Consider the following 55,856-nt stretch of genomic DNA (forward strand, 5'->3'; position numbering starts at 1 on the left):
ACACCAGCCGTACTCGCCCGACGAAGTGCGGGAGGCGCTGCAGATCGGCCCGGACGCACCCATCATCATCACCGACGCCCGGCACCGCGCGGAGGCCAAGAGCGCCCTCATCACCCTGGTGGAACACGCGCTCATGGCCCGGCTGCGCTGAGAGCGGCCCGTCCGGCCGGGCCCCCGGCGGGTGCGTGCCGCCCTCCCGGGGCCCGGCCGGACGGGCCGGTCCTGGCCGGTGCCGTGAGCTGGTGCGAGACGCCGCGCAGTGCCGGGCGTCGCGGCGGAGCGAACCTCGGCCGGCACGGCACTAGGCTGGAGTGTCAGCTCCCGCTCAGCAAAGGACGACGCAAGCGTGCGCATCGCCAGGTTCTCCATCGACGGCACCGTCGGGTTCGGCGTGGTGGAAGGTGAGCCTTCCGACAACGGGGGCCCCACCCTCGAGCTCATCAAGGGCCACCCGTTCGCCGATTTCGAACGCTCCGGGCGCAAGGTCCCGCTCGGTGAGGTCCGGCTGCTTCCTCCGGTGCTGCCCAACAAGGTCGTGGCCGTCGGCCGCAACTACCGGGAGCATGCCGCGGAGCTGGGCAACACGGTGCCGGGGACCCCGGTTGTCTTCTTCAAGCCGTCCACCTCGGTGATCGGGCCGGGCGACCCCGTGACCTACCCGGCCTTCTCCTCCGAGGTGCATCACGAGGCGGAGCTGGCCGTGGTGATCGGCCGGATGTGCAGCCAGGTGCCGCGGGAGCGGGTCGCCGAGGTCATTCTGGGATACACCTGCGGCAACGACATCACGGCCCGCGACATCCAGCGCGGCGAGGAGCAGTGGGCGCGGGCCAAGGGCTTCGACAGCTCCTGCCCGCTCGGTCCCTGGGTGGAGACCGGGCTCGACCTCGCTGCCGCCGGTGACCTGGGCATCATGTGCACCGTGAACGGTGAGCAGCGCCAGCTCGGCCGTACCAGCGAAATGGTGCGCTCCATCGAGGACCTCGTGGTCCACATCACGGAGGCCATGACGCTTCTCCCCGGAGATGTCATCCTCACCGGCACCCCTGCGGGGGTCGGCCCCCTGAACGTCGGCGACGAGGTCGCCGTCACCATTGAAGGTATCGGCACTCTCACCAATAAGGTGATCAAGCGTGGTTAGCGCACCCCCGTCCTCTCCCGTCCGCGTCCGGTTCTGCCCCTCGCCGACCGGCAATCCCCATGTCGGTCTGGTCCGCACGGCGCTTTTCAACTGGGCGTTCGCCCGCCATCACGGCGGCACCATGGTGTTCCGCATCGAGGACACCGATGCTGCCCGGGACTCCGAGGAGTCCTACAAGCAGCTCCTGGACTCGATGCGCTGGCTCGGCCTCGACTGGGACGAGGGGCCCGAGACCGGCGGGCCCTTCGGGCCGTACCGGCAATCGCAGCGCATGGACATCTACGCGGACGTGGCCTCCCGGCTGCTGGCCGCGGGACACGCCTACCGCTGCTACTGCACCGCCGCGGAGCTGGAGACCCGCCGGGAGGCCGCCCGTGCGGCCGGCCGTCCGTCCGGCTACGACGGCCGGTGCCGGGAGCTGTCCGCGGAGCAGACCGCCGCCTTCGAGGCGGAGGGCCGCAGCGCCATCGTCCGGTTCCGGATGCCGGGCGAGTCGATCACCTTCACGGACCTGGTTCGCGGGGAGCTGACCTTCGCCCCCGAGAACGTCACCGATTTCGGCATCGTGCGGGCCAACGGTGCCCCGCTCTACACCTTGGTCAACCCGGTGGACGACGCGCTGATGGAGATCACGCACGTGCTGCGGGGCGAGGATCTGCTGTCCTCCACCCCCCGGCAGATCGCGCTGCACCGCGCGCTGGCCGCAATCGGCGTCGGCAGCGGCGCGCTGCCCGCCTTCGGTCATCTGCCCTACGTCATGGGCGAGGGCAACAAGAAGCTCTCCAAGCGTGACCCGCAGGCCTCCCTCAACCTGTACCGGGAGCGCGGCTTCCTGCCCCAGGGGCTGCTCAACTACCTCTCGCTGCTCGGCTGGTCGCTGGCGGAGGACCGGGACATCTTCACGCTCCAGGAGATGGTCGCCGCCTTCGACCTCGCCGATGTGAACGCGAACCCGGCGCGCTTCGACCTCAAGAAGTGCGAGGCGATCAACGCCGTGCACCTGCGGGAGATGCCGGTCGCGGACTTCGCCGCGGCCTGTGCGCCCTGGCTGTCGGCCCCGCACGCGCCCTGGCGCCCCGGGGCTTTCGACCAGGCGGCGTTCGACGAGCTGGCGCCGTTGGCGCAGACCCGCCTGACGGTGCTCTCCGACATCACCGACAACGTGGACTTCCTCTTCCTGGACGAGCCCGTCCGTGACGAGAAGTCCTGGCAGAAGGCGATGAAGCCGGGCGCGGCCGAGGTGCTGGTTTCCGCGCGGGCGCGGCTGACCGGGGTCGCCTGGAACGCGGAGGATCTCAAGGCCGCCGTACTGGCGGCAGGGGAGGAGCACGGGCTGAAGCTGGGCAAGGCGCAGGCCCCGCTCCGGGTGGCGGTCACCGGCCGCACCGTCGGTCTGCCGCTCTTCGAATCCCTGGAAGTCCTCGGGCGGGACCGTACGCTGGCCCGGGTGGATGCCGCCCTCGCCGAGCTTGCCGCGTCCGCCTGACCGGGCGCCTGCCGGCTCCCCCGGCCCTCCCGGGCGCGGGGGAGGCCGGGGCGGCCGCCCCTCTCCGGGGCGCGAGCAGCGAGACGCGGAACCGGTTTTGGAGCAGCGTCCCCCATCGGGTAATGTTCCTTCTGTCGCCGAGAGGACAGCCCGGACGGGCCAGACCGGAAGGCGATCACGAGAGCAAGGCCCCCGGTAGGGGGTTGAGTTTTGGTGGGCTATGGTGTAATTGGCAGCACGACTGATTCTGGTTCAGTTAGTCTAGGTTCGAGTCCTGGTAGCCCAGCGCGATCTTCTGTTCAGCAAGATCGAGGCCCCCGTTGTGTAGCGGCCTAGCACGCCGCCCTCTCAAGGCGGTAGCGCCGGTTCGAATCCGGTCGGGGGTACGGTCCGCAAGGACTCTGTCTGAGCCCCCGTTGTGTAGCGGCCTAGCACGCCGCCCTCTCAAGGCGGTAGCGCCGGTTCGAATCCGGTCGGGGGTACTCGGTCGGGGAAGGCCCCTCACCCCAGTGGTGAGGGGCCTTTCCGCTGTCCTGCCTCAGCGGGCCGGCAAGTCCGATCAACCGGGCGCCGCTCCGGGCTCCTCCGGGCTCCCGTGCTGCCCGGGCCCGCCGGAGCCGAAACGGCGGCCGGACTCCTCCGCGTGAGCGAGTCTGCGCAGGCTCAGCAGCACCGGCTCGTACAGCACGGTGAGGGCGACCGCAGCTTCGACCTGCGTGATCGGCTCGTCGAACTTCTCGATGAGGTCCAGGTCGTGTGCCGCCAGCCCGGCCGCCGTGCGGCCGTACGGCAGCAGCTGCTCCGTGTCGCACGGGTACCCCAGCCGCACGAGCGTGCTGAGGGACGAGATCAGCATCCGGTGTGCCGGGTAGTCGGTGCCGGGCTCCCAGCCGAGGAGCGTCAGGAGCTCGTCGGCCTTGCGGCGGGCGGTCCCGGTGGCGGGGTCCTCCTCGGCGGGGTCCGGGCCGTGCGGGAGCGCCCCGACCGCAGTGCCCAGCTGCTCGTGCCGGTCCAGGGTGTCGTCCTCCAGGGCCGCCATCACCTCCCGGGCTGCGGCCACCGGCACCCGGCCCACCTGGATGAGCGCCCGGACCAGCCGCAGCCGGCGCAGGTGTTCCGCACCGTACTCCGCCTGGGTCGCGGTGACGCGCGTCCCCGGAGGGAGCAGCCGTTCCCGCAGGTAGTACTTGATCGTGGCGGTCGGCACACCACTGCGTTCACTCAGTTCCGCCAGCCGCATCGGCTCACCGTCCCTCCGCTTTCGCCGCTCGCTTGCATCTCCGCTCGGAGAGTGTCACTATCCAATCAGGGTAGTGCCACTATCCAAGACTCGCCCGTTGCCGCGGGCGGCGGGGAAGGGAGGTCCGGCATGGGTGCCAAGGTCATCGAGGGACGCATGACGGCGGAGAAGCAGGACGAGGTGACCGTCTTCCTCATCGGAATGCGGATCAACAGCTTCTGGAGGCTCAGCAGTTGGTGGCCGGTCTACAGGGCGATGCCGAAGATGCTGAGGGAGCTGTCGCAGGACCCGGACAGCGGGCTCCTCGGGTTCCGGCTGCTTCTCGGAGGCCCGCGCGGGTTCTACGTCGTCCAGTACTGGTCGTCCCACGAAAAGCTGCTCGCCTACGCCTCCGCCCCGGACCGGGAGCACCGTCCGGCCTGGGCGGCGTTCCACCGCCGGCTGCGGGCAGGCAGAGGCCGGGTCGGCTTCTGGCATGAGACGTACGTCGTGCCGGCCGGGGCGCACGAAGCGGTGTACGTCAACATGCCCCCCTTCGGCCTGGGGGAAGCCGCCGGAGTGGTGCCGGTGGGGCGCCGGGGGGACCGGGCGGGTGACCGGCTGGCGCTGGCCGACCCGTCCAGGGGGCACCACCGGCCGTGACGGGGCCACCTGGTGCGCCGTCGGCCGGGGCAGCGGGGCGCCGTGCCGGGTGTCGCGACCGGGCGAACCTCGGCTGACGCGGCCCTAGCTCCCGCCGCTGCGCTTGAGAGCTTCGGACAGCCGGTTCGCGGCATCCACCAGAGCCTGGGCGTGCATGCGCCCCGGGTGCCGGGTCAGCCGCTCGATCGGGCCGGAGACGGAGACCGCCGCCACGACCCGGTGGGAGGGGCCGCGGACCGGGGCGGACACGGAGGCCACGCCGGGCTCCCGTTCGCCGATCGACTGCGCCCAGCCCCGCCTGCGCACCCCGGACAGCGCGGTGGCCGTGAAGCGGGCCCCCTGCAGGCCGTGGTGCAGCCGCTCCGGTTCTTCCCAGGCCAGCAGGATCTGAGCCGCGGAGCCGGCCTTCATCGGCAGCGTGGAGCCGACGGGCACGGTGTCCCGCAGGCCGGACAACCGCTCCGCAGCGGCCACGCAGATCCGCATGTCGCCCTGCCTGCGGTACAGCTGGGCGCTCTCCCCGGTGACATCGCGCAGGTGGGTGAGTACCGGACCGGCCGAGGCCAGCAGGCGGTCCTCGCCCGCGGCCGCAGCCAGTTCGGAGAGCCGCGGTCCGAGGACGAACCGGCCCTGCATGTCCCGGGAGAGCAGCCGGTGGTACTCCAGGGCCACGGCCATCCGGTGGGCCGTGGGCCGGGCGAGGCCGGTGGCTGCCACCAGACCCGCCAGGGTGGCCGGGCCGGACTCCAGGGCACCCAGAACCAGAGCCGCTTTGTCGAGTACTCCCACTCCGCTGGAGTCGCCACTAGATGTGTCCATGCAACGATACTTGCGTCTCACACTGTGAAACGCAAGTTCATTCTCCAGCGGGAACCGCCACTCTTGACATGGCGCTCGGCACAGGATGCGGAGCGTGGTCCCCGTCCGGACGCGAAGCACGGACGGAGGCGGGCAGCGATCGGCCCCCGACTCGACATGTGGCCCGGCATCGTGGCCGGCCGGAGGGAATGCGATGGGACGGACACTTGCGGAGAAGGTCTGGGACGACCATGTCGTCCGGCGTGCCGAAGGCGAACCCGACCTGCTCTACATCGATCTCCACCTGCTGCACGAGGTGACCAGCCCGCAGGCCTTCGACGGCCTGCGGAAGGGTGGTCGCGCCGTCCGGCGGACGGATCTCACGATCGCCACCGAGGATCACAACACACCGACCCTCGACATCGACAAGCCGATCGCCGACCCGGTGTCCCGCGTACAGCTGGAGACGCTGCGCAAGAACTGCGCGGACTTCGGGGTCCGGCTGCACCCCCTCGGTGACGACGAGCAGGGCGTGGTCCACGTGGTCGGCCCGCAGCTGGGGCTGACCCAGCCCGGCATGACCGTGGTCTGCGGGGACAGCCACACCTCCACCCACGGCGCTTTCGGCGCACTGGCGTTCGGGATCGGCACCAGTCAGGTCGAACATGTGCTGGCCACCCAGACGCTGACGATGGCACCCTTCCGGACCATGGCGGTCAACGTGACCGGCGAGCTGCCGGAGGACGTCACGGCCAAGGACCTCATTCTGGCGATCATCGCCCGGATCGGCACCGGCGGCGGTCAGGGCTACGTCATCGAATACCGCGGCGAGGCCATCGAGAAGCTGTCGATGGAGGCCCGGATGACCATCTGCAACATGTCCATCGAGGCGGGTGCCAGGGCCGGCATGATCGCCCCGGACGACACCACCTTCGCCTATCTCCAGGGGCGCGACCACGCGCCCACCGGTGCTGAGTGGGACGAGGCCGTTGCCTACTGGCGGACGCTGCGCACCGATGACGATGCCGTCTTCGACCACCAGGTGGTCATCGACGCGACCCAGCTGGCACCCTTCGTCACCTGGGGCACCAACCCGGGCCAGGGCGCACCGCTGTCCGCGTCGGTGCCGGACCCCGCCTCCTACGCCGATGCCGGAGACCGGCAGTCCGCGGAGCGGGCCCTGGAGTACATGGGGCTGCGTGCCGGGCAGCCGCTGCGGGAGGTCGCGGTCGACACCGTCTTCGTCGGCTCCTGCACCAACGGCCGGATCGAGGATCTGCGTTCCGTCGCCGAGGTGATCAAGGGCCGCAAGGTTGCCGAAGGGGTGCGGATGCTGGTGGTGCCCGGGTCCGTGCGGGTCGCCCTGCAGGCGGTCTCGGAGGGTCTGGACAAGGTGTTCACCGAGGCGGGAGCCGAATGGCGGCACGCCGGCTGTTCGATGTGTCTGGGGATGAACCCCGACCAGCTGGCCCCGGGGGAGCGCTCGGCCTCCACCTCCAACCGCAACTTCGAGGGACGGCAGGGCAAGGGCGGCCGGACGCACCTGGTCTCGCCGCAGGTCGCCGCAGCCACGGCGGTCACCGGCCGCCTCTCGTCCCCGGCCGATCTGGCCGACGACCGCACCCCTGTGGAGGTCTGAACACCATGGAAGCTTTCACCACACACACCGGCCGGGCGGTGCCCCTGCGTCGCGGCAACGTCGACACCGACCAGATCATCCCGGCACACTGGCTGAAGAAGGTCACCCGGGACGGTTTCGAGGACGGGCTGTTCGAAGCCTGGCGCAAGGACCCGGAGTTCGTGCTCAACCAGCCGGAGCGACAGGGCAGCACCGTGCTCATCGCCGGTCCGGACTTCGGCACCGGCTCCTCCCGGGAGCACGCTGTGTGGGCCCTGCAGAACTACGGCTTCAAGGCGGTCATCTCCTCCCGGTTCGCCGACATCTTCCGCGGCAACTCGCTCAAGAACGGCCTGCTGACCGTGGTGCTGCCGCAGGACGCCGTGGAGGCCCTCTGGCAGCTGACCGAGGCCGATCCCGCCGAGGAAGTCACCGTCGATCTGGTCGGGCGCACGGTTCGGGCAGGCTCCCTGGAGGCGGAGTTCACGCTCGACGAGAACGCCCGCTGGCGGTTGCTCGAAGGACTGGACGACATCAGCCTGACCCTGCGGCACGAGGACGCGATCGCCTCCTTCGAGTCGGGACGCCCGTCCTTCAAGCCCCGTACCCAGGCGGCCTGAGGCCCTGAACGGCCCAAGCGCCTGAGTAGCCGAACGAGCGTTCCCCACCGGCGGTTTCCGGCCGCTCCAAGGCTCTTCGTAACCCCGTGTGCCCCCTGTCGAACGGCAGGGGGCACACTCGTGCCAGGGCCCCTCTGACGTGCGGTTGAGGCCCTACGAGGCGACAACTCGCCCCTGGTGGCACAATTGGTGCATGGAACGCGACGGTCAACTCGAGCTCTACGGCCTCGTTGCCACTCGGCTGAAAGAAGCGCATGGCAGGGTTCGTGTGCTGGGTGTGTCCGAGGAGGTGCGGCAGGGGCTGGTCCGCCGGGTGCTGGTCATCTCGGCTGCGGCCAGACATGACCTGCCCGGAGCTGCCCGCCGTCTGGACCAGTTGATGAAGGACATCGACGAGGGGCGGGTGCTGCCGGGGCCACCGGCAGGCAGTCGCAGCGGGACTCCGTAATGGCCGATTTCGTTGCGACACAAGGGGGATGCGCCCGTTTCTGGTGGAATTTGCGGTATATATCTATCTAACGTGCGAAAACCCTGAACACATTCGTTCCAGCAATGCCTCCGAAGGGGAAGACGTGAACAAGGCACAGCTCGTTGAAGCGATTGCCGACAAGCTGGGTGGCCGGCAGCAGGCCGCGGACGCTGTCGATATCGTGCTCGACGCCATCATCAGGGCCGTGGTCGCCGGCGAGCGGGTCTCCGTGACCGGCTTCGGGTCGTTCGAGAAGGTCGAGCGGCCGGCGCGCTACGCCAGGAATCCGCAGACCGGGGACCGGGTCCGGGTCAAGAAGACCTCGGTGCCGCGCTTCCGCGCGGGCCAGGGTTTCAAGGACCTCGTGGCCGGTACGAAGAAGCTCCCGAAGAACGAGGTCGCCGTCAAGAAGGCTCCGAAGGGCAGCCTGTCGGGCGGCGCCGCGACGAAGAAGGCAGCGGCCAGGAAGGCCACTGCCAAGAAGGGCGCGACGAAGAAGACCACCGCGGCATCGAAGGCCACGGCGAAGAAGACCACCGCCAAGAAGGCCCCGGCGTCTCAGAAGACCGCCGCCTCCAAGACGGCGGCGAAGAAGGGCTCGGCGAAGAAGGCGTCGGCCCCGAAGGCACCGACGGTCAGGAAAACCACGGGCAAGAAGGCCCCGGCCCGGAAGGCGGCCGGTCGCAAGACCACCGCCAAGAAGGCTCCGGCCCGCCGCAAGTGAGCCGGCCGGCCGCTGCGGTGTTCCTGCATGTGCCGGGCCGATAGGCTCAGTGCATGCAGGCCACCGCGTACACCTACGATCCCGGGACTCGCGCCGGCAGCGTGCTCCTCGACGACGGCACCCCGCTCTCCTTCGGATCCGAGGCCTTTGACGCCGGCGGCCTGCGGCTGCTGCGTCCCGGACAGCGCGTACGGATCGAGACCACCGGCGAAGGCGAAGGCCGCCGCATCACCTGCGTAACGCTGCAGACGTTCTGAGCGTCTCGGCGGTCCGCGGCCCGACCCCGAGAGCCAGCGCCCGGAGCAGGTCCTCCCCGGTGTCGACGTCCTGTCGGGCACCATGCACCCCCGCAAGCGTCAGTTCCACCGCGCCAGAAGCCCGGTGCCGGGACCGGGACGCACCGCCGAACGCCGCGCCCAGTGCTGTTCCGGGCCCCGCGGCGAGGAGCGTGGTACCCACGCCGGCCGCATCCGCCAGAAAGCTGCGCCGGTGTCCGGCCGCCGCGTCGAGCACTCTGGCAAGCTCGGCGGCGCGCAGCGCGGGAAGGTCCGCGTTCACCGCGGCCACCGCGGCCGCGGGGTTTCCCGCCCGCACTTGCCGTGCCCCGTGCTCCAGCGCGGCGTTCAGCCCTCCTTCCGGAAGGTCCGGGACCACGCGAACTCCCAGTCGGGCCAGACGTTCGGCTGCCAGGGCGTCGTCGGTGACCACTGTCACGTCCCGGACGGCAGCGCAGTTCACGACGGCGGCCACCGTGTCCTCGGCGAAGGCCAGGGCGAGCAGCGCCCGCCCGGCTTCCCCGGCCGCCGCGGTCAGACGGCTCTTGGCCCGCGGCAGCGGTTTCAGCGGTACCACCACCGACCAGCCCTCCTGCATGGGCGTGCTCTCCTCCCCGGTTCCCCGCCATTCTCACCTGCCGGGCGCCCGGACCGCACCATGCCCCCGCGTGCCCGGAGCATCCGGGCCGGGGGTGTGCCGGCCGCATCCGGGTGATGAGAGCATCGGCTGGACAGCATCACAGCGTGGGGCGAGACTTGTCCGGCTGTCAGCAGCAGACGCGCCGCAGCAGCCCCAGGAGGAGGCGCAGGAGGAGATGATGTCCGAGTGTCCCGCCCCAGAGTCGGTTTCTGCTACCGGTTGGCCGCGCTCCTGGTGAAACCACCGCTGCTCGTCCTGTTCAAGCGGGACTGGCGAGGAATGGAGAATATTCCGGGCGAAGGCGGGTTCATCACGGTCGTCAACCACAACTCTTATCTCGACCCGCTTTCCTACGGTCATTTCCAGTACAACACCGGACGCGTTCCGCGCTTCCTGGCGAAGGTGAGTCTGTTCGGCGACGGCTTTGTCGGCACGATGCTGCGGGGGATGGGGCAGATCCCCGTGTACCGGGACTCCGCCGACGCGATAGGTGCCTTCCGGGCGGCGGTTGAGGCGGTACAGCGCGGCGAGTGCGTGGCGTTCTACCCGGAGGGCACCCTCACCCGGGACCCCCGCCTGTGGCCGATGGAGGGCAAGACCGGGGCTGCCCGGGTCGCCCTCCAGACCCGGGCACCGGTGATTCCGGTCGCCCAGTGGGGAGCGCACGAGGTGGCGCCCCCCTATGCGAAAGCTGACAGACTGCGGCTGTTCCCCCGCAAGACCCTGACCGTGGTAGCGGGTGAGCCGATCGATCTCAGCGATTTCCACGACCGGGAACCCGATGCGGAGGTACTGCAGGCGGTCACCGAGCGCATCATGGATTCCCTCACCGAGCTGCTGGCCGGCATCCGGAACGAGATACCGCCGGCCGACCGCTTCGTCCACCGCCGGCCGTCGGCCGCGCGGTCCGTCCACGACAGCGTTCCGGCGCCCCCGGAGGAGAAAACCGAGTGACACGCACCACCGCATCCGGTGTCGGCAGCGCAGCGCCGCGCAGAACGGGCCCTGCCTCCGGCCGGAGGCAGCCACACCACCGCACAGGGGGAGCACAGTGACGAGAGCCGCCGTCTTCGGTACCGGATCCTGGGGGACCGCCTTCGCCATGATCCTGGCGGACGCCGGTTGCGACGTGATGCTCTGGGGCCGCCGCCCGGAACTGGCACGGACCATCAACGCCACCCGGAGCAACCCCGACTACCTGCCCGGCGTGGTCCTGCCGGATCGGGTCCGTGCCACCACTGACCCCGCCGAGGCCGCTCGCGGAGCAGAGTTCACGGCCTTCGCGGTCCCCTCCCAGACGCTCCGCGGCAACCTCTCGGACTGGGTCCCGGTGCTGGACCGCGGCACGGTGCTCGTGTCCTTGATGAAGGGCGTCGAACTCGGCAGCACCAAGCGGATGAGCGAGGTCATCGCGGAAGTGGCCGACGCTCCCGCCGAGCGGGTCGCCGTGCTCAGCGGCCCCAACCTCGCCCGGGAGATCGCCGACCGGCAGCCCGCCGCTTCGGTGGTCGCCTGCCGCGACGAATCGGTGGCGAAGCGGCTGCAGGCCGCCTGCCACACCGCCTACTTCCGCCCGTACACGAACACCGACGTGATCGGCTGCGAACTGGGCGGCGCGGTCAAGAACGTCATCGGGCTCGCCGTCGGCATCGCGGACGGCATGGGCCTGGGCGACAACGCGAAGGCCTCGCTCATCACCCGCGGACTCGCCGAAACGGCCCGGCTCGGCATGGTGATGGGGGCGGACGCCGGTACCTTCGCCGGGCTCGCCGGTCTGGGCGACCTGGTCGCCACCTGCTCCTCGCCGCTGTCCCGGAACCACACCTTCGGCACCAACCTCGGCCGCGGCATGACGCTGCAGGAGACCATCGCGGTCACCAGCCAGACGGCAGAGGGCGTGAAATCCTGCCGCTCGGTGCTCGACCTGGCCCGCGGCAACGGCATCGAGATGCCGATCACCGAGACGGTGGTGAGCATCGTGCACGAGGGAACCCCGCCGCTCGTCGCGCTCAAGGAGCTGATGGCCCGCAGCGCCAAGGCGGAGGGCAGCTGACCCGGACACGGCACAATGACCCTCCTGCGCCGAGGACGGTGACGGGAGGGAGTAATCTCAGGGCGATATGAGCAGCGAGATCCCTTCCCCCCAGAGCCCCCGCATCCGTGTCGCCGTGGTCTTCGGCGGACGCAGCTCCGAACACGGCATCTCCGTGGTCACCGCCGGAGCCGTGCTGCGCGCCCTCGACCGTGAGCGGTACGACGTCCTGCCCCTCGGCATCACCACCGAAGGGCGCTGGGCGCTGACCGCGGACGACCACGAGCGGATGGCAATCGCCGGAAGCCGGCTTCCGGAGGTGGGGGAGCTCGCGGAGCCGGGCGACGGCGGCGTGCTGCTGCCCATCTCGCCGGGCAGCCGGGAGGTGGTGTACGCCGAGCCCGGCGCCGTGCCCAAGGTCCTCGGGGACGTTGATGTCGTCTTCCCCGTCCTGCATGGCCCTTACGGCGAGGACGGCACGCTCCAGGGGCTGTTGGAGCTCTCCGGGGTGCCCTATGTCGGCGCCGGGGTGCTCTCCTCGGCGATCGGGATGGACAAGGAGTACATGAAGCGGGTCTTCACCTCCTTCGGGCTCCCGGTCGGCCCCTACGAGGTGATCAGGCCCCGTGAGTGGGAGGCCGGGCCCGGCGCCGTGCTCAGCCGGATCGACCGCTTCGCCGACGAGCACGGCTGGCCGGTGTTCGTGAAGCCGGCCCGCGCCGGCTCGTCCATGGGCATCAGCAAGGTTGCGGGGCGGTCAGAGCTGGCGGACGCCGTCGAGGAGGCGCGGCTCCACGATCCCAAGGTCATCGTGGAGTCCCTGCTGCGCGGCCGGGAGATCGAGTGCGGGGTGCTGGAGTTCGAGGACGGTCCGCGGGCCAGCGTCCCGGCGGAGATCCCGCCCGTCTCCAGCCACGACTTCTACGACTTCGAGGCGAAGTACATCGACTCGGCCGAAGGACTTGTGCCGGCGCCGCTCACCGAGGAGCAGACGGCCGGGGTGCAGGAGCTGGCCGTGCGTGCCTTCGACGCCGCGGCCTGCGAAGGACTGGTGCGTGCGGACTTCTTCCTGCAGGAGGACGGTTCCTTCGTCATCAACGAGATCAACACCATGCCGGGCTTCACCCCGATCTCGATGTACCCGCGGATGTGGCAGGCCAGCGGCATCGGCTACCCCGAGCTGGTCGACCGCCTCATCCAGGCGGCGCTGCGCCGCCCGACGGGCCTGCGCTGACGTCAGTGGTGGGAGTGCGGGTCCTCGTACAGCGGGTCCAGTGGCAGCGTCGCTTCGACGGCCTCGGCGACGTCGACCAGCGCCCCCACCTCCGGCGCGTACGCCCCGGGCACGGAGACCTCGGCGAGCACGGCCCGGTCCGTGGTGGTGAAGAGGTAGCCGTCCTCCTGCTCCTCGAGAAGCCAGGAGACCCCGTTCACCTCGACCGCGTCGGCGAACGGGTCGTAGGTCTCGGTCTCCGGGGTCAGGAGGGCGGGGCGCGGCACCCCGCACCGCAGCACGATAGCGGGGTCGCCCCAGGCCGCGGCGTAGCGGGTCTCCTCCGGGGGCATCCACCGGTCCTGGTCCTCGACCCGTTCCGGAAGTGCCTCGTACAGCGACTCACAGGCAGCGGCGGCCTCGCCCGTCGGTGCGGGCGGAGCCAGGTCGGGGCGGGCGGCGGAACAGCCCGCTGTCCCGGCCAGCAGGACGATGGCCAGGGCCGGGACGGCCGGGCGGAAGCGGCGGCGTACGGTGAAGCTCACCGCACGAGCATACGAGGGGCTACAGGTGCACGACCGGGCAGGTCAGCGTGCGGGTGATGCCGGGCACCTGCTGCACCTCCGCCACCACCAGGCGGCCGAGCTCGTCCACGCTGGTGGCCTCGGCCCGCACGATCACGTCGTAAGGACCGGTGACGTCCTCCGCCTGGATGATCCCCGTCATTCGGGAGATCACCTCGGCAACGGTGGACGCCTTGCCCACCTCGGTCTGAATCAGGATGTACGCATGGACCACGGGTCCTCCAGGGGCGGCGACGAGGAGCGGGGGCGCTACCGTAGCGCGTCACGCCCCGAACGGGGAGCCGCAGCCCCGACCGGCCGCGGCAGGCCGGCGCAGGCGCCGGGGACAAGAGCATGAGGAGAGCTGAGTGAAGGGCACTGTGGGCGAACTGGGGGAGTTCGGTCTGATCAGGGAGCTGACCGCCCGGATCAGCAGCACACCCGCGGTGCGACTGGGCCCGGGGGACGACGCCGCCGTGGTCGCGGCCCCGGACCGGCGCGTCGTCGCCAGCACCGACATCCTCTTGGAGGGACGGCACTTCCGACGCGACTGGTCCACCGCCTACGACGTCGGGCGGAAGGCCGCCGCCCAGAACCTGGCCGACATCGCCGCCATGGGCGCGGTGCCGACCGCGGTCCTGCTGGGACTCGTGGTGCCCGCCGAACTGCCTGTGACCTGGCCGACCGAGCTGATGGACGGCATCCACGACGAATGCCGGGCCGCCGGGGCGGGCGTGGCCGGCGGCGACGTGGTGCGCGGGGAGACGATCACCGTGTCGATCACCGCGCTCGGCGATCTCAAGGGCCGGGAGCCGGTCACCCGGGCCGGAGCCCGGCCCGGTGACCTGGTCGCCGTCATCGGCTGGCTCGGCTGGTCCGCCGCCGGACACGCCGTACTCTCCCGCGGCTTCCGATCCCCCCGCGCCTTTGTCGAGGCGCACCGGCGGCCCGAGCCGCCCTACGCGGCCGGTCCCTCCGGTGCGGAGTTCGGTGCCACCGCGATGACGGACATCAGCGACGGGCTGATCGCCGACCTCGGCCACATCGCCCGTGCCAGCAAAGTACGGATCAATATCCGCTCCGTCGCCCTCGATGTGCCGGCCCAGATGTCCGACATCGGCAGCGCCGTCGGTGTCGACCCGCTCCAGTGGGTCCTCACCGGGGGAGAGGACCACGCGATCGTTGCGACCTTCCCGCCGGAGACCAAGCTGCCCGCCCGCTGGCGCCGGATCGGGGAGGTGCTGCACCCCTCCGCGCTGCCGCGGGTCACGGTGGACGACGCGGCGTGGGACCAGGCCGGCGGCTGGGACCACTTCGGTAGCCCGGGGAGCCCGGGCAACCCGGAACCGGCCGCCTGAGTACGGTGAGGGTATGCAGCAGACACCACCGCGCGTCCTGACCGTCGCCGGCTCGGACTCCGGCGGCGGAGCCGGTATCCAGGCCGACCTCAAGACCATGCTGGCGCTGGAAACCCATGGCATGAGCGTGGTGACCGCCGTGACCGCTCAGAACTCCCTCGGGGTGCAGGGGGCCTGGCAGCTGCCGGCCGCGGCGGTACGGGCCCAGTTCCGCAGCGTCGTGGACGACATCGGGGTTCAGGCCGTCAAGACGGGCATGCTGGCGGGCCGGGAGCTGGTGGAGACCGTGGCGGAGCTGCTCGGGGGCCTCGACGCACCGGTCGTCGTCGATCCGGTCGGGGTCTCCAAGCACGGCGATTCCCTGCTCGCCGCGGAGGCCCTGGACGCGGTCCGCACCCGGTTGCTGCCCGTCGCGACGGTGGCCACCCCGAACCTGGACGAGGTCGCCCAGCTCACCGGTGTCCGGGTGGACTCCGAGGCGGACCTGCGCCGGGCGGCGGCCGCCGTCCTGGCGTGCGGTCCGCGCTGGGCGCTGGTCAAGGGCGGTCACCTCACCGGGGACGCGGTGGATCTGCTGACGGACGGGTCCGAGGAACACTGGCTGCGCGCGCCCCGGCACGACAACCGGCACACCCACGGCACGGGCTGCACCCTGGCTGCCGCGGTCGCCGCCCATCTGGCACGCGGGAAGCAGGTGCCGGAGGCCGTGGCGGCGGCGAAGGAGTACGTCACCGGGGCTCTCGCCCAGGGCTTCGCACTGGGCTCAGGCATCGGACCGGTCCACCACGGCTACCGGATGACGGGCTGAGCCACCGCCGGAGCCCCGCACCACGGGCGGCCGGAGCCCCGCACCCCGCCGGAACACGAAGAAGCCGGCCCACCCAGGGGTGGACCGGCTCACCGCGACCGGAAGGCGATGCGCGCCGCATCATGCCGCGCAGACGTCAGCGCGTGACCTTGCCGGCCTTGATGCACGAGGTGCAGGCGTTCAGCCGCTTCGGCGTCCCGTTGACCACAGCACGCACCCGCTGGATGTTGGGGTTCCAACGGCGCGGGGTGCGGCGGTGAGAATGGGAGATGCTGTTGCCGAAGCCCGGCCTCTTGCCGCAGACGTCGCAGTTGGCAGCCACGGGTCACTCCAAAGACGGGTCACCCCCGCACAGGCGGGGAGACAGAAATGTACGCTGATCCCGGCCCCACGGACTCGGTACGGACCGGAGAGGTCCTGGAGGCCGTTGCCGGGGGGATTGGCCCTGACGTTCATCAGGCAACCGGTGCAGCATACCCCGTCCGTTCCCTCTCGGTGAAATCCCCCGGGGCGCTCCGTACCGGTGCGCCGGGACGGGCCCCCCGGGCATAGGCTGCTGCACCGGTCATCCGCTCCGCTCCCGGGAGGTCCGCCCGTGCCGCAACCGCTGGACGCTGCCGCGGTCCGACGCTGGTGCCGGTTCGCTCTCGACGGCCTCGGCCGGGCCCGGGAGGACATCGACGCGATCAATGTCTACCCGGTCGCCGACGGGGACACCGGCACCAACCTCTACCTCACCGTCGAGTCCGCGGCTCAGGCCGTCGAGGCGTCGGCCGCCGGGGACCCCACCCTGGCCGAGGCGGTGCGGAGCATGGCGCACGGTGCCCTGATCGGCGCCCACGGCAACTCCGGGACGATCCTGGCGCAGCTGTTGCGAGGCATGGCCGGGGTGCTTGCCGAGGCCGGCCGGGAACCGGACGCCGACACCCTGCGCCACGCACTGCGGCAAGCCGCGCGCTCGGCCTACGAGGCCGTCGCCCACCCGGTGGAGGGCACCATGCTCACGGTGGCCACCGCCGCCGCCGACGCCGCCGAGCACGCGCCAGGACGGCTCGCCGAGGTGGCGGGAGCGGCCTGCACGGGCGCCAGGACCGCACTCGCCGAGACGCCGGGGCAGCTGGACGTACTGGCCCGGGCCGGAGTGGTCGACGCCGGTGGCAGCGGTCTCGTCACCGTCCTCGACGCCCTGGACGCGGCGCTCTCCGGCCGGGCGCCGGACCCCACCCGGCACCACGGCCTGGAACGTACGGCCGGCGGAGCCGCCGCGCCGCAGGCCGCCTGCGCGCCCCCGGCCACCGGGACGGATCCCGGCTCCGGCGGCGGTTTCGAGGTGATCTATCTGCTGGACTCCACCGACGACGCGGTGCGCCTGCTGCGAGGCCGGCTCGACACGCTGGGCGACTCCCTGGTCGTGGTGGGCGGCGACGGGCTGTGGAACGTCCACGTCCACACCCACGAGCCCGGGGCCGCCGTGGAGGCAGGGATCGAGGCCGGCCGGCCGCACCGGATCCGCATCACTCACCTCGGCGTCCCCCCACCGTCCGCACACGCCACCCGGGCCGTCGTCTCGCTCATGCCCGGCGAAGGACTCGCCGCTCTCTGCGAAGAGGCGGGCGCCACCGCTCTGACCGTGCGTCCGGGGGAGCCGCCCGGCAGTGGCGAACTGGCTGCCGCGCTGCTGCGCACACACGCCCGCGAGGTCGTGCTGCTCCCCAACGACGACCAGCTGCGGCACGCCGCCGCAGCCGCCGCGGAGCAGGCCCGGGCATCCGGAGTCCGGGTCGCTGTCATCCCCACCCGTTCCCCGGTGCAGGGCATAGCGGCGCTGGCCGTGCACACCCCGGACCGCCGTTTCGATGAGGACGTCGTCGCCATGACCTCGGCCGCAGGGGCCACCCGTTTCGGTGAGGTGACCGTCGCCGAACGGCAGGCCTGGACCTCGGCCGGTATCTGCGAGGCCGGGGACGTGCTCGGCCTCGTGGACGGTGATGTGGCGATCATCGGCAGCGACCCGGACCCGGTGGCGGCGGAGGTCCTGGCACGGATGCTGTCCGCCGGCGGTGAGCTGGTCACCCTGGTCCTCGGCTCGCCCGCCCCGACGGCGCTCGCGGCCCGCCTGGCGGACCGGGTGCGCCAGGGGCACCTGGGCGTGGACACCGTCGTCTACGAAGGACGGCAGAGCGCGCCGTTGCTCATCGGCGTGGAGTGAGCCGGAGTGGGCGCCGTCCTCCCGGAGCTGTCACCGCGGTGCGCAAGGATGGGAGGGTGTCCGCACTGTCAGATCCCCTCAAGAACCTCGTCGGCGGCAGCACCGCGAAGGTGATGGCCGACCACCTCGGCCTGCGCACCGCCGGTGACCTGCTGCACCACTACCCGCGGCGGTACGCGGAACGGGGCGAGCTCACCCGGCTCGGCGACCTGCCGCTGGACGAGCACGCCACCGTCGTGGCAGAGGTCGCCGACGCGCGGATCCTGTCCTACAACAAGGGCCGGGGACAGCGGCTCGAGGTGACGATCACCGACGGCACCGGACGCCTGCAGCTCGTCTTCTTCGCCCGCGCCGGCTACCACCGGCAGCGGCTGCTGCCCGGCCGGCGGGCCATGTTCGCGGGCAAGGTCTCCGTCTTCCACCACAAACGACAGCTCTCCCACCCGGCCTACGAGCTCCTCGACGCCGAGAGCGATCCCGCGGCCGTGGACGCCTTCGCCAACAAGCTGCTCCCGCTCTATCCGGCCTGCAAACAGCTGGAGTCCTGGCGTATCGCCAAGGCGGTGGCGACGCTGCTCGACTCCATGGTGGCCACCGGCTGGGCGGGGGTGACCGACCCGCTGCCCGGCCAGCTGTGCGCCGGGCGTGGGCTGCTGCCGCTGACGGACGCGCTGCTCGCGGTCCACCGGCCGCGGAGCCGGGCCGAGGTCGCCGCCGCGAGGGAGCGCCTGAAGTGGGACGAGGCGTTCGTCCTGCAGACCGCGCTGGCCCGCCGCCGGCACGCCGACGCGCAGCTGCCCGCCGTTCCCCGGCTGCCCCGGGAGGACGGCCTCCTGCACTCCTTCGACGCGAAGCTGCCGTTCACGCTCACCGGTGGCCAGCAGCGGGTCAGCCGGGAGATCCTCGACGGCCTGGCCGCCGCGCACCCCATGCACCGGCTGCTCCAGGGGGAGGTGGGCTCCGGCAAGACCCTGGTCGCGCTGCGGGCCATGCTCACCGTCGTCGACTCCGGTGGCCAGGCGGCGCTGCTCGCGCCCACCGAGGTCCTGGCTCAGCAGCACCACCGTTCGCTCACCGAAATGATGGGCGAGCTGGCCGAGGGCGGGATGCTCGGCGGGGCGGAGCAGGGCACGAAGGTGGTGCTCCTCACCGGATCGATGGGCGTGACGGCACGGCGCAGGGCCCTGCTCGACCTGGTCACCGGGGAGGCCGGGATCGTCATCGGCACCCACGCGCTCATCGAGGACAAGGTGCAGTTCCACGACCTGGGCCTGGTCGTGGTGGACGAGCAGCACCGGTTCGGCGTCGAGCAGCGGGACGCCCTGCGTTCCAAGGGCAGGCAGCCGCCGCACCTGCTGGTCATGACGGCCACTCCGATTCCGCGGACGGTCGCCATGACGGTCTTCGGGGACCTGGAGACCTCCGTACTCGACGAACTGCCTGCCGGGCGGTCCCCGATCGCCAGCCACGTGGTGCCGGTGGCGGACCGGCCGCACTTCCTGACCCGCGCCTGGGAGCGTGTCCGGGAGGAGGTCGCCGCCGGTCATCAGGTGTACGTCGTGTGCCCGCGGATCGGTGAGGAGAGCGGTCCCGCCGGGGCCGCCGGGGCACCCGCCGAAGGGGAGACCGCCGAGGAGGAAGCCGGAGAGGCGGGGGAGGACGCGCGGCGTCCGCCGCTGGCCGTGCTGGACGTGGCCGCGGAGCTGTCCGGCGGTCCGCTGAAGGGGCTCCGGGTGGCCGTTCTGCACGGCAGGATGGCGCCGGAGGCCAAGGAGGACCTGATGCGCCGCTTCACCGACGGGTCGGTGGACGTCCTGGTCGCCACCACGGTCATCGAGGTCGGGGTCAACGTTCCCAACGCCACCGTCATGGTGATCATGGACGCGGACCGGTTCGGTGTCTCCCAGCTGCACCAGCTGCGCGGCCGGGTGGGCCGTGGTGCGGCGGCGGGGCTCTGCCTGCTGGTGTCCGAGATGCCGGAGGGCAGCCCGGCCCGCGCCCGGCTGGACGCGGTGGCCGGCACGCTGGACGGCTTCGAGCTGTCCCGGATCGACCTGGAGCAGCGCCGCGAGGGTGACGTGCTGGGGCAGGCCCAGTCCGGCGGCCGGAGCTCGCTGCGGATGCTCGCCGTGATCGAGGACGAGGACATCATCGCGGAGGCCCGTGCGGAGGCCACCGCCCTGGTCGGGCGGGACCCCGGCCTGGAGAGCTCCCCGGAGCTCCGCGCGGCGCTCGCGTCGCTGCTGGACGCGGACCGTGAGCAGTATCTCGACAAGGGCTGAGCCGCCGGGCCGGGCCCCCGCCGTGCGGGCCGGTGCGCACGGTGCGCGGTTCGGCCGGAGGCGTGCCGCTGCCGCCGTATAGCGTGGTGCCCGGACAGCCGGCGCCAGGTGTGCCGGCTCCGCGCAGGCACCGGACCGGGAGAGAGCAGTCGATGACCCGTGTGATCGCCGGCAGCGCAGGCGGACGACGACTCGCCGTGCCACCGGGCCGTGGCACCCGGCCGACCTCCGACCGTGCGCGGGAAGGGCTCTTTTCCAGTTGGGAGGCGCTGTCCGGGCCGCTGGACGGAGCCCGGGTGCTGGATCTCTACGCGGGCTCCGGCGCTGTGGGGCTGGAGGCGCTCTCCCGGGGGGCCGCGCATGCCCTGCTGGTGGAGGCCGATGGCCGGGCGGCCCGGACCGTCCGCGACAACGTGCGCGCGCTCGGCCTGCCCGGCGCCGAGGTGCGCAGCGCCCGGGCCGAGCAGATCCTCGCCGGACCGGCTCCGGGAGAGCGGTACGACCTGGCGTTTCTCGACCCTCCTTACCCGGTGACCGACGAGGTCGTGCGGGAGATTCTGCTCACACTCCGTACGCAGGGGTGGCTCACCGGCGGCGCATTGGTCACCGTGGAGCGCAGCACCCGAGGCGGAACGTTCCGCTGGCCGGCCGGCTACGAGGAACTGCGCTCCCGCCGCTACGGCGAAGGCACCCTCTGGTACGGTCGCGCCGCCGATATAGAGGTTACCGACCGGTCATGACGGGTCGGAAGAGCGAGGAGAGACCGTTGCGCCGCGCAGTGTGTCCCGGGTCCTTCGACCCCATCACCAATGGTCATGTCGACATCATCGGCCGGGCGTCGAAGCTCTACGACGTGGTGCACGTCGCCGTGATGATCAACAAGTCGAAGCAGGGGCTGTTCACGGTCGACGAGCGCATCGCGCTGATCAAGGAGGTCACCGCGCACTACGGCAACGTCGAGGTGGAGGCCTTCCACGGGCTGCTCGTCGAGTACTGCCGGCAGCGCGACATCCCGGCCATCGTGAAGGGGCTGCGGGCGGTCAGCGACTTCGACTACGAGCTCCAGATGGCACAGATGAACATCGGGCTCTCCGGGGTGGAGACGCTGTTCGTCCCCACCAACCCCACCTACAGCTTTCTCTCCTCCAGCCTGGTCAAGGAGGTCGCCACCTGGGGCGGCGACGTCTCGCACCTGGTGCCCGAGCCGGTCCTGGGCGCGCTGTACGAGCGGCTCCGCAAGCCCTGAGCGGGTGGTCCCGTGCTCACTTGGCTGTCCTGCCCGGTCGCGCAGCCCGTACAGTCGTAGCCGTGGACGTACAGCAGAAGCTCGATGAGATCGCCGCCTCCGTGGAGGGCGCGAAGGCCATGCCCATGTCGGCCTCCTGCGTCATCAACCGCAAGGATCTGCTCGCCCGGATCGAGGAGCTCCGCGAGGCGCTTCCCGGTTCCCTGGCACAAGCCCGCGAAGTGCTCGGCGACCGGGAACAGGTCGTCGCCGAGGCCCAGCAGGAGGCGCGCCGGATCGTCGAGGCGGCACACCACGAGCGGGGTTCGCTCGTGGGAGGCACCGAGATCGTGCAGCAGGCCCGGGCGGAGGCGTCCCGGATCCTGGAGGAGGCACGCCGGGACGCCGCGGAGAGCAAGGCCGAGGCCGACGACTACGTGGACAGCAAGCTGGCCAACTTCGAGGTCGTCCTCGGGAAGACCATCGGCTCGGTGGACCGGGGCCGTGACAAGCTGCTCGGCCCCGACCGGGCGGGCGGTGACCCCCAGGAACTGCTCGACCGGGCCGACGCCTATGTGGACGCCCAGTTCAGCGCGATCGAGGCGGTGCTCCGCAAGACCCTGGAGGCGGTCGGCCGCGGGCGTCTCAAGCTCACCGGCCACCGTCCCAGCGACGAGTTGATGGACCACCTGCCCTCGCAGGGCGGGCCGCAGGAGGCCGAGGACGACGGTGGCTACTTCGGCCGGGCCCCCGGTGGCGCGCCGGACCGGGAGAGCCCGGCCTCGCATGACTACCGGGACAGCCAGGGCGGCTACCGCCAGGAGCCCTACGGGAACGGCGGCTACGAACCGCGCCCTTACGCTCCCGCGCAGGAGGACCGCCACCCCTCCGCCCCGGCCGGCCAGGACGCCTACGCACAGGCCGGACCGGGCTACGGCTACGCCCAGCAGTCCCCGGAGTACCAGCAGGCCCAGTATCAGCAGTCCCAGGATTACCAGCAGTCCCAGTACCAGCAGCTGGCCGGTCACCGGAGCGGCGGGGCGCTGGAGGAGACCAGTTTCTTCGACACCCAGATGATCGATGCCGAGCAGTTGCGCCGGTACGAACAGGGCCGCTGACCGCACCGCTGTGATCGGGCACCCGGCCCAATTGGGCCGTGGGCCGGCGGTGAAGTATTCTGTCCCTTCGGTCGTGGCGTCGTCCGCGACCGCAGCCACCCGGGTCCGTCCTCCCGTCAGGAGTCGGCCCCGGCCCTCGGCCCGAGACCTCATGGAGAAAGCAGGAACCCCTGAACGCCGCCCTGAATCACCGCGACCCCCTCGTGTTCGACACACGCGAGCTGGGGAGGCGGCCGGGCGCGCTCAAGAGGGTTTCCCGCACGGTTGACGCTCCGGCCTCTCTCGGAATCGAGGTCATCGGAGTGCCGGAAGGCGCCCCGGTGGAGCTGGAGCTCCGGCTGGAGTCGGTCATGGAGGGGGTACTGGTCACCGGTACCGCCGAAGTGCCGCTGGAGGGCGAGTGCGTAAGGTGTCTGGAGCCGGTGAGCCGCACAGGCGAAGCCGATTTCCAGGAATTGTTCTCCTACCCCGACGCCGAGAGCCGGTACCGCCGTGCGGCACCGGCTGACGACGTCGAGGAGTCCGAGGAGAGCGAGACGTACGTGCTGGAGGCCGACCTGTTCGACCTCGAGCCCGTGCTGCGGGATGCGGTGGTGCTGTCACTGCCGCTGCAGCCGGTGTGCCGGGAAGACTGCCCCGGCCTGTGCCCCGCATGCGGGTTCAGGCTCGCGGACGACCCGGAGCACCATCACGACGAAGCCGTCGACATCCGTTGGGCGGCCCTGCAGGAGCTGGCCGGGACCATGCGTCCCGGCGGGCGAGACGCAGACCAGGAAAAGCCTCCCCGCACGCGCGGGGACGAACCACAGGAGAAGTAGCCGTGGCTGTTCCGAAGCGGAAGATGTCGCGCAGCAACACGCGCCACCGCCGGTCGCAGTGGAAGGCTGCGGTCCCCAACCTGGCCTCGTGCGAGCGCTGCCAGGAGCCGAAGCTGCAGCACACCGCGTGCTCCAACTGCGGCACGTACAACCGTCGCCAGGTCCTCGAGGTCTGATCGGCGGGTGACAGGCTCCATGTCGCACGCCCACACGTCCTCCCCGCCGGTCCCGGCGGGCGAGGAACAGGCGGACGCAGCCTCGCCCCACGCGGTCCTGGAAGGGCGGATCGGGTATCGCCTCGATTCCGCCCTTCTGGTGCGCGCCCTGACGCACCGCAGCTTCGCCTACGAGAACGGCGGCCTGCCCACCAACGAGCGGCTGGAGTTCCTCGGGGACTCGGTGCTCGGACTGGTGGTCACCGACACCCTCTACCGGAAGCACCCCGAGCTGCCCGAGGGCCAGCTCGCGAAGCTCCGGGCGGCGGTGGTCAACTCCCGTGCCCTCGCCGAAGTCGCGCGCGGCCTCGAGCTGGGCTCCTTCGTCCGGCTCGGACGGGGCGAGGAGGGTACCGGGGGGCGGGACAAGGCATCCATCCTCGCGGACACCCTCGAGGCGGTGATCGGCGCCGTCTATCTCGACCGAGGGCTGGCCGCCGCGGACGAGTTCGTGCACCGGCTCTTCGACGCCATGATCGAACGCTCCGCCGGTCTCGGCGCCGGCCTGGACTGGAAGACGAGTCTCCAGGAGCTCAGCGCCGCCCGGAGTCTCGGTGTGCCCGAGTACGTGATCACCGAGTCCGGCCCCGACCATGCGAAGACCTTCACTGCTGCCGCTCGCGTCGGAGGCGTCACGTACGGCACCGGCACCGGCCGCAGCAAGAAGGAAGCCGAGCAGCAGGCGGCCGAGACCGCCTGGCGGGCGATTCGCGCCGCCGACCCCGGAGAAACCGAGTCCGTTGCCTGAGCTGCCCGAGGTCGAGGTCGTCAGACGCGGCCTCGACCGCTGGGTGGCGGGGCGCACCGTCGGCGAGGCCGAGGTGCTGCACCCCCGGGCGGTCCGCCGCCACCTCGGCGGCCCCCGGGATTTCTCCGGCCGGCTGGCCGGCCGGACCCTCGCCGCGCCCAGGCGCCGGGGCAAGTACCTGTGGATGCCCCTTGCGGGGGAGGACCACGCACTCCTGGCCCACCTCGGCATGAGCGGGCAGTTGCTCATCCAGCAGCCGGACACCCCGCGCGAGAAGCACCTGCGGGTACGCATCGGATTCGACGACCCGGCGGGCGGGGAGCTCAGGTTCGTCGATCAGCGGACCTTCGGAGGGCTGTCGGTGCACAGCACCGTGCCCGGCGACCCCGAAGGGCTGCCGGAGATCATCGCCCACATTGCCCGGGACCCGCTGGACGACGCCTTCGACGAGGCGGCCTTCCACGCCGCGCTGCGCCGCCGCCGCACCACCGTCAAGCGGGCGTTGCTGGATCAGACGCTGATCAGCGGGGTGGGCAACATCTACGCGGACGAGGCGTTGTGGCGGTGCCGGCTGCACTTCGAGCGTCCCACCGCGACGCTCACCCGCCCTCGCACCGCGGAGCTGCTCGGCCACATCCGCGAGGTGATGACGGAGGCGCTGGCAGCGGGCGGCACCAGCTTCGACAGCCTCTACGTCCAGGTCAACGGGGAGTCGGGGTACTTCGCGCGCTCCCTGGACGCCTACGGCCGGGAGGGTGAGCCCTGCAACCGCTGCGCCACGCCGCTGCGCCGGCTGCCGTGGATGAACCGCTCCAGTTACTTCTGCCCGCGCTGTCAGCGCCCGCCGCGGACGGGCTGAAGCCGTCCGCGGCGCAGCAACCGTCAGTAGCCGAAGGCCTGTGTCCACCAGGGGCCGCCGGACGCCGTGTGCACGCCCACCCCCAGGGTCTTGAAGTCGCAGTTGAGGATGTTGGCGCGGTGGCCCTCGCTGTTCATCCAGGACTGCATCACGGCCTCCGCGGTCTGCTGGCCGCGGGCTATGTTCTCCCCGCCCATGTTCTTGACGTTCGCGGCCTCGGCGCGGTCCCAGGGGCTGCGGCCGTCCGGATCGGTGTGGGAGAAAAAGTTCCGCTCGGCCATGTCCCGGCTGAAGGCCTGGGCCACGTCCGCGAGCGCCGGGTCGTGACTCAGCGGGCGGCAGCCGGCCTTCGCCCGCTCCTGGTTGACCAGTTGCAGCACGGCGTCGGCGGCCTTGGGCACGGGCGCCTCGCTGGGCGAGGCGGGTGTGGAGGCCGGAGCGGACGAACTGGGCGGCGGAGCCGCGGGCTGGGAGGTCTCCGGGGCCGGGGCCGGGGCCGAGGAACTGGGTGGCGGAGCCTCCTCGGTGGTCTCCGAGGCCTCGGGGGTGGGTTCCTCGGTGGGCTTCGGCTTCTTCGACGGTTCGGCTGTCTTCGAGGGCTCCGACGCCTGTGGAGTCTCCGGGCCGGCGGGCCGGTCGTAGGCGCGGCTCGGGGAAGTGGTCTCGTGGCGGTCCGCCAGGGAGGTCGAGGTGTCCGCGACGCGGTCCTCACGTTCCTGGGCCTGCGGATCACCGGTGTTGTCGAAGGTGAAGCTCTCTCCGGGACCGGGCACCAGCCCCGTTCCCATCGCCATGGCCCCGAGGGTCAGGGCGGCGGAGGCACCGAGCAGCCCGGTGCGGGCCGGGCTCTGCCGGCGGTGCCGGGCAGCGGCCGGGGGGGTACGTCGATGGCTTCCCATCGGCTGCACCGTCCTCTGTTTTCTCGACAATCACATTGTTCACCCGTAAGAGTGAGTTCTGCGGGTGGACTGTACGCCATCGCCGCCCAGGGCTGGAGTACCCGGGTACGGATCGGGCCGGATAACGTGCGCCACATGAGCCGGCTTGCACCCCCCGACCCGACCTCCGCAGAGCCCCCGCCCGGGACCTCCGCCCGCCTGACGGTGTGGGTGCGGGGGCGCGTCCAGGGAGTTGGCTTCCGGTGGTTCACCCGGGCGCGTGCGCTGGCCATCGGCGAGCTGAAAGGCTTCGTGCTCAACCTGGAGGACGGACGCGTCCAAGTGGTGGCCGAAGGCCCCGGGGACCGTTGCGAACGCCTCCTGCAGTGGCTGCGGGAGGGCGACACTCCCGGCACGGTCGTGGGCGTGACCGAGATCTGGGCCACACCGCGCGGGGGGTACGCGGCGTTCACCATCCGCTGACGGGCGCCTCGGACGGTCCGGGAAAGTGGTGGTAACCGGTTGCCAATACGACTCCGACGTGCGAAGCTGCGGCACAGCGAGTGATCAACGAACCCCGCCGGGTACTCCGGACAAGGCCGTCGCCCCTGAGCGTGCGGCCCGTGCCGTCGAGGCGCCCCCGGCGATACAGCGTGTGATCGTGTTGACCGTCTCTTCATAAAGTGAGACGCTGAAAGTCCCGCGCACCTGTGCTGTGTGCCCTTGTCCCACTGCACGGCGCGGACGCGCGGGAGCCATCTCTCATGACCCACCAACGGCTTCGGTCGGTCACTCAGTGTGGAGGACCATCCATCATGGCAAAGGCGCTTCTCGGTCACGTCGGCGGCTACGACCCCCGTGTCCTTGCCGAGATGCGACGGCTACAGCAGCGCGTCCAGGACCTGGAAACCCAGCTCGTCCGGGTACAGGCTGAGAACGACGCGCTGGCCGCCGCTGTTCGGCACAGTGACTCGGTGCTCGACGGCATCGACATGCCCCAGGCAGAACCCGCTCTCACCTGACCCGAACCGGGCGAGTGCGGCACAGCTGCCTACAGAGAATGCGAGGGACGCTTCGGCGTCCCTTCGTCATGTCGCGGACGTGCCGCACCGGGGACGATGGCAGGCGGGGGACGAGGAGTCGGTGAGGTGCGGGGCGGATGCGGTTACTGAGGGATCTGCCCCCCATCCTCCGCGTCGAAACGGGGGAGCGGGGGAAGCCGGCCGGTAGAGTCCGAAGGCGTGCACCTCAAGAGCCTGACCCTGCGGGGCTTCAAGTCCTTCGCGTCGGCGACGACCCTGCGCTTCGAGCCCGGCATCACCTGCGTGGTGGGCCCCAACGGCTCCGGCAAGTCCAACGTCGTGGACGCGCTGTCCTGGGTGATGGGTGAGCAGGGCGCCAAGTCCCTGCGGGGCGGCAAGATGGAGGACGTCATCTTCGCCGGGACCACCGGCCGCCCGCCCCTGGGACGGGCTGAGGTCTCTCTCACCATCGACAACGCGGACGGCGCGCTGCCCATCGAGTACGCCGAAGTCACCCTCACCCGGATCATGTTCCGCAACGGTGGCAGCGAGTACCAGATCAACGGGGACACCTGCAGACTGCTCGACCTCCAGGAACTGCTCTCCGACTCCGGTATCGGCCGCGAGATGCACGTCATCGTCGGCCAGGGGCAGCTCGACTCGGTGCTGCACGCCGACCCGATGGGCCGCCGGGCCTTCATCGAAGAGGCCGCTGGGGTGCTCAAACACCGCAAGCGCAAAGAGAAGGCGCTGCGGAAACTGGACGCCATGCAGGCGAATCTCGCCCGAGTCCAGGACCTCACCGACGAACTGCGGAGGCAGCTGAAGCCGTTGGGACGGCAGGCCGCGGTGGCCCGCCGGGCCGCCGTCATCCAGGCCGACCTCCGGGACGCCCGGCTCCGGCTGCTTGCCGACGACCTGGTCGCCCTCCGGGAGGCGTTGCGGACGGAGGTGGCCGACGAGGCAGCTCTCAAGCAGCGCAAGGAGGCAGCCGAGGAGCGGTTGCGTGCCGCGCTGCGCCGGGAGGCCGCCCTCGAGCAGGAGGTGCGCACACTGGCTCCGCGGCTCCGGCGGGCACAGCAGACCTGGCACGAACTCTCCCAGCTGGCCGAGCGGGTGCGGGGCACCATCAGCCTGGCCGACGCCCGCGTCAAGAGCGCGAGCGCTCAGCGCCCCGCCGAGCGCCCCGGCCGGGAGCCGGCCGAGCTCGAGCGGGAGGCCGCCCGGATCCGCGAGCAGGAGGCAGAGCTGGAGGCCGCCCTGGAGGAGGCGGGCCGGGTGCTGGAGGACACGGTGGAGCACCGGGCCGGGCTGGAACGCGAGCTGGCGGTCGAGGAACGGCGGCTGAGAGACGCCGCCCGGGCTCTCGCCGATCGCCGTGAGGAGCTGGCCCGCCTCCAGGGGCGGGCCGGTGCCGCCCGCAGCCGGGCGGCCTCCGCCCGGGCCGAGATCGGCCGGCTGGCCGCAGCTGCCGACGAGGCGCGGCAGCGGGCCGCCACCGCCGCCAGGGAACACGCGGAGCTCCGCTCGGAGGTGGCGGACGTCGACGCCGTAGATGTCGAGCTCGCCGAGGAGCACCAGGCTGCCGTACGGGACCTCGCAGGAGCGGAGACGGCGGTGAACGACGCCCGGGACGACCTGACCGCCGCGGAGCGGGAGCGGGCGGCGGTCTCCGCCCGGCACGACGCCCTCGCCCTGGGACTGCGGCGCAAGGACGGCACCGGCACACTGCTGGACGCGGGCGCCCGGCCGCCCGGCCTGCTCGGCCCGGTCGCCGAGTTCCTCAGCGTCACGCCCGGTTTCGAGGTGGCGGTGGCCGCCGCCCTCGGAGCAGCGGCGGATGCTCTGGTGGTGGACGGCCCGGCCACCGCCGCCGATGCGCTGCGTCTGCTGCACAAGCAGGAGGCGGGCCGGGCGGTGATGTTGCTGGGCGACGCCCCGGAGGACCCGCGGGTGCCGGAGACCGGGCCCGCGGGGGAAGGCACGGGCGGGCTCCCCCGGGCGGAGGATCTGGTGCGCGGCCCCGACAGTCTGCTGCCCGCGGTCCGGCGGCTGCTGCGGGACATGGTGATCGTCGGGACGCTGGAGGATGCCGAGGAGCTGCTCGCCACCCAACCCGGCCTCACCGCCGTGACCCGGGACGGTGATGTGCTCGCCCGCCATGTGGCCCGGGGCGGGTCGGCCGGGGCCCCCAGCCTGCTGGAGGTGCAGGCGTCCGTGGACGAGGCCGCCGCCGAGCTGACGGAGCTGGCGGAGCGGTGCACCGGGCTGGCCGACGTCCTCGCGCGGGCGAAGGAGCGGCGCCGGGAGTGCGAGGCCCGGGCCGAGGAGCTGGACCGGCGTCGGGGCGCGGCCGACCGGGAGAAGTCCCGGTACGCGCAGGACCTGGGGCGGCTGGGCGGAAGGGAGCGGGCCGCCGCGGACGAGGCCGAGCGGTGCGCGCAGGCCGTGTCCCGGGCCGAGGAAGCGCTGGAGCGAGCCACCGGTGAGGCCGAGGAGCTGGAGGCACAGGTGGAGGTCGCCCAGGAGTCGGCGGACGGTGACGAGGACCCGGACACCTCCGAGCGGGACCGGCTGGCCGCCGAAGGGGTCCGGGCCAGGCAGTCCGAGATGGAAGCCCGGCTCCAGGTGCGCACCCACGAGGAACGGGTGCGGGGCCTGTCGGGACGGGCGGATGCTCTGGACCGGGCGGCGCGGGCCGAACGGGAGGCCCGGGAGCGTGCCGAGCGGCTGCGGCTGCGGCTGCGTCATGAGACGGAAGTCGCCGCGGCCGTGGCGTCCGGTGCGCGGCAGCTGCTGGCTCACGTCGAGGTGTCGCTGGCCCGGGCCGAGGCCGGCCGGGAGGCGGCCGAGCTGGCCCGGGCCGAGCGGGAGCAGTTGCTCGCCGAGGAGCGGAACCGGGGGCGGGAGCTCAAGGACGAACTGGACGCGCTGACCGACTCGGTGCACCGCGGCGAGGTGCTGGGGGCCGAGAAGCGCCTGCGGATCGAGCAACTGGAGAGCCGGGCCCTGGAGGAGCTGGGTGTCGAACCTGCCGTGCTGGTCGACGAGTACGGTCCCGGCCAGCTCGTGCCTCCCTCGCCCCCGGCTGAGGGCGAGGAACTGCCCGAGGATCCGCAGCACCCACGGAACCGGCCGGTGCCGTTCGTGCGGAGCGCGCAGGAGAAGCGGCTGCGGGCGGCCGAGCGGGCGTTCCGGCAGCTGGGCAAGGTCAACCCGCTGGCGCTGGAGGAGTTCGCGGCGCTCGAGGAGCGCCACCAATTCCTCAGTGAGCAGCTGGAGGACCTGAAGAAGACCCGCATCGACCTGCTGCAGGTGGTCAGGGAGGTCGATGAGCGGGTGGAGCAGGTCTTCACCGAGGCGTACCACGACACCGCCCGGGAGTTCGAGGGTGTGTTCGCCAGGCTGTTTCCGGGCGGGGAGGGCCGCCTCGTGCTGACCGACCCCGGTGACATGCTGAGCACCGGGGTGGACGTCGAGGCACGGCCGCCGGGAAAGAAGGTCAAGCGGCTCTCGTTGTTGTCCGGAGGCGAGCGCTCGCTGACCGCGGTGGCCCTGCTGGTGTCCATCTTCAAGGCGCGGCCGAGCCCGTTCTACGTCATGGACGAGGTGGAGGCGGCGCTGGACGACACGAACCTGCAGCGGCTGATCGGGATCATGCGGGAGCTCAAGGACAGCTCCCAGCTGATCGTGATCACCCATCAGAAGCGGACCATGGAGGTCGCCGACGCGCTCTACGGCGTCTCGATGCAGGGCGACGGGGTGACCAAGGTGATCAGCCAGCGCCTGGGCTGACCTCGCTGGACGCGGTTCGGCGCAGGGGGGTTTGACACCTCTTCGGCGGGACACCCCTGGCGTCAGTCATACCGCTGCCGGCCGGTGACCCGCCGCCGCGTGGTCCGGCCGACGGTGACGCCGACCACCAGCCCGGTGCCCGCCGGGCAGCGGAGGAGAGCACCGTGAGTGAACCCGCACCGGCAGAAGCGCGGCACACCGGCGGCCGGCCGCCGCACCTCGGCTACGTCGTGTTCATCGCCGCCACCGCCGCACTCGGCGGCTTTCTCTTCGGTTACGACAGCGCGGTGATCAACGGTGCGGTCGAAGGGATCCGCGGGAAGTTCGACGTCGGCCCCGGCACGCTCGGCACCGTCGTCGCCATTGCTCTGCTCGGTGCCGCGTTCGGCGCGGTCGTGGCCGGGCGGCTCGCCGACCGGCTGGGCCGCATCAGGGTCATGCAGCTCGCCGCGCTGTTCTTCGCCGTCAGTGGCATCGGCTCCATGCTGCCCTTCACCGTCTACGACCTTGCGTTCTGGCGGGTGCTGGGCGGCATCGCGATCGGTATGGCCTCCGTGGTCGCGCCGGCCTACATCGCCGAGGTGGCCCCGGCCGAGTACCGCGGGCGTCTGGCCTCCTTCCAGCAGGCGGCGATCGTCCTGGGCATCGCCGTTTCCCAGCTGGTCAACTGGGGCGTGCTCAACCTGGCCGGGGGCGAGCAGCGGGGCTCCCTCCTGGGCCTGGAGGCCTGGCAGCTCATGCTCGGCATCGAGGTCCTGCCCGCCGCCCTGTACGGCCTGATGACCCTGCGGATCCCGGAGTCCCCGCGCTACCTGATCTCCCGGGGGCGGGAAGCCGAAGCCAAGCGGGTTCTCGCGGATGTCGAGCCCCGTGGTGTCGACCTGGAGGCCAAGACCGGGGAGATCAGAACGAAACTGTTCAGCGAGCACCGGCCGAGCTGGCGGGACCTGACGGGCGGCCGTACCGGACTGCTGCCCATCGTGTGGATCGGCATCGGCCTTTCCGTCTTCCAGCAGCTGGTCGGCATCAACGTGATCTTCTACTACAGCAACTCGCTGTGGCAGTCCGTGGGAGTCGACCCCGACGCGTCGTTCTTCTATTCCTTCACGTCCTCGGTCATCAACATCATCGGCACCGTGATCGCGATGCTTTGCGTCGACCGGTTCGGCCGCAAGCCGCTGGCTCTCACCGGGTCAGCCGGCATGGCCGTCTCGCTGGGACTGGCGGCCTGGGCGTTCTCCTACCGCACGGGGAGCGGGGAGGACGTGGCGCTGCCGGACCTCCAGGGAACCGTCGCCCTGCTGGCCGCGCACCTCTTCGTGCTCTTCTTCGCCCTGTCGTGGGGGGTCGTCGTCTGGGTGCTGCTGGGGGAGATGTTCCCCAACCGGATCCGTGCAGCGGCCCTGGGGGTCGCGGCCTCCGCCCAGTGGCTCGCCAACTTTGCCGTCAGCCAGAGCTTCCCCACCCTGTCGGACTGGAACCTGTCCGGCGCCTACACGATCTACACGTGCTTCGCTCTGCTGTCGATCGTCTTCGTCCTCAGGTGGGTGCCGGAGACCAAGGGCAAGGAGCTGGAGGAGATGGGCTGACCCGTGCCCCCGGGGAGTGGCAGCGGGCCGCCCCGCCCGGATACGGGCGGGGGCGGAAGTCACCGGGGGCGTCGGCGATACTGGAGCGTGTTGTGACGTCGCCTCCCGGGGGAGGCCTCCCCCGGCCGCCGTGGTGTTCCCCTGTGGTCGCTCCCGGCTCCGTCCGGTGACGCACAACAGCCTGTAGCGAATCAATGGCGCTCCGCGCCATCGGACCATAGGGGCACATCCCCCACCGGTGTGGCCGGTGGTCCCCCGCGAAGGAAGTTGCCGATGGAGATCCTGATCCTTGTCCTGATCATCGCTGTGGTCGCGCTCGCCGCGATCAGTGGGCTCGTGGTCACCGGCCGCCGGAAGAAGAGCCGGCCGAGCGGTGCGGGCCCCACGACAGCGGAGCCGGACACGATTCGCCCGGCGCCCCCCGAACCGCAGGTGGGCGAGGACAGCGCACCTGTCCACGAGGAACCGCGCCGCACCATCGAGGACGTCACCCTGCCGGAGGAGCAGGGCGGCGCGACGGCGGCACCGGCCGCTCCGGAGATCGAGACCCCCGCCCCGACCGAGGGGCGGCTGGTCCGGCTGCGCTCCCGGCTCTCTCGTTCGCAGACCTCGCTCGGCAAAGGGCTCCTGGCTCTTCTCTCCCGGGACAACCTCGACGAGGAGACCTGGGAGGAGATCGAAGAGATCTTGCTGACCGCGGATGTGGGAGTCATGCCGACCCAGGAGCTGGTGGAGCGGCTCCGGGAACGGGTGCGGGTGCTCGGCACGCGCACCCCCGAGCAGTTGCGCGCGCTGCTCCGTGAGGAGCTCCTCACCGCGGTGGGGACCGAGGCCGACCGGGCGGTGCGGACGGAAGGCGGAGTGAGCACGACCGGTGAGGAGCTGCCCGCGGTGGTGCTCGTCGTCGGTGTGAACGGCACCGGCAAGACCACCACCACCGGGAAGCTCGCCCGGGTTCTGGTGGCCGACGGCAAGTCCGTCGTGCTGGGCGCCGCCGACACCTTCCGGGCCGCCGCCGCCGAACAGCTCCAGACCTGGGGTGAGCGGGTGGGGGCCCGCACCGTGCGTGGTCCGGAGGGCGGTGACCCCGCCTCGGTGGCCTTCGACGCGGTCAAGGAGGGCATCGCCGAGGGGGCCGATGTGGTGCTCGTGGACACCGCCGGCCGGCTGCACACGAAGACCGGTCTGATGGATGAGCTGGGCAAGGTCAAGCGGGTCGTGGAGAAGCAGAGCCCGGTCAACGAGGTGCTGCTCGTCCTGGACGCCACCACCGGTCAGAACGGGCTGCGACAGGCCCGGGTCTTCGCCGAGGTCGTGAACATCACGGGCATCGTGCTCACCAAGCTGGACGGTACTGCGAAGGGCGGCATCGTGGTGGCGGTCCAACGGGAGCTGGGGGTACCGGTGAAACTGGTGGGCCTGGGGGAGGGGGCGGACGACCTGGCGCCCTTCGAGCCGGAGGCCTTCGTGGACGCCCTGGTCGGCGTGGAGTAGTGCCGTGCCGACGCCATCGGGCGGGCGGCTCGGCCGGTGACCCCGCGGCTATTCCCCCGCCCGGTGGCAGGCGTACGCGAGGGCGCCCAGTAGCAGCCGGGCCTCGGGGGGCCGGGCGGCCGTCTCCAGGTCCGGCGGGCGCAGCCACCGGACGGGCCCCAGCCCGGCGTGGTCGGAGGGCGGGGCGGTGATGTGCGCACCGGGGCCGAGGCCGCGCAGGTCCAGCAGCGCGCCGTCCCAGCCCGCGCGGTAGAGCAGCCCGGTCAGTTCGGCGGCGGCTCCGGGGGCCACGAAGAACCATGCGCGGCCGTGCGGCGCGACGGCGACCGGGCCGCACGGCAGCGCCAGCCGCTCCAGCCGGGCCAGGGCCCGGTGGCCGGCGGCCCCGGGCACGTCGATGACGTCGAAGGTCCGGCCGACAGGCAGCAGGACGGTGGCGCCGGGCGTCCGCTCCCAGGCCGCGGCGACCTCGTGCAGCGGGCTGCCGGCGCGGATGAGCAGGGCCGGATTCCTGGGGTGGGCGCCGGGCAGGGGGCACTCGGCGTTCTCGCAGGAGCACCCGGCACGCCCGCCGGCGAGGCGCCGGATCCGGGTGCCCGGCTGGACGTCCCACCCCCACAGGCCGGTGTACTCCGCGACCGCGGTGCCCTCCGGGGCGCGGCCGCGGAGCCGGGGAATACGCGGCACCAGCCGCAGCTCCCTGATCTCGCGCATGCCGCCGATCGTGAAGCCCATGCCCCCTCCAACGGGTGCGGTACGCCGATGGTTACGCGACGGCGTACCGGGGGTAGGGGGGCGCAGTCGTCCTCGCGCGCCCCGGGTGTGCTTCGCTCCGCCGGAAGTCGACCGTTCAGTACCAAGTGAATCGTGTACAACGGGGGTTAGGTTGCCTCCGGGGGGTGGCGAATGGTGGCGATTGCCCGGACGCCCTCGCCACCGCCGTGTTCAGCACCTTACTTTCGGTGCAGTTGCCGACACTTCGTCATATGACACGGCGTCAGTCACCGAAAGCACAGCGAAGACCGTGCGGCACCGGGCGCCAAGGGCCCCCAGGGAGCCGGGATGGGGGCGTAACCGTGGGCGGAAACGGCAATGAAGGCGGCTCCGTCAGGCATCCGAACGAGCATCTCAGCGAGTGGTTCCGCCGCAGCGGCTGGTCGAAGGGCGAGCTGGCCCGACAGGTCAACCGCCGGGCGCGGCAGCTGGGCGCGCACCATGTCAGCACCGACACCTCGCGGGTCCGCCGGTGGCTGGCCGGGGAGCAGCCGCGGGAGCCGATCCCGCGTATCCTCTCCGAGCTCTTCTCCGAGCGCTTCGGCCGGGTCGTCGGCATCGAGGAGCTGGGGCTGCGCTCGGCGGTGCAGTCCGCGGCCACCTCGGGGGTCGACCTGCCCTGGGCGGGGCCCCAGACCGTCACGCTGATCAACGAATTCTCCCGGAGCGACCTGATGCTGGGGCGCCGCGGCTTCCTCGGCACCTCGCTGTCGATGTCGGCGGGCCCGGAGCTCATCGAGCCGATGCAGCGCTGGCTGGCCCCGCCCGCGGCGGGCCACGGCACGGAGGGCGGCGCGCGGCTCGCCACACTGCCTGCCCGGCAGGGGGAGCCCCGACGGCCGGCCGGACTCTCCCGGCCGGAGCTGGAGATGCTGGAGCAGACCACCGTGATGTTCCGCGGGTGGGACGCCCAGTGCGGCGGAGGGCTGCGCCGCAAGGCAGTCGTCGGGCAACTGCACGAGGTCACCGACCTGCTGCAGCAGTCCCACCCGGAGCCGGTCCGCAAACGGCTGTTCCGGGTCACGGCCGAGCTGTCCGAGCTGGCCGGCTGGATGAGCTACGACATCGGCCTGCAGCCCACGGCGCAGAAGTACTTCGTGCTCGCGCTGCACGCCGCCAAAGAGGCCGGGGACCGCCCGCTGGGCGCGTACATCCTCTCCAAGATGAGCAGACAGATGATCCACCTGGGCCGGGCCGACGATGCCCTGGAGCTCATCCAGCTCGCCCAGTACGGCAGCCGGGACGGTGCCACCGCACGTACCCGGTCGATGCTGCACACGCTGGAGGCCCGCGCCTACGCGACGATGGGCCGGCCCTCACGGTGCCACCGGGCGGTCCGCACGGCTGAGGAGGTCTTCGGCGAGATCGGCAGCGGAGAAGCGGAGCCGGACTGGATCGGGTTCTTCTCGGAGGCCGAGCTCAACGCCGAGAACGCGCACTCCTACCGTGACCTGGCCTATGTCGCCGGGCGCAGCCCGGCCTACGTGTCCCTCGCCAAGCCGGTGATGGAGCGGGCGGTCCAGCTTTTCGGCCAGGAGTGCCGGGAATCGGCCGGTGGCCATCAGCGTTCGTATGCACTCAACCTGATCGGTCTTGCCACCGTGCATCTGCTGGAGCGCGAGCCCGAAGCATGCGCGGAACGCGCCGGACAGGCCATGATCCTGGCCAAGCGGCTGCGCTCGGAGCGGGTCAGCACACGGCTCCGCAAGACCTCCGCCACCGCGGCCCGGGACTTCGGCAAGGTGCCGGCAATCGCCGCACTCGCGGAGGGTGTCACCTCCGATCTCCCGGCGGAGGACATCGCGGGCACCGGCTGACCGCTCGTTCGTCAGCCGCTCCCGACGGCCCGCGGGACCGTCCCGCAGCCCGCAGGGACGGTCCCGCGGGCCGTCCCGGGCTGTCCCCCGGTTCCGGTCGGCCCACTCCCCGGAACCGGGAGCCGGCAGCCCACACCCGGTTCATCGGTACGTAACACAGGGCGGGCCATCGTCACCGTGGCGAAACGTGACGGGGTGCTGGCCGAAACGGCCCTCCGAGAGCCTGTGGCGCATCCTGACCCGCACCCGACTCCGCCCGCACGGGTCGGTACTGACGAGGAGACGTCACATTGGACGCCGCAGATATCGCCTTTCTAGTCATCTGTTCTGCCATGGTCATGTTGATGACTCCCGGCCTCGCCTTCTTCTACGGCGGCATGGTCCGGGTCAAGAGCGCGCTGAACATGCTGATGATGTGTTTCATCGCGCTCGGTATCTGCAGCGTGCTGTGGGTGCTCTACGGCTTCAGCCTTGCCTTCGGCAGTGACTTCGCAGACGGTGGGGGAGGCCTCATCGGCAATCTGGAGTTCATCGGCTTCCGGGGCGTCACCGAGGCCGATTCGGGCCTGCTCGCCTTCGCGCTCTTCCAGATGATGTTCGCCGTGCTCACCCCCGCGCTCATCAGCGGTGCGCTCGCCGACCGGGTGCGGTTCGGCACCTGGGCACTGTTCGTCGCGCTCTGGGTCACCATCGTCTACTTCCCCGTGGCCCACTGGGTCTGGGGCGGCGACGGCTGGATCGGGGCCCTGGAGTGGGACGGCCGGGAAGTCATCGACTTCGCCGGCGGAACCGCGGTCCACATCAACGCGGGCATCGGAGCCCTCGCCGCGGTGCTGGTGATCGGCAAGCGCATCGGGTTCAAGCGGGAGCCGATGCGTCCGCACAACCTGCCGATGGTGCTCCTCGGCGCCGCGCTGCTGTGGTTCGGCTGGTTCGGCTTCAACGCCGGCTCCGAGCTCGCGGCCAACGGGACCACCGCCATGATGGCCCTGAACACCATGGCCGCCACCGGTGCCGCCGTTCTCGGCTGGCTGCTGTACGAAAGGATCCGCCACGGTGCGGCCACCACGCTCGGTGCCGCCTCCGGTGCGATCGCCGGCCTGGTCGCCATCACCCCCTCCGGTGCCAACGTCAACCCGATGGGCGCGCTGCTGATCGGTGTGCTCGCCGGAGTCATCTGCGCCTGGGCGGTCAGCCTCAAGTACAAGTGGGGCTTCGACGACTCCCTGGATGTCGTCGGTGTCCACCTGGTGGGCGGCCTGTTCGGAACCCTGGCGGTGGGCTTCCTCGCCACCGAGGGTGCCGGGTACCAGCTCTTCGCGCTCCAGTCGTTCGCCGCCGGCGCGGTGATGGTCTACTCCTTCGTCGTCACCTGGCTCATCGCCAAGCTGCTGCAGTCGACCATCGGCTTCCGCTCCACCGAAGAGGAAGAGGTCGGCGGACTCGATCAGGTCTACCACGCGGAAACCGGCTACGACTTCAGCCAGGGTGGCAGTGGGTCGGTGTCCGTCGGCACGCAGACCCCGGACGCCGCGACGGCGGCCGGTGACACCACGGGTGACAAGAAGGTGGACGCATGAAGCTCATCACTGCAGTGATCAAGCCGCACCGGGTGGACGAGGTGAAAGACGCCCTCCACGCGTTCGGAGTGCACGGCATGACCGTGACGGAAGCCAGCGGCTACGGCCGGCAGCGGGGCCACACCGAGGTCTACCGGGGCGCGGAGTACACCGTCGACCTGGTGCCGAAGACCAGGCTGGAAATCCTGGTCGAGGACGAGGACGCCGAGCAGCTCATCGACGTCATCGTCAACACCGCCCGCACCGGAAAGATCGGTGACGGAAAGGTGTGGTCCGTTCCCGTCGAGACCGCGATCCGGGTACGCACCGGCGAACGCGGTCCGGACGCCCTGTAAGAGAACACCGGACGACGACGCGTGAGGCGGGCCCGTAATGGCTGAGACGACACGTACCAGCGGTCACGATGCGGGCCCCGGCGCCGGCTACGCGGCGGCCCGGCTGCACCTCCTCACCGAGGGGGAGCAGACCGGGCCCGCCCGTCGCGCGGAACTCGCCCGGCTCACCGACGAATGGCTCACCGCCCTGATGACGGCCGGCCCCGGCGGGCCACGCGCCGCCCTGATCGCAGTCGGCGGCTACGGCCGGGGCGAGCTCTCCCCCCGCAGCGACCTGGACCTGGTGCTGCTGCACGACGGCTGCTCCCGGCCCGGGGAGATCGCCGCCCTGGCGGACCGGCTCTGGTACCCGGTCTGGGACCTGGGCATCGCCCTCGACCACTCCGTCCGCACCCCCGAGGAGGCGCACCGGCAGGCAGCCGAGGACCTCAAGGTGCAACTCGGCCTGCTGGACGCCCGCCACCTCGCGGGCGACGAGACGCTCACCGCCGGACTGCGCACGGACCTGCTCGGCCGGTGGCGCGCCCGGGCACCTTCCCGGTTGCCCGGCCTGCGCGAGCTGGGCGAGGAACGCGCCCGGCGCCACGGCGAGCTGCGCTTCCTGCTCGAACCCGACCTGAAGGAGTCCCACGGAGGGCTGCGCGACGCCACCGCGCTGCGCGCCGTCGCCGCCTCCTGGGTCGCCGACGCCCCGCGCGAAGGCCTGGCCGAGGCCCGGGCCACCCTGCTCGACGTGCGGGACGCCCTGCACCTGACCACCGGCCGGGCCACCGACCGGCTCGCCCAGGAGGACCAGCCCCAGGTCGCCGAGGCCCTCGGCCTTCCCGGGCCCGACGCCCTGCTGCGCCGTGTCTACGAGGCCGCCCGGACCATCGGCTACGCCTCCGACGTCACCTGGCGAGAGGTCGGCCGGGTGCTGCGCTCGCGTGCCGCCCGTCCCCGGCTCCGCGGCCTGCTGGGCGGGCGCGGCCGGCCCGTCGCTGAGGCGCGCACCCCCCTGGCGGAGGGGGTCGTCGAGCAGGACGGTGAGGCGGTGCTGGCCCGCTCGGCCCGTCCCGACCGGGACCCCGTCCTGCCGTTGCGGGCTGCTGCGGCCGCGGCCCAGGCGGGCCTGCCGCTCGCGCTGCCCGCGGTCCGCAGACTCGCCGAGGCGGGTGCCGCGCTGTCCGTCCCCTGGCCGGCCGAGGCCCGTGAAGAGCTGGTCACCCTGCTGGGTGCCGGGCCGGACACCGTCCCGGCCTGGGAAGCCCTGGAGGCCGCCGGGCTGATCGACCGGCTGCTGCCCGACTGGGAACGGGTACGGTGCCGCCCGCAGCGCAACCCGGTGCACCGGTGGACCGTGGACCGGCACCTGATCGAGACGGCTGTGCAGGCCTCGGCCCTCACCCGCCGGGTCAGCCGGCCCGACCTGCTGCTGGTGGCCGCCCTGCTGCACGACATGGGCAAGGGCTGGCCGGGCGATCACAGCATCGTGGGGGAGACCATTGCCCACGACGTGGCGGCCCGGATCGGATTCGGGGCCGAGGACGCGGCGGTGCTCGCCGTCCTGGTACGGCATCACCTGCTGCTGGTGGAGACCGCCACCCGCCGCGACCTGGACGATCCCGCCACGGTGGAATTCGTGGCCGCCGCAGTCCGGGACGTGGACACCCTGGAGTTGCTGCACGCGCTCACGGAGGCCGACGCCCTCGCCACCGGTCCTGCGGCCTGGTCGGCCTGGCGGGCCTCGCTCGTCGGCGACCTGGCGAAACGGGTCGCCGCGGCGCTGGCCGCCGGGGGTGCGCCGGCCGCCCGCGAACCCGCGCCTCCCACCGCGGCGGAGGAACGGCTGGCCGTGGAGGCGCATCGCACCGGGGCTCCGGTACTCGCTCTCCAGCCACGGCCCGAGCCGTCGGCCGGCCCCGTCACCGGTGCCGACACCGCCCCGGCCCCGGAATCGCAGCCGGTGGGCGCCGAGCTCGTCATCGCCCTGTCCGACCGCCCCGGAGTGCTGCCGGCGGTGGCCGGGGTGCTGGCGCTGCACCGGCTCACGGTCCGCTCGGCCGAGCTGGGCAGCATCGACCCCACGGGAGGGGGGCCGGTCCTGCTGCTCAACTGGCGGGTCGCCGCCGAGTACGGCGCGCTCCCGCAGGCCGAGCGGCTGCGTGCGGACCTGGTGCGGGCGCTGGACGGCTCCCTCGACATCCCCGCCCGTCTCGCGGAGCGGGAGGCGGCCTACCGCCGGCCCCGTCACCGGCTGCCGCAGGCCCCGCCGCCGCGGGTGACGGTGGCACCGCTCGGTTCCCGGCGCGGCACGGTCATCGAGGTCCGCGCCCAGGACGCCCCGGGGCTGCTGCACCGGATCGGCAGGGCGCTGGAGGGCGCCGGGGCCCGGGTGCGCAGTGCCCACGTGAGCACGCTGGGTGCCAATGTGGTCGACGCCTTCTACCTGACCGGTCCCGAGGGCGGCCCGCTGGCGTCCACGGAGGCGGCCGCACTCGTCCAGGAGGTCGAACGGTCGCTGGGTGGCTGACCGCACCGGAGGCGAGTCGGTAGGCTGGCCCTGCCAGTGTCACCGGGCCGCCGGGCACGCAGTGTCTGTCGTCCATCCCGAGGACCGACCCGCTTCCCGACCGAAGGATCCCCCAGCGCCGTGTTCGACACTCTTTCCGATCGCCTCGCAGCGACGTTCAAGAACCTCAGGGGCAAGGGCCGGCTGAGCGAGGCGGACATCGACGCCACGGCGCGCGAGATCCGTATCGCCCTGCTCGAGGCCGACGTGGCGCTTCCCGTCGTCCGGTCCTTCATCAAGCAGGTCAAGGAGCGGGCCCAGGGGGCCGAGGTCTCCCGGGCACTGAACCCTGCCCAGCAGGTCATCAAGATCGTCAACGAAGAGCTCGTCGGGATTCTCGGCGGAGAGACGCGCCGGCTGCGGTTCGCCAAGACCCCGCCGACCGTGATCATGCTGGCCGGTCTGCAGGGTGCGGGCAAGACCACCCTCGCGGGCAAGTTGGGCAGCTGGCTCAAGGGTAAGGGCCACTCCCCCCTGCTGGTCGCCTGCGATCTCCAGCGCCCCAACGCCGTCAACCAGCTCGCGGTGGTCGCCGAACGGGCGGGCGTGGGCGTCTACGCACCTGAGCCCGGTAACGGCACCGGCGACCCGGTCAAGGTGGCCGAGGACTCCCTCGGGTACGCCCGGGAGAAGCAGTACGACGTGGTCATCGTCGACACCGCGGGACGACTGGGCATCGACGAGGAGCTGATGCGGCAGGCCGCCGACATCCGCGACGCGGTCAGCCCGGACGAGGTGCTGTTCGTCGTCGACGCCATGATCGGCCAGGACGCGGTCACCACCGCGGAGGCCTTCCGGGACGGCGTCGGCTTCGACGGAGTGGTGCTCTCCAAGCTCGATGGTGACGCCCGGGGCGGGGCCGCCCTGTCGATCGCGCAGGTCACCGGCCGGCAGGTGATGTTCGCCTCCAACGGCGAGAAGCTGGACGACTTCGACGCGTTCCACCCGGACCGCATGGCGTCGCGCATCCTCGGCATGGGCGACATGCTCAGCCTCATCGAGAAGGCCGAGCAGACCTTCAGCCAGCAGGAGGCCGAGGCGCTGGCCGGGAAGCTGGCCAAGGGGCCCAAGGAGTTCACCCTCGACGACTTTCTGGCGCAGATGGAGCAGGTCCGGAAGATGGGCTCCCTCTCCAAGCTGCTCGGCATGATGCCGGGCATGGGCCAGATGAAGGACCAGATCAACAACCTGGACGAGCGCGAGGTGGACCGCACCGCCGCGATCATCAAGTCCATGACCCCCGCCGAGCGGCACGATCCCAAGCTCATCAACGGCTCGCGCCGGGCAAGGATCGCCCGCGGCTCCGGCGTCGACGTCAGCGCCGTGAAGAATCTGGTGGAGCGCTTCTTCGAGGCCCGCAAGATGATGTCCCGGGTGGCCCAGGGGGGCGGCATGCCGGGGATGCCGGGGATGCCGGGGATGGGGGGCGGAGCCGCGAAGAAGAAGGGCAAGCCGCAGAAGAAGGCCAAGGGCAAGCGCCGTTCGGGCAACCCGATGAAGCGGCAGGAGGAGGAGCGTGCAGAGGCGGAGCGGAAGGCATCCGGCGGACAGTCCGGCGGCGCGTTCGGCATCCCGGGCGCCGGAGCGGACCCGGGTGACTTCGAACTGCCCAAGGAGTTCCGCGACATCCTGCCGCCCAAGCAGTGATGCGGCGGCGCTGACGGCCGGCGCCGGGGGCGCCTCCGTCAGGTCCGGGCGATCAGGTACGTGAGCACGTTCGGCAGCCGGACCGGAGCCCTGCCCGGCGGGCCGGGGCCGGGGCAGCCGTACCGCTGTCATGTCGGATGACTCCCGTTCGCCCACCGGGTCGAGACGGGAAGGGGGACGGATTCACGCTTCCGGGCCGGATCGCCGTACCATTCGCGCCATGGCAAAGGCTCCCGTACTCACACCCCAGGCGGAGGATTTTCCCCGCTGGTACCAGGATCTGATCAACAAGGCCGAGCTGGCCGACAACGGCCCGGTGCGCGGCACGATGGTCATCCGACCGTACGGGTACGGGCTCTGGGAGCGGATGCAGCAGGAGGTCGATGCCCGGATCAAGGGTGCCGGTGCGCAGAACGCCTACTTCCCGCTGTTCATCCCGCAGTCCTACCTGACCCGGGAGGCGGAGCACGTCGAGGGGTTCGCCCCCGAGCTGGCCGTCGTCACCCACGGCGGCGGCAAGGAGCTGGAGGAGCCGGTGGTCGTCCGCCCGACCTCCGAGACGATCATCAACGAGTACTTCTCCAAGTGGGTGCAGAGCTACCGTGACCTGCCGCTGCTGATCAATCAGTGGGCGAACGTGGTGCGCTGGGAAATGCGCCCCCGGGTGTTCCTCCGCACGAGTGAGTTCCTCTGGCAGGAGGGGCACACCGCGCACGCCACCTACGAGGACGCGCGGGACTACGCCGCCAGGATCCATCACGAGGTGTACGCCGACTTCATGACCAACGTGCTGGGCATCGATGTGGTGCTCGGCCGCAAGACTGCCCGGGAGCGGTTCGCCGGCGCGATCAACACCCTGACCCTTGAGGGCATGATGCGCGACGGCAAGGCGCTGCAGATGGGCACCAGCCACGAGCTGGGCCAGAACTTCGCAAAGGCGTTTGATACTCGCTACCTGTCCAAGGAAGGCAGCAGGGAGCTGGTGTGGCAGACCTCCTGGGGCGTCTCCACCCGGATGGTCGGCGGCCTGATCATGGCGCACGGTGACGACAACGGGCTGCGGATCCCGCCCCGGCTCGCCCCGGTGCAGGTCGTGGTGCTGGCCATCAAGGGGGAGGACGCCGTGGCCAAGGTGCGCGAGGTCGGCGACAAGCTGGCGGCCGCCGGGATCCGGGTGCAGGTCGACGACCGCACCGACACCCCGTTCGGCCGGCGCGCGGTGGACTGGGAGCTCAAGGGGGTCCCGGTGCGGATCGAGATCGGCCCGCGCGACCTGGCGGCCGGCACCGCGATGCTGGCCCGCCGGATCCCGGGCGGCAAGGAGCCGGTCGCGATCGACGCACTGCCCGGACTGCTGCCCGCGCTGCTGGAGGAGGACCAGGCGCTTCTCCTGCGGCAGTCCCGGGAGCAGCGCGAGGAGCGCACCACGGATGTGCGCACCGTCCAGGAGGCCGCCGAGGCCGCGGCTGCGGGCAACTGGGCGCGCATCCCGTGGGCCGACCTCGGTCCCGAGGGTGAGGCCGAGCTGGCCGAGGACGCGGTGTCCGTGCGCTGCCTGGTCGCGGAGGACGGCTCGGTCCCGGAGACCGAGGACGCTCCCGGCACGATCGCGGTCGTGGCCCGTTCCTATTAGTGCTGAGTAGGGCCGGAGGCGGAAAATCGGGCGGGAGGGTGACTTCTCCGGAAGTCACCCTCCCGCCCGTGCCGTCCCGTCACCACGCGAACTGACTGGTAAGTGCAAATTTGGAGAGTTGACCCGGAATAGGAACACCGGAGGGGGGCGGCTCGTTATACCCGACGTGAGCACGACACCACCTGTTCTCGCCGCCGAACTGGCAGAGGCGTGGGCCGACATTCAACGGCACCACCCCGAGCTGCCGGATCTGGCCGCGCCCGAATCCCTGATCGGGGAGTCCTCGTCCGCATGCGGATCGGAACTCTCCTTCGAACGCCTCCTGCACGAAGCCGTGCACGGCATCGCCGCCGCCCGCGGAGTACGGGACACCTCCCGCGCGGGCCGCTACCACAACCGCCGGTTCCTGGCGGTGGCCGAGGAGCTCGGACTCGACCACGAGGAGGAACCGCATCCCAGCAGCGGGTTCTCCCTGGTCACGATGAATGCCGAGGCCCGCAGCCGGTACCGCCTCACCGAGGAGCGTCTGCACCGCGCACTGGAGGCGCACGCGGCCGCGACGACCACCGACAACAGCAGTAGCTTCCGCGGGCCGGCCACCCGGCACGGCTCGTCCGGCGGAGGCGTGCGGGTCAAGGCGGTGTGCGACTGCGGTCGCAATGTCCGCGTCGTCCCGTCCGTCCTGGCGCAGGCGCCGATTGTCTGCGGAGCGTGCAACAAGCCCTTCCAGATCGCTGAATCGGTGGCGGCGGTCTGACGTGGCCGGCCGGGCGGTCGCCGCGGCCTCCCGGGGTTCGCGACGGTTGTCCGGCGGGCCGCGCGCATGTGGCAGAATGGGGCGCTGAACTCGGCAGCCGCACAGGAACCCTCTCGCCTCCGGCTGGCGCGTCCATCGGGCCCCCGGCGCCGCAACCCCACGCGGCATCCCGTTGTGGCCCACCCACGTCAAGACCAGGAGACACCACAGCTGTGGCAGTCAAGATCAAGCTGAAGCGACTGGGCAAGATCCGTTCGCCTCACTACCGCATCGTCATCGCCGACTCCCGTACCCGCCGTGACGGCCGGGCCATCGAGGAGATCGGGCTGTACCACCCGATGCAGAACCCGTCGCGCATCGAGGTCGACTCGGAGCGTGTGCAGTACTGGCTGGGTGTCGGCGCGCAGCCGACCGAGCCTGTCGCGGCCATCCTGAAGGTCACCGGTGACTGGCAGAAGTTCAAGGGTCTGCCCGCACCGGAGCCCATGAAGATGCCGGAGCCCAAGGCCGACCGGCGCGCCCTCTTCGAGGCTGCGGCCAAGGAGTCGGGTGGCGAGTCCGCCAAGGGCGAGGCCATCACTCCGAAGGCGAAGAAGGCCGACAAGGCCGAGAAGGCCGAGAAGAAGGCTGAGGCTGCCGAGGCCGCCTCCACTGAGTCGACCGAGGCCTGAGGATGCTCGAGGAAGTCCTCGAGCACCTGGTGAAGGGCATCGTCGACAATCCCGACGAGGTCCAGGTTGTCTCGCGCACCATGCGCAGGGGACGGGTGCTGGAGGTCCGGGTGCATCCCGACGACCTTGGCAAGGTGATCGGCCGCAGCGGCCGCACCGCCCGCTCACTGCGCACGGTCGTGGGCGCTCTCGGGGGGCGGGGGATCCGCGTCGACCTGGTCGATGCGGACGAGATCCGCTGAAGAAGAACAGACAGCACCGGCACGGGCCGGGGACGGCTCACCGCTGTCCCCGGCCCGTGCCGCCCGCTGTGTCCGACGGATGTGGTTCCCCGGCCACCGTCACCCGTGGTGCGCCGCGGGCGGGGTCGGCCAGGAGCAGAAGGAGTAGTCGGCAGTGCAGCTGGTTGTCGCCCGCGTCGGCCGGGCCCACGGCATCAAGGGCGAGGTCACCGTGGAGGTGCGTACCGATGAGCCCGAACTGCGGCTCGGCCCCGGGGCCGTCCTCGCCACCGACCCTGCCTCCACGGGGCCGCTGACTATCGAGAGCGGCCGGGTGCACAGCGGTCGGCTGCTGTTGCGCTTCGAGGGCGTGGGGAGCCGTGGCGCCGCGGAGGCGCTGCGGAACACGTTGCTCATCGCCGAGGTCGATCCCGACGAGCAGCCCGAGGATCCCGAGGAGTTCTACGACCACCAGCTGATCGACCTGGACGTGGTGACCGTGGACGGCACGCCGGTGGGCCGGATCGCCGAGATCTCGCACCTTCCGTACCAGGACCTGCTGGTCGTGGACCGCCCGGACGACGCAGGCCAGGTGCTGATCCCGTTCGTCGCGGAGATCGTTCCGGAGGTCGACCTCGCCGGGCAGCGAGCCGTCGTGGACCCGCCCCCCGGCCTCATCGACGGGGCGGCCGAAGTGGCCGGGCCCTCCGCCCCACGTGCCGAGGCCGACTGATGCGCCTCGACGTCCTCACGATTTTCCCCGAGTACCTCGAGCCGCTGAACGTCTCCCTGGTCGGCAAGGCCCGGGCTGCCGGGCGCCTCGATGTCCGGGTCCATGACCTGAGGCAATGGACGCACGACCGGCACCACACGGTGGACGACACTCCCTACGGAGGCGGCCCCGGCATGGTGATGAAGCCCGAGCCCTGGGGGGAGGCGCTCGACGACATCACCGCCTCCGGCGAGGGGGAGCCGGTGCTGGTGGTCCCCACCCCCAGCGGTCGGCCGTTCACCCAGGAACTCGCGGCCGAGTTGTCCGGGAAGCCCTGGCTGGTCTTCGCGCCCGCCCGCTACGAGGGCATCGACCGCAGGGTGATCGAGGAGTACCGCGGACGCTATGACGTCCGGGAGATCTCGATCGGCGACTATGTCCTCGCCGGCGGGGAGGCTCCCGTCCTTGTGATGGTGGAGGCCGTCGCCCGGCTCCTGCCCGGCGTCCTCGGGAACGCGGCCTCGCACGGGGACGACTCCTTCGCGCCGGGTGAGATGGCAGACCTGCTGGAGGGACCGGTGTACACCAAACCGCCGGAATGGCGCGGGCACCAGGTCCCCGACGTGCTGATCAGCGGACACCACGGCAGGATCCGGCGCTGGCGCCGGGACGAGGCGCTTCGCCGGACCGCCCTCCACCGCCCCGACCTCATCGAGCGCTGTGATCCCGGCTGCTGGGACCGGCACGACCGCAGCACTCTCGCCGCCCTCGGCTGGGCAGAGGGTCCGGACGGCCGATTTGGGCGTACGCCCCCGGCCGTGGAAGAATGAGCCGCTGCCACACGTACGGCGCGCGCCCCTGCCACAGGGGGAAGAGCGCCCGCCGAGTGCGGTGGCACCCATCCTCCCTCTCGATCAATTCCGCCGATGACCTGTGGCACCGGCGAGGAGAGCAGTAGCTCATGAACCTCCTGGACAGCGTCGACTCCGCATCGCTGCGCAGCGACATTCCGCCTTTCCGCCCGGGCGACACGATCAACGTCCACGTGCGTGTCATCGAGGGCAGCCGCTCCCGTGTGCAGCAGTTCAAGGGCGTGGTCATCCGTCGCCAGGGCGACGGGGTCCGTGAGACCTTCACCGTCCGCAAGGTCAGCTTCGGCGTCGGCGTGGAGCGTACGTTCCCCGTGCACACCCCGGTCGTCGAGAAGATCGAGCTCGTGAGCCGCGGCCAGGTCCGGCGCGCCAAGCTCTACTACCTCCGTGAGCTGCGCGGCAAGGCCGCCAAGATCAAGGAGAAGCGCGACCGCTGAGCGGTTTCTCGGTGGCGCCGGTTACGATCGCGGCGTGACCGGGACCGATACGCGAAGCAGGGAGCGCGACCGCTCCACCCGCCCGGGAAAGGGCTGGAGGCAGCGGTCGCGCTCCCTGCGTGTGTGGGCCGCCCTCTTGGCTCTGACCGTCTCGTCAGGGCTCCTCATCAGCGCTTTCGTCATGCAGCCGTTCCTCATCCCGAGCGGTTCGATGGAGAGCACCCTGCACCCGGGGGACCGGATTCTGGTCAACAAGCTGGCCTACCGGTTCGGCGGTGACGTGCGGCGCGGAGACGTCGTGGTGTTCGACGGCCGGGGAACCTTCACCGCGGCGCAGCCGGACGGCAGTCCCTTGCGGGAGGCGGGCGCCGCGGTAGGACTGGCCGACCCTGGGGAGACTGATTATGTGAAACGAGTAATCGGTGTCGGGGGTGACCGGGTGACCTGCTGCGACGGGCAGGGAAGACTGCACGTCAACGGGGTACCGCTCGACGAGCGCTACCTGTTCCCGGGCGATGCCCCCTCGACGGTCGCCTTCGACATCGAAGTGCCCGCGGGGCGGCTGTGGCTGATGGGCGATCACCGGTCCGATTCCGCCGATTCCCGGGACCACCTCGGGGGCCCCGGGGGCGGCACCGTGGCGGTGGACAAGGTGATCGGGCGGGCCGAGTGGATCGGCTGGCCCGCGAGCCGCTGGGGCTCGGTGCGGGCGGGCCATGGGTGAGCACGGCCGGCCGCGGAGTGCCCGCCCGGCGCAGCCTCCGCTTCCGCCTCAGCAGGGCACTGAGCTTCGACCGCCCGGTACCGGCCGGGCCGACCGGCGCCGGGCGGCGAAGCGGATCAGGCGGCGCAGGCGGCTGCGCACCACCCGGGAGATCCCGCTGCTCATCATCGTGGCCCTGGTCATCGCCCTCGGGCTGAAAACCTTCCTGGTGCAGGCCTTCGTCATCCCTTCCGGGTCCATGGAACAGACGATCAAGATCGACGACCGGGTGCTGGTGGACAAGCTCACCCCCTGGTTCGGCTGGGAGCCGAGCCGTGGCGATGTCGTGGTGTTCAAGGACCCCGGGGGCTGGCTCGAGCAGGAACAGCACGTGGAGCCGAGGAACGACCCGGTGGGGATCGAGCAGGGCCGTACCGCGCTGACCTGGGTCGGACTGCTTCCCAAGGACGATGACCAGGACCTCATCAAACGGGTGGTCGGGCTCGGTGGTGACACGGTGGTCTGTTGTGACGAGCAGGGCAGGATCACCGTCAACGGCACCCCGGTCGAGGAGCCGTACCTCTACCCGGGCGACGCCGCCTCACTGATCGAGTTCGACGTGCAGGTGCCGCCGGGACGCATCTTCGTCCTGGGGGACCACCGGTCCAATTCGGCGGACTCCCGCTACCACCTGGGTGACCCGGGCGGGGGCACAGTGCCCGAGGAACTGGTGGTCGGGCGCGCGATGGTGATCGCCTGGCCGTATGCTCACTGGCAGCGACTGGACGGGGCCGAGGCCTTCGCCGCTGTTCCGGAACCGTGATCCTGGGGTACCGGACCCAAAGAAATGACCCGACTCCCGATCCCTGCGGAACATCTGCTCGTTAGGGGAGTGGAGGGCGAGTCCGCCTCAAAGCCGGGCGGGCCGCTGACGCAGCGTTCGTGAGGAGTGATTGTGGGGGATGTGGCAGTCGGTGCACGTTCCGGAGCGGACGGTCCGGAGAAGCGACCGGTGACCTCCGGCGAGGAGACGCCCGATGAGAGGCCGCCGGCCGGCCAGGGCGACGACGGAGCGGCGGCCGGAGGGGGAGCCGGGACCGGAGACGAGCCGGGCACATCCGGGGAGCAGCCGCAGGAAGGGAAGAAGCCGCGGTCCTTCTGGAAGGAGCTGCCCATCCTCATCGGCATCGCCTTCGTGCTCGCGCTGCTGATCAAGACCTTCCTGCTGCAGGCGTTCTCCATCCCCTCGGACTCCATGCAGAACACCCTGCAGCGGGGCGACCGGGTGCTGGTGGACAAGCTCACTCCGTGGTTCGGCGCAACCCCCGAGCGAGGGGAAGTCGTGGTCTTCGAGGACCCGGGCGGCTGGCTGCCGCCCACGCCTGACACCGGAGGGTTCGGCGCGGCCGTCCAGGAAGGGCTCAGCTTCATCGGTCTCATGCCTTCCGCGGACGACAATCACCTGATCAAACGGGTGATCGCGGTCGGTGGAGACACCATTGAGTGTCAGGAGGGCGGCGCGGTGATGATCAACGGCACCGCGCTCGACGAGAGTGCCTATCTCTTCCCCGGGAACACGCCCTGCGACGACCGGCCGTTCGGCCCTCTGGAGATCCCGGAAGGCCGGCTCTGGGTGATGGGTGATCACCGGGCGGACTCCCTGGACTCGCGCTATCACCAGAGCGGCCCGGGAGCCGGCACGGTCTCCGAGGAGGGAGTCGTCGGACGGGCGGTTGTCATTGCCTGGCCGGTCAACCGCTGGTCGTTCCTGTCAGTGCCAGGCGAGTACGACGAGCTGAGCAGCGCCGTGGTGGCCGTCGCTCCGGCCGCTCTGGGGTTGGCGGGGGCGTTTCCGCTGGTGCTCCTGCGGCGGCACCGGGCGACCGCCGGTGCGCATCAGGAGCAGGTAAAGGGCTGACCACGGCCGAGCTGCTGGGTAGTGTCACGTCCTGACCACCATCTTTTCGGAGGGGCGTGATGAACGCAGCTCGGCGCCGCACGGCGGGCCCGGGCCGGCTGGGATCCCGGCTGGCCAATGTGGCCGCGGCCTTGGGCTGTGTGCTGTTCCTCGGAGGCTTTGTGCTGGTCGCCATCCTGTACCAGCCCTACACGGTGCCGACCGACTCGATGGCCCCGACGGTGCGGGCCGGTGACCGGGTGCTGGCGCACCGGATCGACGGCAGCGAGGTCCGGCGCGGTGACATCGTGGTCTTCCGCGAGGAGACCTGGGGTGGGCTTCCGATGATCAAACGGGTGGTCGGGGTCGGCGGGGACTCCGTTGCCTGCTGTGACGACGACGGTCTGCTCATGGTGAACGGGGAGCCGGTTCCGGAGCGGTATCTCGGCCGGGACCGGCCCGCTTCGCCCAGTGGCTTCGAGACCGAGGTGCCCGCCGGGGAGCTGTTCCTGCTCGGGGACCGTCGCCTCGACTCGCTGGACTCGCGCACCCGCCTGACCGAGGGCGACAGCGGGAGTGTGCCCCAGGGCTCGGTCACGGCCCGGGTCGAGGCAACGGTCTGGCCGTTGGACAGTCTGGGGCTGATGCCACGTCCCAGTGGGTTCGCCCGGCTGCCTGGCGGGGTGTCGGAGCCCGGGCCCTTGCGGGAGCTGTTCTACGCGACAGCGGCCGGAGCCGTGCTGATTCTGGGCGGGGCGGCGTACGGACCGATTGCCCGGCGCGCGGCCCGGAAGCCCCCGCCGGTGACGCACAATGAGGGAACGCGCGGCTGAAGGGGAACACGCCATGAGTGCCGAGGACCTCGAGAAGTACGAGACCGAGATGGAGCTCAAGCTCTACCGGGAGTACCGGGACGTCGTCGGTCTTTTCACCTACGTGATCGAGACCGAACGGCGCTTCTACCTCACCAACGACTACGAGATGCAGGTGCACTCCGTCCAGGGCGAGGTGTTCTTCGAGATCTCGATGGCGGATGCCTGGGTGTGGGACATGTACCGCCCGGCCCGGTTCGTCAAGCAGGTGAGGGTTCTCACTTTCAAGGACGTGAACATCGAGGAGCTGAACCGCAGCGAACTCGACCTTCCGGAGAACTCCGGCTTCGGCGACAGCTGAGCCCTCCGCAGGGCCGACGGCCCCACGGGTCCGGCGCTTCACCGGACGGGCAGCAATCCCTCCGGCGGGTGAGACAGCTGTCCACAGCCGTTCGCCCGTCCACCGGCCTCAGCCGGGTCGCCGGCGTTCCGGCAGGCTGCACGCATGATCACGCTCCTGCTGGCATTCATGTCCCAAGGACCCGAGGACGCCACCTGGCCGTTGGAGCCCCGCCCGGCCGTGGAACGGCTGTTCGACCCGCCTCCGCTGCCCTGGGCGGCGGGCCACCGCGGTGTGGACCTGGCTGCCGCGCACCGTGCCCCGGTACGGGCAGCGGCTGCGGGCCGGGTCACCTTCGCCGGCCGGATCGCCGGTCGCGGGGTGCTGACCATCGGGCTGGCCGACGGCCTGCGCCTCACCTATGAGCCCGTGACCGCGACCGTGGCGGTGGGGGACCTGGTCGGGGCAGGCGATCCGGTCGGCGTCCTCGAGGACGGTCCGTACCATTGCGCGACTCCCTGCCTCCATTGGGGACTGTTGCGCGGTGACACCTATCTCGACCCCCTGGCGCTCCTGAGCCGGGGCCCTTCGCGGCTGCTCCCCAGCACCGGTGTGCCGCTGCCCGCCGGCTCCGTCCCGGCCGGGGCGGGGAGCGAGGCGGATCCGGCCGGCCCGGGGGACCCGGCCCTCGCCGCTCCTGCGGCCGGTGCCTCCGGGAACCCGCCCCGGAGCGGCCGGCGCACCTGTGGCCGGCCGTGGACCCGCCCGCGCGGCAGGGCTACCGGGCCACCCCGTGCAGCGCCAGCCGCACGGCCGTCCCGGTGACACGCTCCGGGTTCTCCTCCGCGCTGCGCACGGCCGCGTCCACCACGCCCTGCAGGAGCACGGCCGTCAGCCGCGGTTCCTCCTGGCCCAGCTCGCGCAGTACCTCGATCACCATGCCGATGAGGCCGGCGTGGGCGGTGCGGATCTTCTCCCGGGCCGCCGTGTCCAGCTCACCGGCCGAGATGGCGACCACGGCCCGGTGCCGCCGGTCTCCGGTGAGCGCCAGCTGCCGCCGCACGTAGGCCTCGATCTTTTCCTCGGGCGTGCCGGCCGCAGCCATCGCCGCCTCGATCTCGGCCGCCCACACCGGGAGATCGACGGCGCAGAGCTCCTCGACGACCGCGGCCCGGGAGCGGAAGTACTCGTACACCGAGGACCTGGCCAGACCGGTGCGTTCGGCCAGCGCGGGGAAGGTCAGCGCCTGAGTCCCGCCCTCCGACAGCAGACTCCGGGCGGCGTCCAGCAGGGCGTCCCGCTGCATTCTGCGGTGCTCGGCCACGGAGGCCGCTTGGATCCTCGGCACCCGGTCACTCTAGAGCTCAGCCGTTCACGTCGGCCAGCTTCGCTCGCAGTTGCAGCACGGACTTGGTGTGGATCTGGCTGACCCGGCTCTCGGTGACCCCGATCACCTGTCCGATCTCCGCCAGGGTCAGCCCTTCGTAGTAGTAGAGCGTGACCACGGTCTTCTCACGGTCGGGCAGGGTGTTGACCGCGCGGGCCAGCAGCCGGCGGAGCTCGCGGTCCTCGGCCACCTCCACCGGGTTGTCGGCGCTGGTGTCCTCGAGGGTGTCCATCATGGTGAGCCGGTCGCCGTCCTCGCCCCCGGCGTGCAGCAGCTCTTCCAGGGCGACCATGTTCGCCAGCGACAGCTGGCTGAAGACACCGTGCAGCTCCTCCAGGCCGATACCCATCTCCGCGGCCACTTCGGAGTCGGAGGGGGTGCGCCGCAGCGACGCCTCCAGCGTGGCGTACGCGCGTTCCACGGCGCGGGCCTTCTGCCGCACGGAGCGGGGAATCCAGTCGAGCGCCCGCAGCTCGTCGATCATCGCGCCGCGGATGCGGGTGATGGCGTAGGTCTCGAACTTGATGGCCCGCTCCGGCTCGAACTTCTCGATGGCGTCGATGAGGCCGAACACCCCGGACGAGACGAAATCCGCCTGCTCGACATTGGCGGGCAGGCCCACGCTGACCCGGCCCGCCACGTACTTGACGAGTGGTGAGTAGTGCAGGATCAGCTGCTCCCGGAGCCGTTCGTCCCCCGTGCACTTGTAGCGGCGCCACAGCTCGTCGAGCGAGGCAGGCGCGGACCGTGGTGATGCGCCCTCCGCCGCGGCCGGTGCTGCCGGTGCCGCCTGCTGGGGCCCGGAGGAGTGCTGGGGCATGCGTCGTCCTGAGCCGTTCTGCAGTGGTCTGACCGGGTGATACGGGTTCCGTGGGAAACCCTCGTGAGCGTAGCGTGACTGAAGGGTTGCATTGCGCATCTGCTGGAAGAACAACCATGCGCAGATACGTTCCGGCCCCCGCACTGTGGTGTTACTTACCTATGCGCGACGGGATTTCCGGGCTCCCGGCGTGTCGGAGAGCCCGCAGGCAAGGCCCAGTGGTCGCCAATCCGTTCGACGAAGCCGAGGGAGTGCAGTTCGTGAAGGCGGGCCAGTGCTGCGGCCGGAGCGGTGCACGCCCGACGCGCGATATCAGCCACCGTCGCAGCCCGTCCGCCGGCCGGCAGCGACTCCAGCACCTGGGCGGTGGCGGGGGCCAGCAGGTCGTGCGGCACAGCGGGCCCGCTCGCGTACGGCGCGAGCTCTCCCATCTGCCCGGTCAGCTCGATGACCTCCGCCGCCCCGGTGACGAGGGTGCCCTCCTCACGCAGCAGCCGGTGCACCCCCTGCGACTGTGCCGAATAGATCGAGCCGGCGACTCCCATCACCGGCCGGTTCAGCCGGGCGGCCTGCCGGGCGGTCACCAGGGAGCCGCTGCGCAGGGCGGCCTCCACCACGACCGTGCCTCGGGTGAGCGCGGCGAGCACCCGGTTGCGCTGCACGAACCGGCTGCGTGTGGGACGGGTCCCGGGAGGCAGTTCGGCGACGAGCAGACCATGGTCCGCGATGCGGCCCAGCAGTTCGTGGTGCGCCGCCGGGTAGCGGACGTCGACCCCGCAGGCCAGCACGGCGATGGTGGCCCCGCCCGCCGCGAGCGCCCCGCGGTGGGCCGCGCCGTCGATTCCGTGAGCCGCTCCGGAGACCACCGTCCAGCCGCGCTGCGCCAGGGTGGTGCCCAGGTCGGCCGCGACGTGTGCGCCGTAGTCCGTGCAGGCCCTGGCTCCGACCACGGCGACCGACCGCAGCGCAAGAAAGCGCAGCGAAGGACTGCCGAGCAGCCACAGCCCGGACGGCCGGGCGGCACCGAGATCGTCCAGCTGGCTCGGCCATTCCGCGTCGCCGGGGGCGACGAAGCGCGCACCGAGCCGGGCGGCGGCTTCCAGATCATGTGCGGGGTCCGCGTGCTCGGCCCGCAGGCGGAGCCCGGCCCACCGGGCGGCCGAGACCCCGGTGAGCGGCCGGTCCCCGGTTCGCACCGCCCGCCAGACCTCCGGAGCCCCCAGTTCCGCCACCCAGCGCCCCAGCACCTCGTCGCCCGGCTCACCGATCCGGGTGAGCGCTGCCCGCGCTACCCGCTCCTCCTCCGTGACGCCGACCGCCCCGGCGCCCGTCACGGGAGGCTTCCTGCCACGCCTGCGCCCCGGTGCACGCCGGTGCGCAGCGCCAGTGCCGCGTCGACGTCCTCGGCCGTCGGCCTGGGGTGCCCGGCCAGGTCGGCCACCGTCCAGGCCACCCGCAGCACCCGGTCGAGCCCGCGGGCGGTCAGCAGCCCCCGGTCCATGTCCAGCTCGGCCCGTGCCATGGCCCGGGGAGCCGGAGCCCAGCGCGTGCGCAGCTCGTGGCCCGGCACCTCACTGTTCGTGGTCCACGGGGTCTCTGCGAGCCTGGAGCGGGCCCGCCCCCTGGCGTCCAGCACCCGCTCGGCCACCGCGGCGGTGGACTCGGCCGCTCCGGCCCCGGGAACGAGTTCCGCCCGGCCGACCGGCTCCACGGTCACCCGGAGATCGATCCGGTCCATCAGCGGCCCCGACAACCTGGCCCGGTAGCGGCGCACGGTGCTCGGCGGACACTCGCAGCCACCGCCGGCCCCCACCGCGCCGTGCCTGCCGCACGGACACGGGTTGGCGGCCAGCACCAGCAGCACACGGGCGGGCAGCCGCAGCATGCCGCCGGAGCGCGCCACCACGACGTGACCGGTCTCCAACGGCTGCCGGAGGGCGTCCAGTACCCGGGAGCTCATCTCCGCGGCCTCGTCCAGGAAGAGGACGCCGTGATGCGCCAGGGACGCGGCACC

The 55,856-nt window shown here is 71.5% G+C and carries 57 protein-coding genes, 3 tRNA genes and 1 pseudogene (1 of these 61 running past the window's edge); 49 read left to right on the forward strand and 12 right to left on the reverse strand.

All coding sequences use genetic code 11. From position 1 onward, the window contains the following. From PJ985_RS18740 to PJ985_RS18765, 6 genes and pseudogenes are all read left to right on the forward strand, one after another. Positions 1-151 (forward strand): annotated as a pseudogene (locus PJ985_RS18740) (ATP-binding protein); the annotation flags it as partial. Between the two features lie 195 nt (positions 152-346). After that, positions 347-1,138 carry a fumarylacetoacetate hydrolase family protein gene (locus tag PJ985_RS18745; RefSeq protein WP_271685001.1) on the forward strand — a complete coding sequence of 264 codons (792 nt, stop codon included), beginning with the start codon at positions 347-349 and terminating at the stop codon, positions 1,136-1,138. Beyond that, positions 1,131-2,624, forward strand: coding sequence for a glutamate--tRNA ligase (gltX, locus tag PJ985_RS18750; protein ID WP_271685002.1), 1,494 nt, complete (start codon positions 1,131-1,133; stop codon positions 2,622-2,624). The genes PJ985_RS18745 and gltX overlap by 8 nt, the downstream gene beginning before the upstream one ends. Positions 2,625-2,838: 214 nt before the next feature. Next, a tRNA-Gln gene (locus PJ985_RS18755) sits at positions 2,839-2,910 on the forward strand. A gap of 27 nt (positions 2,911-2,937) precedes the next feature. Continuing rightward, a tRNA-Glu gene (locus PJ985_RS18760) sits at positions 2,938-3,010 on the forward strand. A gap of 23 nt (positions 3,011-3,033) precedes the next feature. Next, a tRNA-Glu gene (locus tag PJ985_RS18765) sits at positions 3,034-3,106 on the forward strand. 77 nt (positions 3,107-3,183) lie between these two features. Here the strand turns inward: PJ985_RS18765 and PJ985_RS18770 are convergent. Further along, the gene (locus tag PJ985_RS18770) at positions 3,184-3,864 is read right to left on the reverse strand and encodes a MerR family transcriptional regulator (protein ID WP_271685003.1); all 681 of its coding nucleotides are present in this window, start codon (positions 3,862-3,864) and stop codon (positions 3,184-3,186) included. A 129-nt stretch (positions 3,865-3,993) separates the two neighbouring features. On the opposite strand from PJ985_RS18770, the gene PJ985_RS18775 reads away from it, so the two are divergent. Then, the gene (locus tag PJ985_RS18775) at positions 3,994-4,506 is read left to right on the forward strand and encodes a DUF4188 domain-containing protein (protein WP_271685004.1); all 513 of its coding nucleotides are present in this window, start codon (positions 3,994-3,996) and stop codon (positions 4,504-4,506) included. Positions 4,507-4,590: 84 nt separating this feature from the next. On the opposite strand, the gene PJ985_RS18780 is transcribed toward PJ985_RS18775, so the two are convergent. Beyond that, entirely contained in the window at positions 4,591-5,325 is a 735-nt protein-coding gene (locus tag PJ985_RS18780) for an IclR family transcriptional regulator (RefSeq protein WP_271685005.1), read from the reverse strand. Between the two features lie 193 nt (positions 5,326-5,518). Between PJ985_RS18780 and leuC the strand changes: the two genes are divergently transcribed. The 5 genes from leuC (at position 5,519) to PJ985_RS18805 (ending at position 8,992) form a co-directional block, all read left to right on the forward strand. Continuing rightward, positions 5,519-6,943, forward strand: a complete 1,425-nt coding sequence (gene leuC, locus PJ985_RS18785; protein WP_271685006.1) for a 3-isopropylmalate dehydratase large subunit — start codon at positions 5,519-5,521, stop codon at positions 6,941-6,943. A 5-nt stretch (positions 6,944-6,948) separates the two neighbouring features. Beyond that, complete coding sequence (gene leuD, locus PJ985_RS18790; RefSeq protein ID WP_271685007.1) at positions 6,949-7,542, forward strand: 3-isopropylmalate dehydratase small subunit; 594 nt, start codon at positions 6,949-6,951, stop codon at positions 7,540-7,542. 193 nt (positions 7,543-7,735) lie between these two features. After that, the gene (locus tag PJ985_RS18795) at positions 7,736-7,990 is read left to right on the forward strand and encodes a hypothetical protein (protein WP_271685008.1); all 255 of its coding nucleotides are present in this window, start codon (positions 7,736-7,738) and stop codon (positions 7,988-7,990) included. A gap of 124 nt (positions 7,991-8,114) precedes the next feature. Then, positions 8,115-8,735 (forward strand): HU family DNA-binding protein, encoded by a 621-nt coding sequence (locus PJ985_RS18800; protein WP_271685131.1) that lies wholly within the window; start codon positions 8,115-8,117, stop codon positions 8,733-8,735. Between the two features lie 53 nt (positions 8,736-8,788). Further along, positions 8,789-8,992, forward strand: coding sequence for a hypothetical protein (locus tag PJ985_RS18805; protein WP_271685009.1), 204 nt, complete (start codon positions 8,789-8,791; stop codon positions 8,990-8,992). Here the strand turns inward: PJ985_RS18805 and cofC are convergent. Continuing rightward, positions 8,964-9,608: a 2-phospho-L-lactate guanylyltransferase gene (cofC, locus tag PJ985_RS18810; protein WP_271685010.1), complete on the reverse strand. Its 645-nt coding sequence runs from the start codon at positions 9,606-9,608 to the stop codon at positions 8,964-8,966. The genes PJ985_RS18805 and cofC overlap by 29 nt on opposite strands. Positions 9,609-9,836: 228 nt before the next feature. Here cofC and PJ985_RS18815 point away from each other — a divergent pair, with 228 nt between their 5' ends. The 3 genes from PJ985_RS18815 to PJ985_RS18825 all read left to right on the forward strand — a co-directional run bounded on the left by PJ985_RS18815 (position 9,837) and on the right by PJ985_RS18825 (position 12,916). Beyond that, positions 9,837-10,604: a lysophospholipid acyltransferase family protein gene (locus PJ985_RS18815; protein ID WP_271685011.1), complete on the forward strand. Its 768-nt coding sequence runs from the start codon at positions 9,837-9,839 to the stop codon at positions 10,602-10,604. Positions 10,605-10,701: 97 nt separating this feature from the next. Next, positions 10,702-11,703: an NAD(P)H-dependent glycerol-3-phosphate dehydrogenase gene (locus PJ985_RS18820; protein WP_271685012.1), complete on the forward strand. Its 1,002-nt coding sequence runs from the start codon at positions 10,702-10,704 to the stop codon at positions 11,701-11,703. A gap of 67 nt (positions 11,704-11,770) precedes the next feature. Beyond that, on the forward strand, positions 11,771-12,916 hold the full coding sequence (locus PJ985_RS18825; RefSeq protein WP_271685013.1) for a D-alanine--D-alanine ligase family protein: 1,146 nt from the start codon (positions 11,771-11,773) through the stop codon (positions 12,914-12,916). Positions 12,917-12,918: 2 nt separating this feature from the next. On the opposite strand, the gene PJ985_RS18830 is transcribed toward PJ985_RS18825, so the two are convergent. Both PJ985_RS18830 and PJ985_RS18835 read right to left on the reverse strand, forming a co-directional pair. Then, positions 12,919-13,440, reverse strand: coding sequence for a DUF3515 domain-containing protein (locus tag PJ985_RS18830; protein WP_271685014.1), 522 nt, complete (start codon positions 13,438-13,440; stop codon positions 12,919-12,921). 19 nt (positions 13,441-13,459) lie between these two features. Then, a complete protein-coding gene (locus tag PJ985_RS18835; protein ID WP_271685015.1) occupies positions 13,460-13,693 on the reverse strand; it encodes an Lrp/AsnC ligand binding domain-containing protein in 234 nt (77 codons plus the stop codon). 133 nt (positions 13,694-13,826) lie between these two features. Here PJ985_RS18835 and PJ985_RS18840 point away from each other — a divergent pair, with 133 nt between their 5' ends. Both PJ985_RS18840 and thiD read left to right on the forward strand, forming a co-directional pair. Further along, complete coding sequence (locus tag PJ985_RS18840) at positions 13,827-14,816, forward strand: thiamine-phosphate kinase (protein ID WP_271685016.1); 990 nt, start codon at positions 13,827-13,829, stop codon at positions 14,814-14,816. Between the two features lie 13 nt (positions 14,817-14,829). Next, positions 14,830-15,624 (forward strand): bifunctional hydroxymethylpyrimidine kinase/phosphomethylpyrimidine kinase, encoded by a 795-nt coding sequence (gene thiD / locus PJ985_RS18845; RefSeq protein ID WP_271685017.1) that lies wholly within the window; start codon positions 14,830-14,832, stop codon positions 15,622-15,624. Positions 15,625-15,760: 136 nt separating this feature from the next. Here thiD and rpmB read toward each other — a convergent pair whose 3' ends face one another. Then, on the reverse strand, positions 15,761-15,946 hold the full coding sequence (gene rpmB / locus PJ985_RS18850; RefSeq protein WP_271685018.1) for a 50S ribosomal protein L28: 186 nt from the start codon (positions 15,944-15,946) through the stop codon (positions 15,761-15,763). 273 nt (positions 15,947-16,219) lie between these two features. Between rpmB and PJ985_RS18855 the strand changes: the two genes are divergently transcribed. The 9 genes from PJ985_RS18855 to mutM all read left to right on the forward strand — a co-directional run bounded on the left by PJ985_RS18855 (position 16,220) and on the right by mutM (position 25,098). After that, complete coding sequence (locus PJ985_RS18855) at positions 16,220-17,833, forward strand: DAK2 domain-containing protein (protein WP_271685019.1); 1,614 nt, start codon at positions 16,220-16,222, stop codon at positions 17,831-17,833. A gap of 113 nt (positions 17,834-17,946) precedes the next feature. Beyond that, positions 17,947-20,115 carry an ATP-dependent DNA helicase RecG gene (gene recG / locus PJ985_RS18860; RefSeq protein ID WP_443033532.1) on the forward strand — a complete coding sequence of 723 codons (2,169 nt, stop codon included), beginning with the start codon at positions 17,947-17,949 and terminating at the stop codon, positions 20,113-20,115. A gap of 152 nt (positions 20,116-20,267) precedes the next feature. After that, positions 20,268-20,855 carry a 16S rRNA (guanine(966)-N(2))-methyltransferase RsmD gene (gene rsmD, locus PJ985_RS18865; protein ID WP_271685021.1) on the forward strand — a complete coding sequence of 196 codons (588 nt, stop codon included), beginning with the start codon at positions 20,268-20,270 and terminating at the stop codon, positions 20,853-20,855. A gap of 26 nt (positions 20,856-20,881) precedes the next feature. Further along, positions 20,882-21,361 carry a pantetheine-phosphate adenylyltransferase gene (gene coaD, locus PJ985_RS18870; RefSeq protein ID WP_271685132.1) on the forward strand — a complete coding sequence of 160 codons (480 nt, stop codon included), beginning with the start codon at positions 20,882-20,884 and terminating at the stop codon, positions 21,359-21,361. A 62-nt stretch (positions 21,362-21,423) separates the two neighbouring features. Beyond that, positions 21,424-22,458, forward strand: a complete 1,035-nt coding sequence (locus PJ985_RS18875) for an ATP synthase F0 subunit B (RefSeq protein ID WP_271685022.1) — start codon at positions 21,424-21,426, stop codon at positions 22,456-22,458. 170 nt (positions 22,459-22,628) lie between these two features. Beyond that, entirely contained in the window at positions 22,629-23,276 is a 648-nt protein-coding gene (locus PJ985_RS18880; RefSeq protein WP_271685133.1) for a YceD family protein, read from the forward strand. A gap of 2 nt (positions 23,277-23,278) precedes the next feature. After that, positions 23,279-23,452 (forward strand): 50S ribosomal protein L32, encoded by a 174-nt coding sequence (gene rpmF / locus PJ985_RS18885; RefSeq protein WP_271685023.1) that lies wholly within the window; start codon positions 23,279-23,281, stop codon positions 23,450-23,452. Between the two features lie 19 nt (positions 23,453-23,471). Then, the gene (gene rnc / locus PJ985_RS18890; protein ID WP_271685024.1) at positions 23,472-24,239 is read left to right on the forward strand and encodes a ribonuclease III; all 768 of its coding nucleotides are present in this window, start codon (positions 23,472-23,474) and stop codon (positions 24,237-24,239) included. Continuing rightward, entirely contained in the window at positions 24,232-25,098 is an 867-nt protein-coding gene (gene mutM, locus PJ985_RS18895; protein ID WP_271685025.1) for a bifunctional DNA-formamidopyrimidine glycosylase/DNA-(apurinic or apyrimidinic site) lyase, read from the forward strand. Before rnc ends, mutM begins: the two co-directional genes overlap by 8 nt. Positions 25,099-25,121: 23 nt before the next feature. On the opposite strand, the gene PJ985_RS18900 is transcribed toward mutM, so the two are convergent. Beyond that, positions 25,122-25,997: a CAP domain-containing protein gene (locus PJ985_RS18900; protein WP_271685026.1), complete on the reverse strand. Its 876-nt coding sequence runs from the start codon at positions 25,995-25,997 to the stop codon at positions 25,122-25,124. Between the two features lie 135 nt (positions 25,998-26,132). Here PJ985_RS18900 and PJ985_RS18905 point away from each other — a divergent pair, with 135 nt between their 5' ends. The 5 genes from PJ985_RS18905 (at position 26,133) to ftsY (ending at position 33,876) form a co-directional block, all read left to right on the forward strand. Then, a complete protein-coding gene (locus PJ985_RS18905; RefSeq protein ID WP_271685027.1) occupies positions 26,133-26,459 on the forward strand; it encodes an acylphosphatase in 327 nt (108 codons plus the stop codon). A gap of 332 nt (positions 26,460-26,791) precedes the next feature. Further along, positions 26,792-26,998, forward strand: coding sequence for a hypothetical protein (locus tag PJ985_RS18910; RefSeq protein ID WP_271685028.1), 207 nt, complete (start codon positions 26,792-26,794; stop codon positions 26,996-26,998). 219 nt (positions 26,999-27,217) lie between these two features. Next, complete coding sequence (smc, locus tag PJ985_RS18915) at positions 27,218-30,793, forward strand: chromosome segregation protein SMC (protein WP_271685029.1); 3,576 nt, start codon at positions 27,218-27,220, stop codon at positions 30,791-30,793. 164 nt (positions 30,794-30,957) lie between these two features. Continuing rightward, positions 30,958-32,382 (forward strand): sugar porter family MFS transporter, encoded by a 1,425-nt coding sequence (locus tag PJ985_RS18920; RefSeq protein ID WP_271685030.1) that lies wholly within the window; start codon positions 30,958-30,960, stop codon positions 32,380-32,382. Positions 32,383-32,655: 273 nt separating this feature from the next. Further along, a complete protein-coding gene (gene ftsY, locus PJ985_RS18925) occupies positions 32,656-33,876 on the forward strand; it encodes a signal recognition particle-docking protein FtsY (protein ID WP_271685031.1) in 1,221 nt (406 codons plus the stop codon). A 48-nt stretch (positions 33,877-33,924) separates the two neighbouring features. On the opposite strand, the gene PJ985_RS18930 is transcribed toward ftsY, so the two are convergent. Beyond that, positions 33,925-34,611, reverse strand: a complete 687-nt coding sequence (locus PJ985_RS18930; RefSeq protein WP_271685032.1) for a bifunctional DNA primase/polymerase — start codon at positions 34,609-34,611, stop codon at positions 33,925-33,927. 341 nt (positions 34,612-34,952) lie between these two features. Between PJ985_RS18930 and nsdA the strand changes: the two genes are divergently transcribed. The 18 genes from nsdA to PJ985_RS19020 all read left to right on the forward strand — a co-directional run bounded on the left by nsdA (position 34,953) and on the right by PJ985_RS19020 (position 52,460). Then, the gene (gene nsdA, locus PJ985_RS18935) at positions 34,953-36,467 is read left to right on the forward strand and encodes a transcriptional repressor NsdA (protein WP_271685033.1); all 1,515 of its coding nucleotides are present in this window, start codon (positions 34,953-34,955) and stop codon (positions 36,465-36,467) included. Between the two features lie 290 nt (positions 36,468-36,757). Beyond that, a complete protein-coding gene (locus PJ985_RS18940; protein WP_271685034.1) occupies positions 36,758-38,047 on the forward strand; it encodes an ammonium transporter in 1,290 nt (429 codons plus the stop codon). After that, positions 38,044-38,382 carry a P-II family nitrogen regulator gene (locus tag PJ985_RS18945; RefSeq protein WP_271685035.1) on the forward strand — a complete coding sequence of 113 codons (339 nt, stop codon included), beginning with the start codon at positions 38,044-38,046 and terminating at the stop codon, positions 38,380-38,382. The genes PJ985_RS18940 and PJ985_RS18945 overlap by 4 nt, the downstream gene beginning before the upstream one ends. A gap of 37 nt (positions 38,383-38,419) precedes the next feature. Further along, complete coding sequence (locus PJ985_RS18950) at positions 38,420-40,894, forward strand: [protein-PII] uridylyltransferase (RefSeq protein ID WP_271685036.1); 2,475 nt, start codon at positions 38,420-38,422, stop codon at positions 40,892-40,894. A gap of 120 nt (positions 40,895-41,014) precedes the next feature. After that, a complete protein-coding gene (gene ffh, locus PJ985_RS18955; protein ID WP_271685037.1) occupies positions 41,015-42,580 on the forward strand; it encodes a signal recognition particle protein in 1,566 nt (521 codons plus the stop codon). Between the two features lie 220 nt (positions 42,581-42,800). Then, on the forward strand, positions 42,801-44,213 hold the full coding sequence (gene proS / locus PJ985_RS18960) for a proline--tRNA ligase (RefSeq protein WP_271685038.1): 1,413 nt from the start codon (positions 42,801-42,803) through the stop codon (positions 44,211-44,213). A 166-nt stretch (positions 44,214-44,379) separates the two neighbouring features. Continuing rightward, a complete protein-coding gene (locus PJ985_RS18965; RefSeq protein ID WP_271685039.1) occupies positions 44,380-44,970 on the forward strand; it encodes a hypothetical protein in 591 nt (196 codons plus the stop codon). A 212-nt stretch (positions 44,971-45,182) separates the two neighbouring features. Continuing rightward, the gene (rpsP, locus tag PJ985_RS18970; RefSeq protein WP_271685040.1) at positions 45,183-45,641 is read left to right on the forward strand and encodes a 30S ribosomal protein S16; all 459 of its coding nucleotides are present in this window, start codon (positions 45,183-45,185) and stop codon (positions 45,639-45,641) included. A 2-nt stretch (positions 45,642-45,643) separates the two neighbouring features. After that, positions 45,644-45,883: an RNA-binding protein gene (locus PJ985_RS18975; protein ID WP_271685041.1), complete on the forward strand. Its 240-nt coding sequence runs from the start codon at positions 45,644-45,646 to the stop codon at positions 45,881-45,883. Between the two features lie 154 nt (positions 45,884-46,037). Next, positions 46,038-46,595, forward strand: coding sequence for a ribosome maturation factor RimM (gene rimM, locus PJ985_RS18980; protein WP_271685042.1), 558 nt, complete (start codon positions 46,038-46,040; stop codon positions 46,593-46,595). Beyond that, entirely contained in the window at positions 46,595-47,404 is an 810-nt protein-coding gene (gene trmD, locus PJ985_RS18985) for a tRNA (guanosine(37)-N1)-methyltransferase TrmD (protein ID WP_271685043.1), read from the forward strand. Before rimM ends, trmD begins: the two co-directional genes overlap by 1 nt. A 131-nt stretch (positions 47,405-47,535) precedes the next feature. Next, positions 47,536-47,883, forward strand: a complete 348-nt coding sequence (rplS, locus tag PJ985_RS18990; protein WP_271685044.1) for a 50S ribosomal protein L19 — start codon at positions 47,536-47,538, stop codon at positions 47,881-47,883. Between the two features lie 34 nt (positions 47,884-47,917). Further along, positions 47,918-48,607: a signal peptidase I gene (gene lepB / locus PJ985_RS18995; RefSeq protein WP_271685045.1), complete on the forward strand. Its 690-nt coding sequence runs from the start codon at positions 47,918-47,920 to the stop codon at positions 48,605-48,607. After that, a complete protein-coding gene (gene lepB / locus PJ985_RS19000) occupies positions 48,600-49,409 on the forward strand; it encodes a signal peptidase I (RefSeq protein ID WP_333909875.1) in 810 nt (269 codons plus the stop codon). Before lepB (PJ985_RS18995) ends, lepB (PJ985_RS19000) begins: the two co-directional genes overlap by 8 nt. Before the next feature lie 141 nt (positions 49,410-49,550). Beyond that, a complete protein-coding gene (lepB, locus tag PJ985_RS19005) occupies positions 49,551-50,504 on the forward strand; it encodes a signal peptidase I (protein ID WP_271685046.1) in 954 nt (317 codons plus the stop codon). A 59-nt stretch (positions 50,505-50,563) separates the two neighbouring features. Continuing rightward, positions 50,564-51,316, forward strand: coding sequence for a signal peptidase I (gene lepB / locus PJ985_RS19010; protein WP_271685047.1), 753 nt, complete (start codon positions 50,564-50,566; stop codon positions 51,314-51,316). Between the two features lie 13 nt (positions 51,317-51,329). Next, positions 51,330-51,656, forward strand: a complete 327-nt coding sequence (locus PJ985_RS19015; RefSeq protein WP_271685048.1) for a DUF2469 domain-containing protein — start codon at positions 51,330-51,332, stop codon at positions 51,654-51,656. 144 nt (positions 51,657-51,800) lie between these two features. Continuing rightward, positions 51,801-52,460, forward strand: coding sequence for a M23 family metallopeptidase (locus tag PJ985_RS19020; RefSeq protein WP_271685049.1), 660 nt, complete (start codon positions 51,801-51,803; stop codon positions 52,458-52,460). On the opposite strand, the gene PJ985_RS19025 is transcribed toward PJ985_RS19020, so the two are convergent. The 4 genes from PJ985_RS19025 to PJ985_RS19040 all read right to left on the reverse strand — a co-directional run. Further along, complete coding sequence (locus tag PJ985_RS19025; protein WP_271685134.1) at positions 52,414-52,959, reverse strand: TetR/AcrR family transcriptional regulator; 546 nt, start codon at positions 52,957-52,959, stop codon at positions 52,414-52,416. The two genes, PJ985_RS19020 and PJ985_RS19025, sit on opposite strands and share 47 nt — an antisense overlap. A gap of 40 nt (positions 52,960-52,999) precedes the next feature. After that, the gene (gene whiG, locus PJ985_RS19030; protein ID WP_271685050.1) at positions 53,000-53,842 is read right to left on the reverse strand and encodes an RNA polymerase sigma factor WhiG; all 843 of its coding nucleotides are present in this window, start codon (positions 53,840-53,842) and stop codon (positions 53,000-53,002) included. A 155-nt stretch (positions 53,843-53,997) separates the two neighbouring features. Beyond that, positions 53,998-55,176: a DNA-processing protein DprA gene (gene dprA / locus PJ985_RS19035; protein WP_271685051.1), complete on the reverse strand. Its 1,179-nt coding sequence runs from the start codon at positions 55,174-55,176 to the stop codon at positions 53,998-54,000. Continuing rightward, on the reverse strand, positions 55,173-55,856 hold the 3' end of the coding sequence (locus tag PJ985_RS19040; protein ID WP_271685052.1) for a YifB family Mg chelatase-like AAA ATPase. The gene runs 933 nt beyond the window's last position; only the last 684 of its 1,617 coding nucleotides appear in the window; the start codon falls outside the window, past its right edge; the stop codon is at positions 55,173-55,175. Before PJ985_RS19040 ends, dprA begins: the two co-directional genes overlap by 4 nt.

It is taken from the genome of Streptomyces sp. ACA25, from assembly GCF_028200735.1.
In the GTDB taxonomy this organism is placed as follows: domain Bacteria; phylum Actinomycetota; class Actinomycetes; order Streptomycetales; family Streptomycetaceae; genus Streptomyces.

Bases quoted from the DNA above. Each gene is read 5' to 3' on its own strand.
- PJ985_RS18770 (WP_271685003.1), bottom strand. From the start codon at position 3,864: ATGCGGCTGGCGGAACTGAGTGAACGCAGTGGTGTGCCGACCGCCACG.
- PJ985_RS18775 (WP_271685004.1), top strand. From the start codon at position 3,994: ATGGGTGCCAAGGTCATCGAGGGACGCATGACGGCGGAGAAGCAGGAC.
- PJ985_RS18780 (WP_271685005.1), bottom strand. From the start codon at position 5,325: ATGGACACATCTAGTGGCGACTCCAGCGGAGTGGGAGTACTCGACAAA.
- leuC (WP_271685006.1), top strand. From the start codon at position 5,519: ATGGGACGGACACTTGCGGAGAAGGTCTGGGACGACCATGTCGTCCGG.
- leuD (WP_271685007.1), top strand. From the start codon at position 6,949: ATGGAAGCTTTCACCACACACACCGGCCGGGCGGTGCCCCTGCGTCGC.
- PJ985_RS18795 (WP_271685008.1), top strand. From the start codon at position 7,736: ATGGAACGCGACGGTCAACTCGAGCTCTACGGCCTCGTTGCCACTCGG.
- PJ985_RS18805 (WP_271685009.1), top strand. From the start codon at position 8,789: ATGCAGGCCACCGCGTACACCTACGATCCCGGGACTCGCGCCGGCAGC.
- cofC (WP_271685010.1), bottom strand. From the start codon at position 9,608: ATGCAGGAGGGCTGGTCGGTGGTGGTACCGCTGAAACCGCTGCCGCGG.
- PJ985_RS18825 (WP_271685013.1), top strand. From the start codon at position 11,771: ATGAGCAGCGAGATCCCTTCCCCCCAGAGCCCCCGCATCCGTGTCGCC.
- thiD (WP_271685017.1), top strand. From the start codon at position 14,830: ATGCAGCAGACACCACCGCGCGTCCTGACCGTCGCCGGCTCGGACTCC.
- recG (WP_443033532.1), top strand. From the start codon at position 17,947: ATGGCCGACCACCTCGGCCTGCGCACCGCCGGTGACCTGCTGCACCAC.
- rsmD (WP_271685021.1), top strand. From the start codon at position 20,268: ATGACCCGTGTGATCGCCGGCAGCGCAGGCGGACGACGACTCGCCGTG.
- rnc (WP_271685024.1), top strand. From the start codon at position 23,472: ATGTCGCACGCCCACACGTCCTCCCCGCCGGTCCCGGCGGGCGAGGAA.
- PJ985_RS18900 (WP_271685026.1), bottom strand. From the start codon at position 25,997: ATGGGAAGCCATCGACGTACCCCCCCGGCCGCTGCCCGGCACCGCCGG.
- PJ985_RS18905 (WP_271685027.1), top strand. From the start codon at position 26,133: ATGAGCCGGCTTGCACCCCCCGACCCGACCTCCGCAGAGCCCCCGCCC.
- PJ985_RS18910 (WP_271685028.1), top strand. From the start codon at position 26,792: ATGGCAAAGGCGCTTCTCGGTCACGTCGGCGGCTACGACCCCCGTGTC.
- ftsY (WP_271685031.1), top strand. From the start codon at position 32,656: ATGGAGATCCTGATCCTTGTCCTGATCATCGCTGTGGTCGCGCTCGCC.
- PJ985_RS18930 (WP_271685032.1), bottom strand. From the start codon at position 34,611: ATGGGCTTCACGATCGGCGGCATGCGCGAGATCAGGGAGCTGCGGCTG.
- PJ985_RS18945 (WP_271685035.1), top strand. From the start codon at position 38,044: ATGAAGCTCATCACTGCAGTGATCAAGCCGCACCGGGTGGACGAGGTG.
- PJ985_RS18950 (WP_271685036.1), top strand. From the start codon at position 38,420: ATGGCTGAGACGACACGTACCAGCGGTCACGATGCGGGCCCCGGCGCC.
- proS (WP_271685038.1), top strand. From the start codon at position 42,801: ATGGCAAAGGCTCCCGTACTCACACCCCAGGCGGAGGATTTTCCCCGC.
- PJ985_RS18975 (WP_271685041.1), top strand. From the start codon at position 45,644: ATGCTCGAGGAAGTCCTCGAGCACCTGGTGAAGGGCATCGTCGACAAT.
- trmD (WP_271685043.1), top strand. From the start codon at position 46,595: ATGCGCCTCGACGTCCTCACGATTTTCCCCGAGTACCTCGAGCCGCTG.
- rplS (WP_271685044.1), top strand. From the start codon at position 47,536: ATGAACCTCCTGGACAGCGTCGACTCCGCATCGCTGCGCAGCGACATT.
- lepB (WP_333909875.1), top strand. From the start codon at position 48,600: ATGGGTGAGCACGGCCGGCCGCGGAGTGCCCGCCCGGCGCAGCCTCCG.
- lepB (WP_271685047.1), top strand. From the start codon at position 50,564: ATGAACGCAGCTCGGCGCCGCACGGCGGGCCCGGGCCGGCTGGGATCC.
- PJ985_RS19015 (WP_271685048.1), top strand. From the start codon at position 51,330: ATGAGTGCCGAGGACCTCGAGAAGTACGAGACCGAGATGGAGCTCAAG.
- PJ985_RS19020 (WP_271685049.1), top strand. From the start codon at position 51,801: ATGATCACGCTCCTGCTGGCATTCATGTCCCAAGGACCCGAGGACGCC.
- whiG (WP_271685050.1), bottom strand. From the start codon at position 53,842: ATGCCCCAGCACTCCTCCGGGCCCCAGCAGGCGGCACCGGCAGCACCG.